The following is a 50276-nucleotide window of genomic DNA, read 5'->3' on the forward strand; positions in this document are numbered from 1 at the left end:
TCGATGACCCCATGTTTTCTGGCAGCATCCTACTACAACATGACTTGTGTGTACTTAGTAGCCTTGGCAAGGAGAGGAACCGGAAGGGGAGGAACCGGAGTTTAGATAAACCTCTCCTTGCGAAGGAGAGGTGCCGCAGGCGGTGAGGTTGGCCTAACTGTGCAACTGCCCCGATCGCCGCCGGAGAAGGTGGCAAGGCCGCGATCGCCCCACCTCTGAGCGCTCAGAACCCAAGTGTCTCATGGGAAGATACGGATGCAGATTCATCCTGACCACCGAGAAACCGGGGTTCTTGCCAAGCGTATGTGTCGTCTTTTGGGCTATGTGGGGCCAGCGATCGCCCTCGACTCGCTCTTACTTCAGCCGCCCCACTCCCTCATGGTGCAGTCTTATGCGCCGAAAGAATTAGAAGTGGCCTTGTTGAATGCCGACGGCTTTGGCTTGGGGTGGTATGACGCGGCCCAAGTTCGGGAACCGTTTACCTATCGCAACGTGCTGCCGATGTGGAACGACCCCAATGTCGAGCCGTTGTGTCGCTACATCACGACAGGTTGCGCGCTCGCCTACGTGCGCAGTGCCACCCCCGGTCAGGGAGTGGATATCAGCAACTGCCAGCCGTTTCAGTCCGGCAATTTGCTGTTTACCCACAATGGCTACATCAAGAATTTTCGGGAAACGCTGTATCGACCCATGCGGCAATTGATGAGCGATCGCGTTTACGCCGCGATTCAGGGCAACACCGACTCAGAGCATATTTGGGGGCTGGTACTCACGGCGCTGTCAGCCCCCTCCCCGCCGTCCCTCGTTTCGGCTTTAGGGATTGCCCTGGGTCAGCTGTTAGCGCTCGCCCAAAAATATGACACCCCCGTTGCCGCCAATGTGTTGATCAGCGATGGGCAAACCCTGATCGGTTCACGGGTGGCGTCCCATGGGCGCGCCCCTTCTTTATACTGGCTGAGTAACAATTTGCAACTTCCTAACGCTGTCACGGTGGCCTCAGAGCCATTGTTTGCAGCCCCTTGGGAACGCTTAAAAGAGCATTCGTTGTTTACTTTCAACGCCAATCGTGATCTCCAGTACCACCCCATTAGCGGCATCTAATGTGTCGCGCACCGAGCAACGCCAACAACTGCGGGCCGACCTGCGGGCCTGCCGTGAAAGTACGTTGCGGTTGGCGCAAGATTTGACCGCCCGAGAATGGCGACGGCAAGCGCATTCTGACTTTAGTCCCATCGGCTGGCACTTTGGTCACATCGCCTTTACCGAGTCGCTGTGGCTGCTGGAACGGTTGCAGCGATCGCCCTGTCCCTATCCGCAATATCAAAAATTGTTTGCCGCTGACGGGTTGCCCAAGGCCGAGCGGGAAAATCTGCCCGATTTGCCGACCATTCTGGCCTACATGGCCGACATTCGCGATCGCACCTTGACCTTTTTAGATCGGGTGCCCTTGGGGCATCAACTGCGGCTCTGGCGCTGGCTCTTGCAGCACGAAAGCCAACATGCCGAAACCGCCACCTATCTGTTAACCCTACATCGCTGGCCGCACACCCAGGCGCAGGTGCCCGCCGAGGTGTTTCCGTCAGCGCCCCTGCCGGTTTGGGAAGAGGCCTCGACCGACAGCATGGTGTTTGTGCCCGGTGGCGAATTGACCATGGGGAACGACACCGTGGAGTCGCTGGATAATGAGCGATCGCCCCACGCCGTTGAGGTGGAGGATTTTTGGATTGATCGCACCCCCGTCACCGTCGAGGAGTACGCCAAATTTATCGCCGCTGGCGGCTATCACAACAGCCAATGGTGGCAGCCCGAAGGCTGGATCTGGCGGCATCGCTTTGAGATTACCCAGCCCCTCTATTGGCAAACTGCCCAGCCCCAAACGCCGGTCTGTGGGGTGAGCTGGTATGAGGCCGACGCTTACGCCTGTTTTGTGGGCAAGCGCCTCCCCACCGAAGCGCAATGGGAACGGGCGGCGCGCTGGCACCCAGGCCAGCAAAGGCAGCAGTCCTGGCCTTGGGGCGAGGAGACGTTGAGCGATCGCCACGGCAACTTTGGCGGGCGTCATGGCGGCGTGACGCCGGTCGGTCAGTTTGCGGCAGGGCGTAGCGCCATCGGCTGTGATGATCTGCTGGGCAACGTGTGGGAATGGACGAGCAGTTGGTTTGATGCCTATCCGGAGTTTGAAGCGTTTCCCTATCGGGAATATTCGCAGGCGTATTTTGACCGCGCCCATCGCGTTTTGCGCGGCGGCAGTTGGGCCACGCGCCCCTGGGTGCTGCGCTCCACCTTTCGCAATTGGTATCACCCCAACGTTCAGCAGGTCTTTGCCGGCTTTCGCTGCGCCGTAAATACCTAGTGCATTCGTATCCGGCAATGTCAGAATACGGTGGGGCATGCTTCGCCCCTGCTGAATTTTGAAACTTTATGCCAGTTCCCTTTCCTTCCCTCCATCCGACCCCCGCTCACACTGACGCCGATGCCGCCGCCTCTGCGGACTCAGTCATTCAGGGCGATCGCCTGACCCTCGAAAACCGGATGGACTCCGCTAATCATGCTGCCGCCGCCGCCGGTCAAGACGTGATTACGGGCCTCACCCAACCCCATAAGGCGTTACCGCCGAAGTATTTTTACGATGCCCACGGGTCAGAACTCTTTGAGCAAATTACCGAACTGCCGGAATATTATCTAACTCGCACCGAGCGGCAAATTTTAGCCACCGATGCCGGAGCGATCGCTGATATCGTGGGGCCGTGCGACCTGATTGAACTGGGCAGCGGCAGCGCCAGCAAAACCCGGTTGCTGTTCAACGCTTATCAGCAGCGGGGCTTGCCGTTGCGGTACGTGCCGGTGGATGTCAGCGGCACCATGCTCGAAACCAGCGCCCAGGCCCTGCTCACCGAGTACGACCAGCTCACGGTGCATGGCCTCGTCAGCACCTATGACCAAGCGCTGCAAAACCTGCCCCCAACGGACTATCCCCGGCGGCTCATCGCGTTCATTGGCAGCACCTTGGGCAATTTGGCTCCAGCGCCCGAGCAGCGCTTTTTTCAACAGGTCAGCCAAGCGCTAGCCAGCGGCGACTACTTCTTACTCGGGGTGGATTTGCACAAAGATACCGCCACCCTAGAGGCCGCCTACAACGACCAGCAGGGCATTAGTGCCGCGTTTAACCTGAATATGCTGAAACACCTTAACTGGCGGTTTGACGGCAACTTTGACCTCACCCAATTTCGCCATGTGGCGTTCTATAACGAGGGCGATCGCCAGGTCGAAATGTATATCGAAAGCCTGACGGCCCAAACCATCACCCTGCAAGCCCTGAACCTCACCGTCGAGTTTGCCCAGGGTGAGCGACTGTTTAGTGAGATTTCCCGTAAATTTGACACCGAAGTGCTGACGCAAGAGCTGTTGGCCTTTGACCTGGCCGTCCGCCATATTTTCACCGACGATCAGCGACAATTTGCCCTGCTGCTGTGTCAAAAACAGTCGTCAGATGCGCCCTAAGCGCCAACCGGATGAAGTTGAAGCCGAGTGCCCGCTGGGACTCGATGGGGTATGAACAAGCAGAGCACTACGCCATTACTGACGGCTTTGGCCTCAGCGGCGAGGCGAGAGCATGCCGCCTTTTATGCCCCTGGTCACAAGCGGGGGCAGGGCGCATCCTTGGCACTGCAAGACCTGGTGGGGTGGGGCCTGCAAGCTGACCTACCCGAACTGCCCGAACTGGATAATCTGTTTGCCCCCACCGGGCCGATCGCCGCAGCGCAAGCACTCGCCGCCCAGGCCTTCGGAGCCGACGCCACCCACTTTTTGGCTAACGGCTCAACTTGTGGCCTTCAGGCGGCGTTGCTAGCGGTTAGTGGTCCCGGTGATCAAGTCCTCATTCCCCGCAATGCTCACCAGTCGGTGTTTGCCGGGCTGGTCTTGGCGGGGGCGATGCCGCTCTATCTCGCCCCGTGGCATGACGATCTCTGGGACTTGGCCTTTGGCGTCACCGCCGCGCACATTGAGCACGCCCTCCAGACTTATCCCGCAATTCACACCGTGGTGGTGGTTTCACCCAGCTATCACGGGGTGTGTGCCGATCTCGCCGCGATCGCTCGCGGCGTCCACCAACACGGTGCCATCTTGATCGTGGACGAGGCCCACGGGGCTCATTTGGGCTGGCATCCTGACTTGCCCCAGGGCGCGATCGCGGCGGGAGCCGACCTCGTTATCCAATCCACCCACAAGACCCTGGGCGCAATGACGCAAGCGGCCATGCTGCATGTGCAAGGATCGCGAGTGAACCGCGATCGCCTGCGCCAAGCCCTACAACTCACCCAGTCCACCAGTCCCAATTACCTGCTGTTGGCCTCGCTGGATGCCGCCCGTCAGCAACTCGCGACCGCTGGACCAGACCTGCTGGCGCAAACGCTGGCGATCGCCCAACAGGTTCGCTCAGATCTCCAGCACCTGAAGGATTTCACCGTCCTGTCCCCCGCGCATTTATCCTCTGCTCCGTCCCCCTTTCAGCTTGATCCCACCCGGCTGGTGGTCGATGTTGCCCGACTAGGCATCACCGGCTTCGCCGCCGATGAGTTTTTGCATGAGCAGCAGCACGTTACGGCTGAACTCCCGACCCTGAGACAGTTGGCGTTCATCCTCAGCTTGGGCAATCGGCCCCCGGATGGCGATCGCCTCGCCGCCGCTTTTGCCGCCCTGGTAGAACAAGCCGCAGCATGGCGATCAAGTCATGACTGCCCCCCTGGGGTCAGCGATTGCCGACCCGCGCCAGCCCCGCTTTCTCAGCCCCCACTGACGCCCCGTGAAGCCTTTTTTGCCACCGCGATCGCCGTCCCTATACAGCAAGCCGTCGGGCAGGTCGCCGCCGATGCCCTCTGTCCCTATCCCCCCGGTATTCCCCTGGTGCTGGCGGGAGAGCGGATTACCGCCGCCGCGATCGCGGCCCTCCAGCAAATTCATCAGGCGGGCGGGGTGATCACCGGCAACCCAGACCAAACTTGGCAGACCGTGCGAGTCATCCAATCCGCGTCATGAAACCCTCATGCCTTAAAAATACCAAAAGCCCTGTGCTAAAAGGGTTTCACCTTTCAAGTTTGAACTTCGCCCGTTAAATTTTGCTATGTCAAACACAATCCCCTCTAACGCTGGGGCTTCCGCCCACGACGAGAGCCCCGACTGAGGTGTCCGCTGGTCCATGGGGTCAAAAATCATGAGCGCCTTCATAAAGAAGTGTAAACATTTCAGCCCTGAAATGCCGCAAAAATCTCTCAAAGCCGTTACACAGACTACGAATTCCTTTCCTGAGAAGACTGAACTCTGTACACTATCAATGTTGAGCAGTCATCCATCCCAGTTTTTATAAACACTATGTCTGTAGTAAGCCAAGTCATTTTGAACGCCGATGATGAGCTGCGCTATCCCACCGTTGGCGAGCTCAAAAACATTGAAACTTACCTCTCGACGGGTGAGCGTCGCATGCAAATCGCTCAGACGCTGTCTGAGAACGAAAAAAAGATTGTGGATAAGGCCAGCAAAGAACTGTGGGTTCTTCGCCCCGACTACATCGCCCCCGGTGGTAACGCCTTTGGCCAAAAGCAGCGAGCTCTTTGTTTGCGCGATTATGGTTGGTACTTGCGCTTGATTACTTACGGCATCATCGCGGGCGACAAAGACCCCATCGAGCGGATTGGTTTAGTCGGTGTACGAGAAATGTACAACGCGCTGGATGTGCCCGTTCCCGGCATGGCTGACGCCATTCGCTGTCTCAAAGACGCCTCTCTCGGCCTGTTGTCGGCAGAGGAAGCCAGCGAAGCTGAGCCTTATTTTGACTACATCATTCAAGCCATGTCATAGGGGTAACTACCCGCCCTATTTGTGAATGGCAATTTTGACGCATACCACTGGCAACACCTGGCCCGACTAGCGGGTGGAGCCAGTGGTTTTTATTCGGCAAGGCCACCGCTTAATGGGCACACCCATCATACCGAGCATCGCTGCGGGCTGACATCCGCTCAGGATGGCACCCTATTCACCGACCCATCCCTCCACCGCCTGATGATTGGACAACGCCACAGTAGTGTCAGCAGGTCAGCTCCAGTCATATTCCAGGGTCGCATCCCCTAGCATTGCTTTCATGGTCGAGCGAATAGTCTGGAGCTCTTCGGGCGTCACCTGATGATCAGCGTGAATGAGGGCTCGAATGGCTTGGGTTTCGGTCTCAGAAACTTTGCCATCAGCTAGGGCCGACTCTACCAAATGCCGCAGCTTTTCGAGGTGGGCCTGCTCCTCGGCGGATAGTTCATGTTGACCAGAGCGTTCAATTTCCATGATGTGATTCTCCTGCGTGGGGATTGTGCTGGGGCTGCAACGCTTCACCCATGGGTGCCGTCACGATAGCGCTGGCTGACGATGCAACTCTTTGAGGGTGACGACATCCGCCGTTCTAATGGTTTAGGTCGGGTCGCAGCGAATTTCCAACAAAAAGCCATCTGGATCATAAAAGTAAATGCCCCGTCCCGTTGGGCGACTCACCGGCCCATGGTCAATCTGCACGTTGCTGACTTTCAGCGCCGCCACCGCTGAGTCAAACTGCTCGGGAGCGATGTCAAACGCCAGGTGATTGGCGCGGGTAAATTGCTGGGTGGGGTCAGGATGCGGCGGCGCTAAGTCCGGTTCCCCAAACAAATCAAGAATGGTGCCATCGGGGGTGCGAAAGTTGGCTACTTTGCCCTCAGCCACTAAATCCTTCAGCGTTTCGGGCACCTCTGCCCCCTGCAATTCATGCAGCCCCAACACTTGCCCGTAAAACTGTCGCGATGCCGCCATATCCTGCACATTTAGCGCATAGTGGTGAACCCGGCGCAATGCGCCAGTGGGAATCGCGGGGGGAGAGGCGATCGCAGAATCAGTCATCAATTCAGACAGAACGCAATTGCTAGTACCCTATCGCATCTTGCCAAGAAAACAGTGTGCCCCCTCTCGTCCTTGGCTAGCAATTGCGATCGCGTCTTGTTGGCTATTAGTTCTAGTAATGCAAGGGCATTAGGGCCTTGAGGCAGCAGTTCCCCCAAGGCTTCACGCGAGCTGGTGACTTGAATGTCGAGTTTACATTTGTCAACAAAAAAAGCGACAACCTTGAGGGAAATCATAAGGGATCAGGCTGTTTGAAATAGGCATGATTTTATAGGGGCAATGGCACTGGGTTGAGATTCATACCCTTCAATCAGTGCTATCGGTGTCTTGCACTGGTTGTCAGCTCTCGCCCCCTAACCAAGGACAAGGAACATGACTTGTCGGCAAAGTTAGCGAATGGCGAGAGGCTAGTCAGCAGAACTGATGCAGGCACCTTGGCTCACTCACCCAAAGGACACCCTTATGAGCACTCTCAAAGTCGGCATTAACGGTTTTGGCCGCATTGGCCGTTTGGTTTTTCGGGCAGCGATCAAAAACCCCAATATTGAGTTCGTCGGCATCAATGACTTAGTGCCCCCCGAAAATCTGGCGTATCTGCTCAAGTACGACTCGACCCACGGCCGCTATAACGGCACGGTGGAAGCCAAAGAAGGCGGCATAGAAGTCGATGGTAAGTTTATTCCCACCATGTCGGTGCGGAATCCGGCGGAGCTGCCCTGGGGCGAACTGGGGGCGGATTATGTGGTGGAGTCCACGGGTCTGTTCACGCAGTATGACGGCGCGAAGCTGCATCTGGAAGCGGGCGCGAAGCGGGTAATTCTCTCGGCTCCCACTAAAGATCCTGACTTGATTCCCACCTTGTTGGTCGGCGTTAACCACGACACCTTTAATCCCGAGAAAGATTTGATTGTGTCGAATGCGAGCTGCACCACCAACTGCCTGGCCCCGATCGCGAAAGTGATTAACGATAACTTTGGTCTAGCCGAAGGCTTGATGACTACCGTTCACGCTTCGACCGCCACCCAGCCCACTGTGGATGGGCCTAGCAAGAAAGATATGCGCGGTGGTCGCGGTGCGGGCCAAAACATCATTCCCGCTTCGACTGGCGCGGCTAAAGCGGTAGCGTTAGTGCTGCCAGAGCTCAAGGGGAAACTCACAGGGATGGCGTTGCGGGTGCCGACCCCCGATGTCTCTGTGGTGGATTTGACCTTTAAGACTACCCAAACTACTAGCTATAAGGCCATTTGCGCGGCGATGAAGGCGGCTGCCGATGGGCCGATGAAAGGCATTTTGGGATACACCGAAGAACCGGTGGTGTCTTCGGATTTCACCACTGATCCTCATTCGAGCATCTTTGATGCCGGGGCTGGCATGGAGCTGAACGATCAGTTTTTCAAGGTGGTCTCTTGGTATGACAACGAGTGGGGCTACTCCTGCCGCGTGCTCGATCTGATGATGCATATGGCTCAGCAAGATGGCATCCTCAGCGGCATTCAAATCCCTGTGATGGCATAAGCGATCGCCCTTAACTGTTCCAGTCTCGGTGTCGAACCATCGATATCCAGTCCACTCCGCTTACACCGTTTCAGTCGTTAATAGGGCTGAAACGGTGTTTGTGTGAAACCGATCGCCCAACTAGTAAATCTGTCATCGATTTGGCGATGGGGCTACTCTGAGGCTAAGCAGGCAATCAGCGTGCCGAGCAGACCGAACATCACGAAGAAGAACAATAACATCCCCATATTTTCGGGAAACTCGGCATTGCGGCTATTTTGTAAACTGTCGAGCGGGACGTATGCCAGTTCCGTCGATGCCTGTTGAGTCGTCATGCGCCTTCATATTCTGGGTATGCAGCTTGTCTCATCCTAGCAAGCAGCCCAGATCAGCCGGATTGATGGCCATTCCAGGTAAGGCAGCGATCGCTGCGACTAAAACTATGGAGTGCCCGGGAATGCGATCGCATTCCCGGGCACTGAGTTTAGGACTGAGCTATTGAGAGCGTGGTGTTAAACGCTCAGACCCGTTGGGCAAGCAACTCCGGTGCCACCCATGCCACAGTACCCGCCGGGATTCTTCGCCAGGTATTGCTGGTGATAATCTTCTGCGTAGTAGAACTCAGGCGCGGCCAAGATTTCGGTCGTAATTTTGTCGTAGCCTTCTTGCTTCAGGCGCTGCTGGTAGGCATCACGAGACGCCTCAGCCAATTTGCTCTGCTCATCGGAATAGGTGTAAATCCCCGAGCGATATTGGGTGCCAGTATCATTGCCCTGACGCATCCCCTGGGTGGGATTGTGATTTTCCCAAAAGATTTTGAGAATGCCCTCATAGCTGATGACGCTGGGATCGTATACCACCAGCACCACTTCGTTATGCCCCGTTCTGCCAGAGCACACTTCGCGATAAGTCGGGTTCGGGGTATGGCCTGCCGCATAACCCACAGCAGTGGTGTATACGCCATCAGTTTCCCAAAACTTGCGTTCAGCGCCCCAAAAGCAGCCCATGCCAAACACAGCAGTTTCCATGCCAGCAGGGAAGGGGGGCTTCAGAGGATTGCCGTTGACATAGTGCTGGTCGGGCACCGGCATCGATTCGCTGCGACCCGGCAGCGCTTCATCAGGGCTAGGAAGTTCAAGCTTTTTGCCAAAGCCAAATAACACCATAAGTTTGTCTCAAAGATTCATGTAAGCGTTCTGTTTCACTATAAAACACGCTTTTTGTCGCCACCCGCAGAAATGGCTGAGAAACCGGGGGGAAAACCGTAAAGTGACTGGGCTGTTAGTACAACCCAGCCACAACAGTCGAGCCCTTTAGGGTTTAATCCCTGTCACGAGGAACGGGCTCTTCTCTTAGCCCACGGTTTCTTTTAGCGGGGCTGGGGTCGGCATCGTCGCTTGCTGGTGCTGGACGATCGCTAACCCTTTTTCTAGGGCTTGCAGGCGATCGCTTAACCAGTGGTCATCCGGCACGAGCGACCCAATGCCCAACTTTTCGAGTCGTCCTTGCACTTTACCCGTAGCGCCAACGATCATCACCTCACGGTGATCTTCCACCGCTTCTTTCACCGCATTTTCCAAAGCCAGGGAAGAGGTAACCCCCAATACGGGCACTTCACTCAAATCAAGGATCAGCACATCATAGGTGCCACTGGCATCGTGCTCTCGCGAAATAGCCTTGGCGACGCCAAAAATCATCGGTCCACTCAAGTGAAAGAGCAAGATGCGGCCATTGGCCTGATCGAGGATGGCCTTTTCCTCAGAAGAAAGGACAATTTGATCATCGGCATCCGTGATGGTTTTCACCGACTCGGTCTGCAACTCTTCGAGGCGGGCAATGGTGAGAATATTGGCAATAAATACACCCACGGCCACGGCGACCATCAGGTCCACAAACACCGTCAACACGACGACACTGTAGACAATGCCAGCGGCCTTCCAAGAGATTTTGTGGACGCGCTTAAGGAAGCCCCAATCGATAATGTCGATGCCGACCTTGAGGACGATGCCCGCGAGGACGGCGAGGGGAATGCCTGAGGTCAGCGGCGCGGCCCACAGCACCACTACTAATAAAATCAAGGCGCGGCTGATGCCGGAGAGCGCGGTGCGACCTCCCGCTTGAATGTTCACCACGGTAGCGGTGGTTGCCCCGGAACCGGCGATGCCGCCGCACAGTCCGGTCACAATATTGGCGATGCCCTGACCAATCAACTCCTTGTTGGACTTGTGCTCATGGCGGGTCAGGCTGTCAGACACCAGGCACGTCAGCAGACAGTCGATGGAACCGACCATGCCCAACACCATCGCGTTGACAAACATCAAGCGCAAATTGCCAGGGGTAAAGGTCGGGAACTGGAAATTGGGCAAACCGGGGGTGATTTCGCCAATCGTGGAGATGGTGCGAATATCAATATTGCGCAAGAAGAGTAAAGAAACGACGGTGCCAATCACGAGCGCGACTAGCTGAGGCGGCACATATTTTTTTAGCGTATTGGGATAGAGGAATAAAATCGCCAGGGTCAAAACGCCGAGCCCCGTTTCCCAAGGACTGAGGTTCGCAATCAGGGTGGGAAAATTGGTGATGACGCCCCACACGCCGCCGGTCGGCGTCTCTTGCCCGAGGAATGGCGCGATCTGCATAAAAATCAGAATCACCCCAATGCCCGTCATGAAGCCGGAGATGACGTTGTAGGGCAGCATCGTGATATAACGCCCTAGCTTCAGCAGGCCAAAGGCGATTTGGAATAGGCCCGCTAGCATCACTACGGTAAATGCCATGGCCAACCCATTTTCTGGATCGCTGGCAGTGGTGGCAGCAATGACGGCGGTGACAATCACCGTCATTGGGCCAGTGGGCTCGGAGATGAGACTCGGGGTGCCCCCAAAGAGGGCGGCAAAAAAGCCCACGAGAATCGCGCCCCAGAGGCCAGCGGCGGCTCCTGCCCCTGACGCGATCCCAAAGGCCAGGGCCATGGGCAAGGCGACGACCGCAGCAGTCAGTCCGCCGAGAATATCGCCCCGCAGGTTGCGGAAATTTATGCGGTTAGTAATAGCCATGTTTTCATCATCAGTAGTCATAACCATAGTGAGCAAATGTGCGGGAGCGATCGTCCCCATTAGCGAAATAGCAATATTGGCACCGGGCTACTCTGCAACAATTGCAGCGTGGTACTCCCGATAATCAGGCGACGAATGCGGCTATGACCGTAGGCCCCCATCAGCAACAAATGCATGTGGTGAGCTTCGATATAGTGCGCGATCGCGACTTCTGGCACCCCTGGAATGAGGTGACAAATCGGTTGCCATCCCGCCGCTTGCGCTTGCCGGTCGGCCTCCAGTAAGTGGGCCTGGGCTGTCTCATCATCCTCCTTTTTGCCAACGGTTACAATGTGTAGCTCCAATCCTTTAAACGCTGGCGAGGCCAAGAGAAAGGTCAGCATATTGTGCGCGCTGGGACTGCCGTCATAGGCCAGCAGCAGACGCTGAATCGGTTGATAATCCCGCGTCGTAATTAAACAGGGTTTGTGACTCGCGCGGACAATCCGCTCCACCTTAGTCCCCAGATGACCCTGGGCAAACTCAGCCGCTTCGCCCCGCTTGCCGAGCATGATTAAGTCAGCCTCGGCTTCAAAGTCGTGCAAAATATCGACCAAATAACCCGTCTCGTGGATGAGCTGGAGTTGTGTCACCCCGATCGCTTGCAGCTGCTGTTCCGCATCTTGCAAGATGAGCTGCGCTTTTTGGTGGTTGAGCTTGGCTCGCTCATGTTCGAGCTCGACCAACTGATGCAGCAGTTCGCGCGAGGCTCCCAGCCCGATCGCGCCACTGTAATTGCCTGTGGAAGCCACCTTTTGACTCCGAATGTCAGACACATACAACACATTCACTTGGGCTTGGAGTCGCGGGACGAGCCAGCCAGCATATTGATAGGCGCTTTGGGCAAAGACCGATCCATCCGTACATAGCAAGATTTGTTTCATCGACTCTAGCTCTAGTGGTTCGCAGAATTCTGCTGGGCCTGGGGATCGTTGTGAGTCGCCAAGCGATTGAGCAGGGACTGACTCGCTTCGTTCACGCCCAAAAGTTCGACATCGGCCCCGTGGCGGCGAAACTTGAGCACCACCCGATCAATCGCATTCACCGCCGACTGATCCCATAGATGGGCATGGCTGAAATCGACGATCACCCGCGCCAAATCCTCCTCAAAGTCGAACGCATTGAGAAAGTCTTCAACCGAGACAAAAAAGAGTTGTCCCCCAACTTTATACGTGCGTTCATCTCCATCGTGGCTCAACACCGAATCGACAAAGACCACTTGGGCAATTTTATTGGAAAAGAACACCGTACTTAAGGCAATGCCGATGATTACCCCGATCGCCAGATTGTGGGTGTAGACCGTGATCAATACCGTGGTCACCATCACCGCCGTTTCGCTCTTGGGAACGCGGCGAATATTTTTGATCGACGCCCAGTTAAACGTCCCAATCGACACCATAATCATTACTGCCACCAGCGCCGCCATGGGAATCTGACTCACCCAGCGCCCCAGCACCAGAATAAAAAACAGCAGCAGCACCCCAGCGGAGAACGTCGAAAGGCGTTTACGGCCACCCGACTGAATATTGATCACCGACTGACCAATCATGGCGCATCCGGCCATGCCGCCAAAGCAACCCGTAATCATGTTGGCGATGCCTTGACCCTTGGCTTCCCGGTTTTTATCGCTGGGGGTGTCCGTCAGTTCGTCCACCAGCGAGGCCGTCAGCAGCGACTCCAGCAGGCCGACGATCGCCAGCGTGGCCGCCACCGGCAGAATAATTTGCAGCGTTTCGAAGGTCAGAGGTACCTGCGGCAGCATGAAGATCGGCGGGGTGGTTGGCAACTCGCCCATATCTCCCACGGTCGGCACATCCAGATTCAGCGTCATGGCGGCAGCCGTGAGTACCACGATCGCCACCAGCGGCGAAGGCACCAACTGCGTCACGCGCGGCAGCAAATAAATGATCGCCAGCCCGATCGCCACCATGACATACACCAGCCAAGACCCTCCCTGCAGCTGGGGCAACTGCGCCTGAAAGATCAGAATCGCCAGGGCATTTACAAACCCCACCATCACCGCTCGCGGCACAAACTTCATGTGCTTGCCCAGCTTCAGCACGCCAAAGATGATCTGCAAAATGCCGGTAAGAATGGTGGCGGCGAAGAGGTACTGCACCCCATGGTCTTTGACCAAATACACCATCAGCAGCGCCGTCGCCCCAGTCGCCGCTGAGATCAGACCGGGTCGCCCACCAAAAATGGCGGTCACCACCGCAATGATGAATGAGGCATAGAGCCCCACCTTGGGATCGACTCCGGCAATGATAGAAAAGGCGATCGCTTCGGGAATCAAGGCCAACGCCACCACGGTTCCGGCCAACAAGTCGCGCGGCACGTTGGAAAACCAATCGCGTCGCAGTTGGGTGGCATTGAACCAGGTGCTCGTGGTCACAGACCTCTCCTTAGCAAAATTATCCAACGTCAGGTTAGCGGCGATCGCGCCCGACATCCAGCGGGCGATCGCGACGACGACGGACTCAACGTGACCGATGGCCACCCGTCTCTGATCAGACTCAGGCCATCACAACGCCATCAAGATTGAGCGCATGATATCAAAACGATTGAGTCAGACCACGGTAACACCACGATACCGGACACCTGGGGCATTGCCTCAACTCGCCAGCGATATTGGACGGGGCGGGGCGGGCTGAGGGCGGGCGATCGCGGGGATGATATCGCCGTACACCGCCTCCGGTACTAGCGTGATCACAAGCCCTGACTCCGGCATCGCGATCGCCAACATCTAGTCAAGTCCGGAGCTGCAAGCGGCATCGCGACAAATTTCAACCTCAACCCCGCTAGTGATCGCCATGCGCCACAAAAGCGACCCATCATCCCCCAATTCCCAACCGGGTGACTAGCCATAAAACTGCCAATACCCCTGAACATAAAGCGTATTGACTAAGAGCAGTAGGCCCCGTCCCCAGCGCGATCGCCCAATGCAAAGGCTCATTCACGTCTGACCAGTTACCAAAGCCTTTCGCAGTCATACTGAGCAAAAGCCGGATCTTTGGATACCAGCGTTGCAGCCTCAACCCGACCCTGAGCAATGAGTAGTCGATCAAACGGGTCTTTGTGATGCCAGGGCAACTGCTCTAGCTCAATAATGTGAGCCAGGGTAATGGGAAGAATCACCACACCGTTCTGGGTTTCCTGTCGTTGAACAACATTCAGCAAAGGTTCTTGCAACTCCAGCTTGCCCAAATGCGATTTGATCTGAATTTCCCAAATGCTCACCAGGCTGAGCAAGACCTCATTGTTGGAGTCCTTCAATGCATCCAACGTACCCGCAGGAATTTGACTCGATTGACTGTCCCACCAGATAAACGTGTGGGTATCCATCAAAAGCTTCATCCTTCACCGAGCCAAAAGCTATCAGGCAACGGCTCATCAAAATCGTCAGCAACGCAGAATGCCCCTGGATGCAGATCTGGTTGGCGCTGTTGTGATAATTGACTGTCATGCTGAGTCGGCATTTTAGTTTCAGCCCACTGCAACAAACGAGTGGCTAGATGAAGCTGCTCTTGCCAACTCAATCGTTGAGCTTCTTGTATGAGTTCTTGTAAGGTCATCAAGGCTCCCTCAACCGATCATTTCTAGGGTAGCTGAGCCGGAGAGAATATCGATGCTCGTTAAGACATCCAGGGTGAAGATTCCTTCAGTGCCACTCGCGATCGCCATACATCCGGCGACCCATCAGCCCCCCACTCCCCCCGGGACGACTAGCCATAAAACTGCCAATACCCACCGACATAGACCGTGTTGACCAGGAGTAGCAGGCTCCGCCCCCAGCGCGATCGCACCCGCCGCCACAACACGACACTCGCCACCAGCACCAGGGCGAGTTCAGCGAGCGCCCCATAATTACCATGATGGTCAGCGTCCCAATACGACACCGGGCTGATGAAGCGGTAATCACTCAACGGCCAAAAATGCTGGTGGGCGTCCTCATGGTGCAGAGGCAAATCTTCTAAATGGTGCAACAAGGCACTGGCTGACAAGGCCACCCCGCCCGGCGATTTGGCCCAGAGAAACCAGCCGATGCCCACCAGGGCCAGGGGAATGGAGTTGCCGATCGCAAAAATACCCTGCCAAACGGGGGTGTAATACGCCTCGTTCCAAATCACCTGTTCTGGCAGGCCCATGACTTTGGCCCAGCCGTAAAAGACAAAGATGGCGGCATCGGGCAACCAACTGCCAACAATAATCGGCCAGGTGCAGCCCTTGAGCTGACCCCGGTCTAAAATCGCTAAATTGAGAATACTGTGACTGGGAGTATTCATCTCGGTTTTGCCATGGCGCGACCCTCTCGACCGGTTTATTTAGATTGCCATGCCACGACGCCCGTCGATCCGCTAGTGATGGCGGCGATGCTGCCGTTTTTTACCGAGCATTTTGGTAATCCGGCCAGCGTCGGCCACCTTTACGGTTGGGAAGCCGAGGCCGCTGTGCAGCGATCGCGCGAAATCATCGCCGCTGGCCTGAACGCGACCCCCACCGAAATTGTCTTCACCAGCGGTGCCACGGAGGCCAATAACCTAGCTATTAAAGGCGTTGCCGAAGCGTATTTCAGCCAAGGTCGGCACATTGTCACCGTGGCGACGGAGCATAGCGCTGTGCTGGATCCCTGTCGCTACTTAGAGGGCTTGGGCTTTGAGGTCACCTATCTGCCCGTCGGGCCGGATGGACTCATTGATGTGGCAGAACTGGCGCGATCGCTGCGGGATGACACGATCCTCGTTTCCGTCATGGCGGCGAATAATGAAATCGGCGTGTTGCAGCCTTTGGCTGAGATTGGGCAATGCTGTCACGACCGGGGCGTCCTGTTCCATACGGACGCGGCCCAAGCGATCGGCAAAATTGACCTGGATGTGCAAGCCCAGCACATCGATTTGCTTTCCTGCACCGCCCACAAAGTCTACGGCCCCAAAGGCATTGGGGCGCTGTATGTGCGTCAGCGCCAGCCCCGCGTCAACCTGGCGGCGCAACTGCACGGGGGCGGTCACGAACGGGGACGGCGATCGGGCACGCTCTACACTCCACAAATTGTCGGTTTGGGCAAAGCCCTGGAGTTAGCGTGGGCCAACCAAGCGAGCGAGCAAGCCCGGTTAGGGGCCATGCGCGATCGCCTCTGGCAGGCCCTGCAAGCTTTACCAGGGGTGCAGCTAAACGGTCACCCTACCCAGCGCCTCGCCCACAATCTCAACATCAGCGTCGCCGGGGTGGATGGCCAAGCCCTGCTCTTGGGGCTGAAAAATGTCGTCGCCCTTTCCTCCGGGGCCGCTTGCAGTTCTACCAGCACCGCGCCTTCTCACGTGCTCAAAGCGATCGGTCACACCGATGCCCTCGCCTATGCCTCCCTCCGGTTTGGCCTCGGTCGCTTCAATACCCCAGCCGAAATCGACCAGGTGGCCCAAGCTTGCTGCGACACGATTACCGCCCTGCGTTCCCGAAGCAGCATTCAGCCAGCCGTAAAATAGCGACGACCGATCGCCTTGACTGATTAAGCCGCTGTCTCATCAGTCTGGCGATCTCATTCCTGGCGACGAATAGTGATGCTTTCATCTTGAGAAATCACCTAAGCTATTCTTCGAGGTGCCCACTGGCAAAGCTTGGTTTCGCCCAGCATTTGCCAGCGGCAACACTCCAAACATCGCCTCTTTCCGTGATTTCATGACCCTAAAAGACCAACTCATTCAAGAAATTGAGGGCGTCGCCGACCCCGTGCTGGGCCAAGTGCTCGATTTTTTACAGTTTCTGAAAACGAAGCAGGGCAGCACTTCCAGCCATCCAGAGGCAGGCCCCTCAGAGGTCGCGACGAAGACAGCGACCACACCTGACACCGGGGCAGCAGACTCCTTGCCTGCCATCCATGCGATTTACACCGATGGGGCTTGCTCTGGCAATCCTGGGCCGGGGGGCTGGGGCACGGTACTGTATTTCACGGACGGCTCCGTCCATGAGTTGGGAGGGCGCGCCACCCAAACGACCAACAACCGGATGGAAATGCAGGCGGCGATCGCGGGGCTGCAAGCCCTCATCGCCATGGGGCAAACCACCCCAGTGGAACTATTCACCGACAGTGAGTACGTCAAAAAAGGCATCACTCAGTGGATTAGTGGTTGGAAACGGCGGGATTGGCAAACCTCCGCCAAAAAACCCGTTCTCAACAAAGACTTGTGGCAAGAATTAGACGCCGTCAATCAGGCGGCCAAGCAACAAACGGGAGCCCCCATCCAGTGGACATATGTACGCGGTCATACCGGAAATGTCGGGAATGAGCGGTGTGATGAAATTGCCCGGGCTTTTTCTCAAAACCAAACCATGGCGCTACAGCGACATCCCAAAGCAGCGGATTTAGCCATTTGATCTCCTCTCCGTGAATAATAGATATTTGTCTTTTGTTAAGCAATAAATGATTGATGCAATTAAGCGGGCCTTTTTCAGCAAAAGGCATAAAATAGAGGCGAGTTTTCTAAAGGAACATAATGGCTGATTCAGGGGTTAACGACGCCATCGAAACCACCGAGAATTTACCCCGTGAGGCGCGAGTTACACAGCTACGCAACATGATCGATACGCTGCATATTGCTGATGCGATCGCGAAAGAAGGTTACTTGATCACCAGCTCTGAGTTGGCCGACCTGATGGATGTGAACGCCAGCGCCGTTACCAGCCGGGGTGAATATTGGGCTTGGCGTAACTGGTCAGTGTCGCGGGTGCGCCGCGAAGGCAACCAAATTCTCTGGCAGCTAGAGCGGTTAGACTAAACGTTCACAATACCTGCCCCACCAGCGCCCTGCAGCTGTCGTTGAAATGGGCGATCGCCCACAGCGTCTACTTGTTGGGGCGAGTTCGATACACCTGAAACGCGATTAGCCCCACTAGGCCCAAAAAGAAAATGGCGGCGGACATGTCGGCTGGGCTACCCGGCAGCGGCAAATATAAAATAACCGTATTGTGGAAAATCATAGGGAGTGCTGGCAATTGTTTGGGCTGACCACCTGACCGTAACAAACTGTTCCGCTCAATTCACTCGCACCGCTCACTTTGCCACGGCAAATCAGCGCACTACTTTTGTTCAGATATCTCCCCTGTCGGCTTCAGCGTAAACCCATGCCCTCTCAATCACCATCAGACTCAGAATTAGAGGCGGATCAGGCCATTGAGCGAGAAATTCGGCAGGGGCGGAAATATTCCCTGGCGGATGCGATCAGTCAAGAAGGGGGCGACTTTCTCAAGGGCGAATCCCCCATTCCCAAGCTGGTGCAGGTAAAAAGCGCGATTAAACATTTCATTAACCTGCATTTGTCCGATGCGGCGGGGGCCTTGCAAGCCACCCTGTTAACGGCGGTGCAATCGGACGATGTCATTTGTAGCCGCCATTTTGCCACCCCGCTCCAGGCTTTGGCAGAGATGTTGCAGCCCCTACTCGCCCACGACGTCCAGCTCCGGGAATTTGTCCGGCAAGTCGATATGCGCTGGGGGCAGATGTACGATGAACGGCCCCATTTTGAGCGGCCCGGTCACCCGCCCCATCCCGATGATGAATACACCATTGAGTCCGTGCGATCGCAGCTTCAAGCCCTGATGACTGCCGTGCAACAGCATTCCTCGTAAGTCTCATCCTATGTCTGAGCCGTCTGCCCACCGTCCAGATATTGCCTACATTCCCACGCCTACCGATGCCGTGGACGCCATGTTGGAATTGGCCCAAGTCAGCGCTCAAGATGTGCTCTATGACTTAGGGTGTGGGGATGGTCGGCTACTCATTCGGGCGGCTACTCGCTGGGGTACGCGCGGCGTTGGCATCGACATTGACCCCACCTGCATTCAGCAAACCCGCCGAAATGCCCAAGTGGCCGGAGTGGCTCACCTGATCTCCCTGCAACAAGGCAATTTGTATGACAGTGATGTCGCCGCTGCGACGGTGGTGGCGTTATATTTGCTGCCGCACCTCAATGCCCGCCTCTGCCCGCGCCTGGTGCAACAGTTGCGTCCCGGTGCCCGCATCGTGTCGCATCAGTTCGACATGGGCGACTGGGAACCGGATGAAATCTTGCTCCTCCCCACGTCCGAAGAGGAGTCCGTGATCTATTTATGGAAAATTCGCTAGAACTTACCAGCTTCCTCGCTATCAGCTGGCGCGAGTCGCAGATAGCTCTCTGCTCCCCACGCTGTAGCACCAGAGGCTTCAGCCTCCGACTTATCGACACCTGACGGTGACTGCCATCAGTGCGATCGAGCCATCGCAGACAGGGAAACAGTTCATTTGAACTGACTTATGCTAACCTGAGGCGGATCGTCACTCGCTATTTGCTGCAACAAGCCGTTGCAGGTTTATGACGCCCGCTGCTATCGCGACTGTTGCAACAAGCTGTTGCAGGTTTGTGACGCCTACCTGATGTGACTGTTGCAACAAGCTGTTGCACGATTTAGCCCCACTGCTATGGCTGCTCTACTGCCTTCGCAAAGCCCGGAATACGAAGCCCTGATTACGCACCTCAAAGACCGGATTCGGCAGGCGCGGGTGCAATCGGCTTTGGCCGTAAACCGTGAATTGGTGGTGCTCTATTGGCACATTGGCCGCGAAATTTTGCAGCGCCAGGTCGAGCAAGGCTGGGGCAGTAAGGTGATCGATCGCATCGCCCAGGATCTGCGCCAGACGTTTCCAGAAATGAAAGGATTTTCGCCACGCAACCTGCACTACATGCGGGCCTTTGCCGAAACCTATACCGACGAATCAATTCTGCAACAGGTCGTTGCAAATTTGCCGTGGGGCCACAATGTGCGGCTCATGGAGGCTGTGAAAGACCCCGAAGCGCGGCTGTGGTATGCGAAACAGGCGATCGACCACGGCTGGAGCCGCAATATCTTGATGACGCAAATTGACCAGCAGCTCTATGGTCAACAGAAAAGCAGTGCTATCACTAATTTTGAGCGCACCCTGCCGGATGTGCAGTCTGACCTGGCCAGAGAGTTGGTCAAAAATTCCTATACCTTTGATTTTCTCGCGATCGCCACCGATGCCCAAGAGCGCGATGTGCAAAAGGCGCTGGTTGATCACATTCGCGATTTTTTGCTGGAATTAGGCGTGGGCTTTGCTTTTGTCGGCAGTCAATATTATCTGCAAGTCGGGGGCGAAGACTTTTATATTGACCTGCTGTTTTACCATCTCAAACTGCGCTGCTTTGTGGTGATTGATTTGAAGATGGGCGATTTTCAGCCTGAATTTTCCGGCAAGATGAACTTCTATGTTTCCGCAGTAGACGATTTACTCCGTCATGGGGACGATCGCCCCACTATTGGCATGATTTTGTGTCGGTCTAAAAATAAGGCGATCGCTGAATATGCCCTCCGCGATTTGCAGAAACCCATCGGCATTTCTACCCATCGCACCGCCAAAGAACTGCCCGACCCCCTGAAGCCAGAACTGCCCTCAGTTGCACAACTCGAGCAAGAACTCAACAATGTCGATGTACTCACTGACCCGGCTCACCATCGTAATCATGTGTAATTGCCCAGTTCCTTTTGCTGAGTCCGGCTCTACCATTTCAGCTCATGTAAAACGGATGCAAATTGATCCTTGAAACGGTCCTCTCATGAAATCTATTCACTCCCGATGCGGGTTAACTTTTGACTGATTTGGGCATATACAAAGAAGCATCAGTTGCATTTTGATCGACAGGAAAGTGCGCGCTAAGTAGCTGGGCCTACTTAAACGTGGAATCAGTCGAACCAGTCGCTGATTTCGACTCCGCTCAATCAGCGAGGTTTCCTCCCTGGCAGACAATTGAGGGTTGAGCGGAGTCGAAACCCGTCTACGAAATAATTGTGCCTGCCCACTTATTCCGATGCGGGCCAACTGGCCTCAATTTCTGCTAATACGGTGGCCGCCTCCGCGCCCCCCACATAATCCACCATGCCCGTCCAAAACGTCCCTGTGCCCACGGCTCCCGGCATCAGGTCAGAGCCATCAAAGCGAATCACTGCAGCTTCTTTGAGCACCGCAGCTTGGTTACGGATCAGCACATCGGGGTACGCCTCCAGACCCACCTCCGTATGGGGCGAAATGTAGCCCTCATTAGCCCAGCGAGTGTGAGCTTCGACCGAGGCCAGATGCTTCATCAGGGCGGTCGCGGCGGGGGAATCGTTGAACTGGGCGTACACAATGCCGCCCACTAACACGGGCGGTGGCTCCCCGGACATCCCCGGCAGCGCAAACACGTCTACAGTTTCTTCGGGGATCAAGCCGCTGGGCAAAAAGTCGTTGATAAAGCTAGCCTGACGATGCAAATAGCAGCCAGGCGGCTCGCTAAATAACGGCGCGGGTGCATCGCCAAAGGGAATGCTGATCGCCCCGGTAGGGCCACCGCGCACCTGCGCCTCGTCGCGCACAATCTCCCCAAAAGTCTCCAGCGCCGCTTCTACTGCCGGATCGTTAAACGGAATCTCATGATTGACCCAATCGTCATATACTGCGGGGCCGGCCTGCCGCAGGAGGATTTCTTCGCCCCAGTCAGTCCCCACCCAGCCCGTGGCCGCCCCACTTTCCATCCCGAGGCACCAGGGCGTGTTGCCATCGGCAATCATCTGCTCACTCAGCGTAGTCAACTCATCCCAACTGGTCGGCAGGCGATAACCAGCGGCAGCAAAGGCTTGGGGATTGTACCAGACCAGACTTTTGACATCGGCCCGCATCCAGACGCCGTAAACTTCACCATCGACGCTGGCGAGGTCGAGCCAATCAGCTCCGTAGGCCGAGGCTAAAGTAGCCCGGTCTTGGGGGATCAAATCCCCTCGCTGAGCAAATTCCAACATCAAACCCGGTTGGGGAAACAGCGCAATATCAGGGGTATCGCCGGCATCGACGCGGATTGCAATCAGGGTGGTGAAGGCGTCGGTGCCTTCGTAGATGACTTCGATGCCGGTAGCTTCGGTAAAGGGGGCGATCGCGGCCATCAATTTGTCTTCGCCATTGCCAGTCAGCGTTCCGAGAATGGTGACGGTTTCTCCCGCCCCGCGATCGCCCTCACCGGTTCCCTCCGATGGGTCAGAGTTACAGCTGACAAGCCCGCCACAGACCCCCAGCACCGCTAGGCAGCGAATTGTTCGCGCCCGCCACCCCGCCACTGATAACGCCACCCGCTTCTCCCCACCTTTGCTCACAATTAGACGACCTCGTTGACCCCACCGAAGATGAGGCGGGGTCAGCCGTTAGGTCAACTTCAGCACGGCCATAAACGCATCCTGGGGCACATCAACGGTACCGATCGCCTTCAGCCGCTTTTTACCCTTAGCCTGTTTTTGCAACAGCTTTTTCTTCCGGGAGATATCGCCGCCATAGCATTTCGACAGCACATCTTTCCGCAGGGCCGGAATGCTTTCGCTGGCGACAACGCGGCTACCAATTGACGCCTGTAGGGGAATTTTGAACTGATGGCGCGGGATCAGCTCTTTGAGCTTTTCTACCAATGCCTTGCCGACGTAATAGGCTTTATCGCGATGGACAATATTAGCGAGGGGATCAGCGGGTTCACCATTGATCAGAATGTCGAGCCGCACTAAATGGTTCACCCGATAGTCAATCAGGTGATATTCCATACTGGCGTAGCCCTTCGAGCGTGACTTGAGCTGGTCAAAAAAGTCGGTCACCACTTCTGCCAGGGGCAACTCATACACCAGTGCCGTCCGCGATTGCGCGAGATACTTCATATCTTTGAATTCGCCGCGTCGACTTTGGCAGAGCTCCATCAGCGGCCCGACGTATTCTTCGGGGGTCAACATCTCGACCCGCACGTAAGGCTCCGCAATGGACTCGCGCTCTTGGGGTGAGGGCAGCGTACTCGGGTTATCAATTTCCACGACAGAGCCGTCTAGCATCGTCACTTGATACACCACCGAGGGGGCCGTGGTGATGAGGTCGAGGTCATATTCTCGCTCCAGGCGCTCTTGCACAATTTCCATGTGCAGCAGGCCCAGGAACCCACAGCGAAAGCCAAACCCCATGGCGCTGGAAGTTTCCGGTTCATATTGCAGCGCGGCGTCGTTTAACCGCAGCTTTTCGAGGGCGTCGCGCAAATCTTCATACTGATCCGCATCGGTGGGAAACAAGCCACAAAACACCATGGGTTTGGCTTCCACATAGCCCGGCAGCGCTTTCTCAGCGGGCTGCTTCAGCAGGGTCATGGTGTCACCGACCCGCGCATCTTCCACCGCTTTAATCGCGGCAGAAAAGTAGCCTACTTCCCCAGCGTGCAGGGCATCTACGGGCACCTGCACGGGGGACAGCACGCCTAGTTCATCCACTTCGTATTCTTTCTTAGACGCCATGAGTCGCACAACGTCCCCTTTTTGCAGAGTGCCATCCATCACTCGGAAGTAAACGATTACCCCCCGATAGGAGTCGTAGTAGCTATCAAAAATCAGCGCTCGCAACGGCTCGTCTACCGTATCGGCTGGCAGCGGCACCTTTCGCACGATCGCTTCTAAAATCTCATCGATCCCGATCCCCGCCTTCGCCGACGCGAGAATCGCCTCGCTACAGTCCAGGCCAATCACGTCTTCGATTTCCTGCTTAACGCGATCGGGCTCAGCTCCCGGCAGATCGATTTTATTAAGGACGGGAATGATTTCTAAATCGTGCTCTAGCGCCAAATACACATTTGCCAGGGTTTGCGCCTCGACCCCTTGAGAGGCATCCACCACCAACAGCGCGCCTTCGCAGGCCGCGAGCGATCGCGATACTTCATAGGAAAAATCCACGTGTCCCGGCGTGTCGATCAGGTTCAGCACATAGGTTTCACCATCTTTGGCGGTGTAGTTCATCCGCGCCGCTTGCAGCTTGATGGTGATGCCCCGCTCTCGTTCCAGATCCATCGTGTCGAGAAACTGCTCTTTCATATCGCGATCGCTCACTGCACCCGTTTTGTGCAACAGGCGATCGGCCAAGGTCGATTTGCCGTGATCGATATGCGCAATGATGCAAAAGTTCCGAATCCGCGAGACAGGTGCGTCAGTCATACAAGGATGGCGTCCTCAAAGAAAGCAAATAGTCTGTTACCTAAGTTTAATCGGATTTACGAGTAGACGGAATTCTCTGTGGAAATTCACGATTCTGCCCAAGGGGACATACCGATCTGTCGCCGGACTTTGCGCCTCTGGTAAGGTTTTGCTGCTTTTTTCGGGGATCTTACAGGCCCGTGTCACAATTTTCACAGTCGTTGACTGTCAGTCAGATGGCACGCTCGGGCATGCTGATACCGGAGTGAGCGGCAGCCAATCGCTCGTGGTAGCAGCTATAACAAAATGGAGTTGGCGAGTGGCTGAAATATCTTCGCGATTGGACTCGCCTAGCAGGGTGCTTCGCCCGATTGTTGGCCGGTCGTTGCAGCTCATTGGCGGAGCTCAAGCACTGAGTTCCAACCTGGAGGGCAGTGTGCAGCCAGCCACCTGACACTGCCGACGCTACTCGCTTCTTGCCGTTCTGCCCCTTTCTTCAACTGCTATGCAGATTCCGTCCTCTCACACCTTGTCTCAAGCTGATGCGCAGACCGCAGCGGTGACTCTTCCGGCAGGCACATACCTCTTGCCAGAGACGTTACCACCGCTGCTCTTTGTCGTGGATGCGTCGGGTCACTTGCAAAGCTTGGAGTGGTCGGTGGCGGAAGAGTTTGGCGTGCAACCCACGAGCTGGGTGGGGCGATCGCTGGAACAATTGCTCAGCAACTTTACCGCCCTCAACATTGATTTTCAGGCTGACCCGCCAGTGACCACCGCCGATCCCTGGCAGATGCAGTTTCCCAGCGGCCAACTGACCGGCATAGTGCAGCTATGTCCCCTATCGGTGGACTCGGGACGGAGTTGGATGGGCGCGTTTAAGGTGATTGATTGGAGCCCCACGGTCGGGATCGCCCAAGCCCCCTATCAGATGGCTGAGCGGCAGCTGACTCGGCTCACCTGGTCAATTCGTCGGACACTAGATTTAGAAACCATTTGGCAACAGACGGTGGAAGAGTTGGCCGCGATCTTGGCCGTGGAATGGGGGATCTTCTGCGCTTACGAGGCCCCGCACCAACCGCTGCCCGTGATGGCGAGGGTGCAAACCGACGCCCCCCCGTGTCCGGTAGCCCAGGCTCTGAGCTTTCATGACTATCCCAGTTTGGCCGCTGTCCTGCGCAGTCCGCAGCCGCTGATCTTGACGGCGATTGACCAGGCGGTGGAAACTCCCGCGATCGCTGACGGCAGTTATCTCGTCGCCACCACACGACACCTGGGGGAAATCAATGGCCTGATCATTCTCAAGGCGCCTGATGCGACGGGCTGGCAAGGGCTAGATTTGTCGCTGTTGCAGGCCGTAATGGAACAGGTCGGCACCGCGATCGCCCACGCCCATTTATTTCGGGACGCCCAAGGCCTAGCCGACGAACTGCAAGCCGCTAACCAACGACTGCGCCAAAAGCATCACGAGCTCGAAGAAGCCCGGCATCTGGCCGAAGAAGCCTCCCGGTTAAAAAGTGAGTTTTTGGCCAATACCTCCCACGAGCTGCGCACACCGCTGAATGGCATGATCGGCTTCCTCCGCCTCATTTTGGATGGCATGGCTGATGATCCCGAAGAGCAAGACGAGTTTTTGCAAGAGGCCCATAAATCCGCCATTCACCTACTGAACTTGATTAATGACGTGCTCGATATCGCCAAAATCGAGGCGGGCAAGATGCAGATTGATATGTCACAGGTGAAATTGAGTGAGCTGTTTGCTAATGTCGAAAACTTCACCCGCCCCCAAGCCGAGCGCAAGGGATTGCAATTTGAAATCAAGCAACCCCACACTCATGATGAAATCATCATCAACGGCAACTATCAGCGACTGCTGCAAGTCATGCTGAACCTGATCGGCAATGCCATTAAGTTCACCCACGAAGGCGGTATCACCATCACCGCAGAGCTGAAGTCCAAAAAAGTGCAGTTCAAAGACCAAGAATGGCCCGGCCTTGTCAAGGTCAGCGTGGCCGATAGCGGCATTGGCGTCTCGCTGGAAAAACAAGACCGCCTCTTTCAAACCTTTAGTCAGGTCGATGGCGAGCGCACCCGACAATATGGCGGCACTGGTCTAGGACTCGCCATTTCTCAACGATTGATCGAGGCCATGGGCGGCGTGGTGCAATTTATCAGCATGGGCGAAGGCCTCGGTTCCACCGTGACCTTTACGACGTTGCTGTATCAGGAGCCGGTGCTGATTGAATAAAGTCAGGGCGGGCCGCATAGTTAGTTGACAGAATCTCCGCTACGGCTTCCCACTCAGCACCTTGAATCCGTTCCGTTAACTGTTGCAAGGCGTCTTGATAAGCTTGCAGCGATCGCAGCACTTCCTCACGGTTATAGCGAGCCATCATCAGCCCCAACTCTGGATGGCCCCCGCCCACTCGACTCGTATCGCGAAAGCCAGAGCTAGCAAACTGTTGGGCTAACTGACGAACGGCATCGTCCGGTTCGCTCAGGCAAGCTTGAATCAGGCTGCTGCTCACCATCACGGGCAAATGCGAAATCCACGCGACGGCTCGATCATGTACCGCTGGTGAGCAGCTGAAAACCTGCGCCTGCAAACTTTCTGCTAGCTCCGTCAACAGCGCTACCGCTGGGGGAGGGGTTTGCTCCGTGGGCGTAATCACATAGGCCCGCTGGGCAAATAGGCCCGTTTCAGCCACGGCAATGCCCACTTCCGATTTGCCGGCCATGGGGTGACCACCGACAAAATTAGGCCAGTGAGCACTCAGCGTATCAACGATCGCTCCCTTCACCGAGCCCACATCCGTCAACACCGTTGTGGGTGAGAGATGGGGAATCAGCTCTAGCGCGATCGCCTCGATCAAATGAATCGGTGTACAGAGAAAGACAATGTCTGTCGCCTTCAGGGTTTGGAGTTCGGTGGAAGCATGATCGACGGCACCGCCCGCGATCGCCGCTTCACAAGTCGTAGTGCGCCGGGTGACCCCCCACACCTCATGCCCTCTTTGACGAAAGTCCAGCCCTAACGACCCCCCAATCAACCCCAAACCCACAATGCCAATTTTCATCGCCCCTCTTCGCCCTCGTCCTGACAAAGTGCCCCTGCTAAAACACCCTATCGTAAGCCTGCCCCTAGTTTTCGCAACCGGCCTTGACCGACCAGCGCCCCCCCGCCAGGGGGTAATCTGAGCGTCGCGATCGCCAACCCCAAACTTTCAACTCAGCGATCACAGCTGCGTCCTTTGGTAGGAAGGTGCAGACGCCAGCGTGAGTCAAGTTCATCGGCGACTTTGCCAGGTCTTGGTAAGGATCCGTAAGTTTGCGGGCAACCTGGAAGTATCACCGGGATCATCCGGATCGATTTCCCAACCTCCATCACGACGCTTGGTTTGCGACCGGCAGCGGCGATCGTCCCTAACTGACCGTCGTATACGCCCTCCAGTCGTTTGCCTGAGTCGATAGCATTCCATCCTCTGCTACCTGTCCCATGAAGCCTTTACCCGCGCCCGATACTGCCGCCATCTTGTTGGACAAATACGCTCAGGGAGAGCGTGACTTCTCACACGCCAAGCTCAATGAATGCGTCTTGTCTGGCACCCGCTTACCCAACATCATTCTGCGAGCAGCCGACCTGAATGTCGCCAATCTCAGCAATGCCAATCTGAGCCAAAGCGATTTGCAAGCCGCTGTCCTCAATGTCAGTCGTCTGAGCGGTACCAATCTGAGCCAGGCCAATCTACAAGCGGCTCAAATGAATGTGGCGAACTTGATTCAAGCGATCTTAGTGGGCGCTAACTTGACCGGGGCATCGTTGATTCGCGCTGAACTATTGCGGGCCGATTTGAGCAATGCCAACCTCACTCAGGCCAACTTGCAAGAAGCCGATTTGCGCGAAGTGCGCCTGCGCTGGAGCAACCTGACTCGGGCCAACTTGAGTCGCAGCAACTTACGGAAAAGTAGCTTGATCGGCGCTAATCTGAGCCATATCCAAGCCCACTCCATCAATTTAGAAGGGGCCGATTTGAACAATGCCATCATGATTGGCATGGAATGTCGGCATGGTAATCTCCGCACTGCTAATCTGAGTGGAGCCAATTTGCGGGGGGCTAATTTGCGGTGGGCCAACCTCACCGGGGCTAACCTCAAAGAAGCTGATCTGACCGATGCCAAGCTCAGCGGAGCCGATTTGACCGGAGCCCAATTAGAAGGGGCCATTCTCGAAAATACGATTTTGGTGCATGCTGACCTGAGCCGGGCCAATCTGCGCCATGCCCGCTGTGTCGGGGCCGACCTGTCTGGAGCCACGATTACCGGCATTCAAATGCAAGGGGCGATCGTCTACGACATCCAAACCGCCGAGGTCGTTTGTGATTGGATCGATCTCAGCCCCTATGGTGACCAATCTCAGCGCCGTCACTTTAACACCGCGCAAGACGTTCATACCTTTCTCAATCAGCGTCCCGCCCAAGTCATGGTGACTATCGACGGGGTAATGACGCTCGCCGCCCACGCCGCGCTAGCGACCGCCTTCACGCAGTTGGCAGAGGTCAGTCCCGTCTTATCGCGCCCTCCCAATATCGAGTTGACCCACCGCCACACCCAACTCGCTTGCATTACCGATGATGAAATCGGGTTATCCGCGATCGCTTACTTGGTAACCCTCCCTTTTCTCGATGGGCTAGCTATCCAAAAAATTCTCAACACCCTGCATCAAGAGGGCGTGTCACAACCCCTGCGCAGCTTCGCCCTGGACGAAGCCGATCGCGAATTACATCGCGTCAAATCGATGCTGCAACAGCAAGATTTATCGTCCCTCCAAGCATTAGTGGCTGATCACGACTTTTTTACCCAGCCCCTGCAAATCAAACTCGTCAATGCCCGGGGCAGTTCCCTAGAGCTATACGCCAATCCTCAGTTTGGTGTCCGTCAAACCTCGGGCACTGATGGGATTACGCCCACCGATATCGGCAAGCTCTATCAGCCCAGTCTCGAAAATTACCTGGCCTTTTTCCGGTCTAGTTAATAATTTTTCCTTTGTAACCCGACTGGTCCCAGACCTTACCAGGGGGCTCACCCTCATGGTGCCCGTAGTCAGCGATCGCGTAGGCCTCACGGCAAAATACATCTAGGCATCTCTACTACTATAGCCTGTCTACCACCTATCCCCCCTAGATCCGCCCCAGCTAAATCATCAAAAATTGAGTCAGCGGAAGCTGGCGAGGGCAGGTGTTAACAGTCAGCTGATCGGCGCTGATGACTACTTACTCTTCATGTACAACCGTGTGGCTGGCGATATCAAAGTCATCAAATTAGGCATCGCCGCTATTCATGAAGATAGCTTTACAAAGAAGTCGAAATCATGTCGAATAAATCCTGAGAAGGATGCTTTGTCCTTTGACGAGATTGAATTTCCCAAAAAACACCGAGTCTTTTGTTCGGCCTAGGGAGTAATCTCCTCGGGCTATAAACAGTTAAGCGTAATAATTGTCAGTCTAAGTGTTCAAAAAACGCATCTGGCTCGTGTTAACACGGAGCCTATGTTTTTAAAAAGTCTGTATTGCAGGTGTAAAAACTGACGTCTCGCTTACGTAAGTCGGCTACATTAGTAGTTAAGCATCTTACTATCTATCAACAGGGGATCGATCTGACGATCTTTCGCCTGGCTTTCAGGGGCATCCATCTGTCATGAATATCACCATTAATGCCTCTATGAGAGGTACATGTCACCGTGAACCAAAGGGTAGCCTATCCAAGTCGTTCCATCAGCCCTCAAGAGCAAACGCTCTATGGTCACCTATTGGCGTGCGCTGATTTTGCCCCACCCGAGCAAGTGCTCAGTCGGTTTCAGTCACTGTTCATTGACGGTGTCGGTTATCCAGAGCCAGGGATTGTTGCCGCTCTCGATCAGATTCTGTCAGATCGAGGCATTGAGGAGTACTTTCACTTCATCCTGAATCGCTGCTGCCATATCTTAATTAACCGTTGGCAAAGCAACTCGCAATTTCAATACGCGGTTCCCTTACTCCTTGATTTGTTCGAACTAACGCCCTGCGATAATGTGCGGGAATACTCCCGTAGCCGTCACGTGCGGCATCTGCGGCAAGTTGTCAAAAAGTTTACTGAGACTGAGCAATATTTAACGCTCAAGCGCTTGGCGTTACTGATTGATAGCGATCCTAGCCAAAACAATGATGCCGATCGTCCGCTCGGTAATCTAATCCAGCGATACCCTTACCTTTACGAATATTGCTTGGTCAGTGAAGATAGCCCGGAGGCACATTATAAAAATGTTCGTCGCATGCAAGCGCAGGCACAACAAAAGTTTGAGGTCAACCTTTCACACTACGTGACTTATCGGGTGCGCCAAGCGCGGATGAAAAAGCTACATCCTGGTTCAGACACGATCGCGCGATTAAAGCCAGTGAGTAACCCGACCTTGTTGAGCGATCGCGAACTCGTCACGTCCCTAAACCAGTTTTCTGGCAAGGTTGAACATGGCCGCAGTTATCGAGATACTGCGTATAATTTTCTCGAACGAAACCAAAACATCACATTCCGTGACTTTAAGCGCGAACTGTATGACTATCTTTGCGCTGCCGTAGAGCCTGGCTATGGTCAACGCAAATTTAATCGCTTGTTGGCTGAGCAGCTAGAGCGTACAATGCCGCAAAATGACGAGCAACCGACCAATGATTTTTTGCTGATTCGCACCTCTAGCCAATTGTTAAACTTTTTGGTTTTAGAATCATCAGCTAAGCCTCAACATTTTGTCTTCATTGATCTTATTAATAACCTTGGCCCCATTTTGACGACTGGCCTACTGATCAAAGTGATTTTGCTTTGTCGAAACGTCAGACCTTATTTGGAAAAGCGCTTTTCAACATTGTTCAACCATTACGAAACCAGCACCCAGAACAACGTGAAATGGCTAGTGCAAATGTTTGAGAATCTCAATGTAGCCATGAGTGTTAACTTTGGCTCTACAGACATTTCACACTTGTTGATGCCCTAAGCTGGGTGAGTGCCATTGAGTTCAAAAGGCTAGAAGCGATCGCTTAAAGTTCGCGCGGAGAGTGACCTAGGCTGGCACATTCGTCAATACTTAGAGTGAGCCCATATTCCGCCTTTGAACTGTCACATAGAGCATTTCGATCCAGCGGCTGAAATATTCATTTGGTTGATTGATCTTCCAAGTCGTCACATTGATTTTTGCAGTTAAGAAAAGCGATACGGCTAAACCTTTAGCGAGAGCCGATATTATCGTCAATACGCCAATTCCATCCGGTTTCCGAAGATTCCTCTTGTTTTGACATTAACCTTCTAAATCGTATTGTTTATATTTAGAGCGGAGCGATCGCCCATGCAATGGTTCTTAAACACAGTCAATGTCGGGTACCGTCACAGCGTAGTCGGCTTGACTGCGCTGCTCTTTGGCATGGGCGGTGGCACAGTGCAAGCTCAAACTCCCGACCTGATTGAAAACAACCTCTTGGCCGAATTGATTCAAGTAGATTTGTATCTGGGTCGCCAGATATCTGACGGCGATATCGTCTCTGATGCAGACTTTGAAACATTCATTGATACCGAAGTGACGCCGCGCTTTCCTAACGGCCTGACCGTCTGGAAAGCCAACGGTCGCTATCAAGACGCGAGTGGCACTGTAATTGCCGAACCGTCGAACGTGGTGCGATTAATCTTTCTGGATACGCAAGCTAACGAAACGGCGTTGATGGAAGTGATTCAGGCTTACATCGCTCAATTTGAACAAGAAACAGTGATGGTCTTGGTCGATGAAGATGTCACCGTCGAGTTTGTGCCCGCGCTTGACCCGCCCCCCGTCCCCGCGATCTTTTCTGAATGAGACGCCGGGCTGAGTCGTGGGAGAGCAACGGAGTAGTATGACCGAGATCGCCCTTCCACCAATCTCTCTTCATTACAATCTGTGCGTAGAAACGCCGTCGCCGTATTAGCCTATAGTTTGGCCTGTTATCCGTTGCGCGTTATGACCTCATTGCTCTCTGCCCCCGATTGGAACCAGCTGGCTGATCAAGCCCTCGCCGGGGAAATCATCGGCCGGGATGCGGCGCATCAGGTGCTGGCGGCTCCTGATACGGAACTGCTGGCCCAACTCCATGCGGCCTATCGCGTGCGCCACCACTACTGGCAAAACCGAGTGCGCTTGCACTTTTTGCTGAATGCTCAAAGTGGCCTTTGCCCCGAAGATTGCCACTACTGCTCGCAATCCAAAATTTCTACTGCCGAAATCGATAAGTATCCGCTGATGGCCAAAGACCGGGTACTAGCCGCCGCCGAACGGGCACATACCCTCAAAGCCGGGACATTTTGCATGGTGATTTCAGGGCGATCGCCCGCCGAACCCACCTTCAATCGCGTACTGGAGCTGGTGCGGGAAGTGAAAGCTCAATATCCGATGAAAATTTGCGCTTGCCTGGGCCTGCTAGATGAAGAGCAAGCCCAACGTCTCGCCGCTGCTGGGGTCGATCGCGTCAACCACAACCTCAACACCGCTGAGGCCAACCACGACAACATTTGCACCACCCACACCTTTCAAGATCGTTTGGGCACCGTCGAAGCGGTCAAAGCAGCGGGACTGACCACCTGCTCCGGCGGCATTCTGGGCCTGGGCGAATCCGCCGATGACGTGATTGATCTGGCCCTGTCGCTGCGGGCACTTGACGTGACGAGCGTCCCCATCAACTTCCTGATCCCGATTCCCGGCACCCCCTTTGCCGATCGCGGCCAGCTGACTCCCCGCCAGTGTTTGCGGATGCTGTGCCTCTTCCGCTTCCTCTTGCCCAGCCAAGAAATTCGTATCGCCGGGGGGCGCGAGGTGCAGCTGCGATCGCTCCAACCATTCGGCCTCTACGCCGCCAACTCCATCTTCATCGGCGACTACCTCACCACCCCCGGCCAAGCCGCCACCGCCGATTTCGAAATGATCCGCGATGCCGGTTTCGTGCTCGAAGCCCCCGACGGCTCCATCCTCCAAGGCGACCCCATCGCCGAACTGCAAGCCCTCGCGATCGCCTAATCCCCCCCACTCCACTTTCCTCACCCACTCCACTTTTCCTCCCATCCCCACTCCCCACCCCTCCCCATGACCCAATGGCAACAAGGCACCACCCTCGAACTGGACATTACTGACCTCAGCAGCGATGGCGATGGCGTTGGCCGCTGGGACAATCGCGTCATCTTTGTGCCCGACACCGTACCCGGCGATCGCATTCAGGCGCGGCTCACCTTTGTAAAACCCAAATTTGGCCGGGGACAATTATTGCAAGTGCTTGAAGCGTCGAGCGATCGCGTTCGTCCCGCCTGCATCGTGGCCGACAAATGTGGCGGCTGTCAGTGGCAGACCGTCGCCTATTCGGCACAGCTCGCGGCCAAGCAACAACAGGTGGTCGATGCTCTGGAACGCATCGGTCACTTTGCCAACGTGCCCATCAGCCCAATCATGGCCGCCGATCATCCCCTGAGCTACCGCAACAAGGCCACCTATCCTCTCAGTGTCTCTGCTGAGGGCAAGGTCAAGGCGGGCTACTTTCGCAAGGGCTCGCACCAAATCGTCAACCTCAACCAGTGTCCCGTACAGGACGATCGCCTCGATCCGCTCCTGGCCGAGGTCAAGCAAGATATTCAAGCCCAGGGCTGGTCAATCTATGACGAGGAAACGCAAACGGGCGATTTACGGCATTTGGCACTGCGGGTCGGTCGGCGCACTGGGCAGATTCTCCTCACGCTGATCAGCACTACGTGGGACTTACCCGGCATTGAAGAACAATGTGCCGAATGGAAAACCCGCTTTCCCGACCTGGCGGGGGTCTGCGTCAACCTCAATAAGAAACCGGGCAACGCCATTTGGGGAGCAGAAACCCGGTTTGTGGTGGGGGAGCCTTATTTAGAAGAACGCTTTGCCAACCTGACCTTGCACATCTATCCCAATGCCTTTTTCCAAGTGCATACCGAGCAGGCGGAACGGTTGCTGCGGGTGATTTTGGACGAGTTGCAACTGCAAGGCACGGAAACGGTGGTGGATGCCTACTGCGGCATTGGCACCTTGACGCTGCCGATCGCTCAACGGGCGCAATATTGCTTGGGGTTGGAGGTGCAGGCCGAAGCGGTGGAAATTGCGATCGAAAACGCGAAGCTGAACGGCATTGACAATGCCCATTTCGAAGCGGGTACCGTGGACAAACTGTTGCCCGATGCGCCCCGATTTTTGCAAGACCAATCGCCCGATATTGTGGTGCTCGATCCGCCGCGCAAAGGCTGTAGCGATCGCGTACTTGGTGGACTGCTAACGTTGCGACCTCAGCGCATCGTTTATATGAGCTGCAATCCCGCCACGCTGGCCCGCGATCTCAAGCGGCTCCGCGACGAAGGGGGCTATCGGCTCCAGCGGGTGCAAGCGGCCGACTTTTTTCCGCAAACGGCCCATGTAGAGTGTGTCGCGTTTCTGGTAGCGTAAGAAGGCTTATCCTCCCCACACCGTTATGAAGTTCAGCGACATCGTCCAGCGGCTTGGCTTAACTGCGGAAAATTCTAGCCTCAAAACCTTTCCAGAATGTGATCCAGAGATTACTGCGGTGACGCCCGTACAAACGGGAACAGTCGGAACGATTGGCTACATCGAGGGTCAAAAGTTTCAAGCCTATGTGGCAACGACCCAGGTGAGTGCGCTGATTTTGCCCGAGGATCAGGATTTGCAGACCCGGGCCAGCGATCGCGGGTTGGCTTGGGTGAGCATGGCCGAACCGCGTTGGGGCTTTGCCCAAGCGCTGGCGTTGTTTTATCAGCCCTATCGACCGCGTCCTGGCATCCATCCCACGGCAGTCATTGATCAGTCGGGACAACTGGGCAAGGACGTGACCATTGACGCCAATGTGGTCATACATCCCGGTGTGGTCATTGGTGATGGCGTCTGTATCCACGCCAATGTGGTGATTTATCCCGAAACGGTGATTGGTGATCGCACTGTGCTGTACGCCAACTGTGTGATTCATGAACACACCCACATTGGGGCCGACTGCGTGGTGCACAGCGGTGCCGTGATTGGCTCAGAAGGCTTTGGTTTCATTTTGCAAGAAGGGCGGTGGATCAAGATTCCCCAGTCCGGGCGCACCATTTTGGAAGCCGAAGTCGAAGTGGGCTGCAACACCACCATTGATCGGCCCTCTGTCGGTGAAACCCGCATTCAGGCCAACACCAAGCTCGATAACCTCGTACATATCGCCCACAACTGCCAGATTGGGCCGAGCTGTGTCATGGCCGCCCAAGTCGGCCTGGCGGGGCAGGTGGAAACCCAAGACCATGTGATTTTGGGGGGGCAGGTCGGGGCCGCCAACCAAACCCACATTGGGGCCAACGTGCAAGCGGGGGCCAAGGCTGGACTCCACGGTCACATCGCCCCAGGCAGCATCGTCATGGGCAATCCGGCGAGTCCGTACCGCACCTTTTTAAAGTCGTCAGCCATTTACAATCGCCTGCCGCAGATGCAGCGCACCCTCAAGGAGCTCCAACAGCAGGTGGCCACCCTACAGCAGCAGATTGAAGCACTTAATTCTTAAGTTTCGGGAGGATTCGATTGTTCGCGCATCGCCAAGGACCTTGTCATGAAGTTCAGTGAATTCGTTCAGCATTTAACCGCCACTTTGCCGCAGTCTCAAGTGCATTTGGCCGACGATCCTGAGCTCACGGGCCTGTCGGCGATTGAAGAGGCGGCGGCCCAGACCCTGAGCTACATCGAGGGAGAAAAATACGCTCACCATGTGCTCACGACCCCGGCCTGTGCGTTGATTTTGCCCCGACATGAAGGGTTGCAAGCCCAGGCTTGCGATCGCAACTTAGCCTGGATTGCGGTCGAAGCCCCCCGGGTGGCCCTGGCCCTCGCGATCAGCTGCTTTTACCAGCCCGTCCGCCCCCCAGTGGGGATTCATCCCACGGCTCAGATTCACCCCACAGCGCAAGTCGGTCAGGATGTCGCCATTGCGGCCAACGTCGTTATTGGTGCCCAGACCACCCTTGGCGAGGGGGTCGCTATTCACCCCAATGTGGTGGTGTATGCCGGTGCCCAGGTGGGCGATCGCACTGTACTCCACGCCAACTGCGTGATTCATGAGCGTTCGGAAATTGGCCCCGACTGCGTGATCCATGCCGGTGCGGTGATCGGCTCCGAGGGGTTCGGCTTTGTCCCGGTATCGGAAGGCTGGGTCAAAATGCCCCAAGCGGGCTATGTGGTACTGGCTTCAGGGGTCGAGGTGGGCTGCAACGCCACCATCGATCGCCCCGCCCTCGGCACGACTCAGGTGGGCCGCAACACCAAAATTGACAACTTGGTGCAAGTAGCTCACGGCAGCAAAATTGGCGAAAATTGCGCGATCGCCGCCCAGACGGGGATGGCGGGGGGCGTCAAAATTGGCAATCGGGTGATTCTGGCGGGGCAGGTCGGCATTGTGGATCACGTGACCATCGGTGATGGGGCGATCGGGGCGGCCAAGGCGGGCATCCACCATCATGTGCAGCCAGGCGAAATTGTTTCCGGCAGCCCAGCGCTTCCTCATAAAGTGTTTCTCAAAGCCTCAGCGGTCTTTCGCCGTTTGCCCGAAATGCACCGCACCCTCAAGCAACTCAGTCGCGATGCGGGATTTAAGGAATAAGTCACACCAAATCTGGACTCGATCGAGTGATGGTGTTTTGCCATAAATTTAGAGGAAGTCAGCCGAGCGATAGCAGGTTAATCACGCTTTTGCCCTCCGAGCGTCAGCCAATTTTTGTGGAACATTCACAATTAAAGAAGGGGCAAGTTAACTTCCTCTTTCAGGCATTTTGCTACTGAGGGAAAGCTAACGATAGAGATTCTGTTTTTTTGTCATATGGGAATAACTATAAAGAGAAGATTAACTCATGCGTTCAAGACCTGCGTGATGCAATGGAAGTGATTTATCCGAATGGCTTCCTTTTACTGTCATAAAAGGGTGCTAATGGTGACTGAGATTTGTTTGTAAAAGAGCCAGAAGAAAACACAAGATCATCACTACCCGTTAGTGCGGTGAAAACATAATATTCAAATGCAGCGGACGCTTGAGAGCTATTGGAAAGGTTGTCGAAGTTATATACCTCGACTTTTTATGCCGTACCTACTTACCTCGGTCAAATTCCTCCGTCAATGGAGACCGTACCTCAGTAATGAGTTTTGGGTAGCGCTTCACGTAGCGGTCTTCTCTATCGCCCGGATTCCAGGTAACAAAGGCATCAGGATAGTAGAAAAAGTCATCGGCATAATTGACCTTGACATTCCCCGAAAAAACTGGCGGTCGCTATTTCGTAAATGCAGATTGGTTTCCGTCAGCAAATTAATATTGCGGCGGCTGTGGTTGTCACAGCCCCCTGCCATTGCATAAACTAGGCCCTGCCGGTACTCGTGGCGAATGGCATTCTCCTGCTCCATCGCCAGATATTCTTGGGAGCTGAACTCGGCTGGAATTGCAACCATCGGTGCGATCGCCCCAGCGAGACATGACTGACTGTTCTTAATTTAGCGAACGCTGCGCGATCGCATCCCTCCTCAATAGAACCCGATCGCGCCTTCAGTGCCACCTTGCGCCGAACTATGGTTTGTAAATCACCGTTGATGGCGGTGCGCCATTGTGAGCAATCTCGGCTTCCAGAGCGGCCCGTTTCAGTTTCGGCATGAACCAGCGACCAAACCGGGCATAGAGCGCCGGAATCACCAGCAAAGTCAGAGCGGTAGAGGTGAACAAACCGCCCAGCACCACGATCGCCAGCGGTTGCAGGATTTCGTTACCCGCCCCACTGGCGATCGCCAGTGGCAACATCCCGAGCGCTGAAGTCAGCGCCGTCATCAGAATGGCATTCACCCGCTCCAGAGAACCGTGGAACACCGCCTTCTTCAGGGGCAAGCCCTCAGCAAACTTGCGGTTGTAGTTGTCCACCAGCAGCAAGCCGTTGCGGACAGCGACCCCAAACAGGGTGATGAAGCCGATCAGAGAAGCCACTGACATCACCCCGCCTGTCAGCAAGATGGAGATAATGCCCCCCACCAGCGCTAGAGGAAGGTTAATCATAATTGCCACGGTCGCAGGCAGCGACTTAACGGAGAAAAACATCAGCACCGTAATGGCGATCGCCGCCAGGATGCTATACATCAGCAGGTTGTTCGTCGCGTTTTGCTCTGATTCAAACTGGCCGCCGTACTGAATGAAGTAGCCATTGGGCAGTTGCACATTTTCCCGAATCTGGGCCTGAATGTCGCCCACGACGCTGCCTAAATCGCGATCGGCGACGTTCGCCGACACCACAATCAGGCGCGACACATCTTCTCGGTTGACCACGTTGGCTCCCATGCCGTAGCCGATATTCGCCACAGTTCCGAGTGCGACCAGATCACCCGTCGGGGTGGAAATGGGAATGGCGCTGATGGCATCCAGGCTGTTGCGGGCGGATTCCGGCAACGCCACGGTAACGTCAATCAACTGCTGATCTTCGGGCACCTGGGAGACGACGCGCCCGTTTAAGGCCGTTTCCACCACGTCGGAGATCTGGACCATCGTCAAGCCGTAGCCTGCCGCCGCTTCCCGGTCGTACTGGATTTGCACCTGCCGAATGGGTAATTGCGGCTCCAGTTGCAAATCCACTACTCCGGCGATCGGTTCGATGGTGTCGCGTACCTGCTCACCAATGCTCCGCAGTTCCGCCAGGTCGGGACCGAAGATTTTGATCGCGATCGCACTCCGCACCCCGGACAGCACTTCATCCATGCGGTGGGAGATGAACCCGCCGATATTGGGCGCAACCCCCGGCAGTTCTAGAAACGCCGCCCGCAGTTGCTGGACGCTGGCCTCTCGGTCTTTCAGGGCGGCGTCACTGAGTTCGATATCGACGTGGGCCATGTTCACCCCCGCCCCATCGGCATCACCAGGGGCGCGACCCGCCCGTACCTGTACCCACTCATAGAGGGGATTGTCTTTGAGGGAGTTCGCCAGAGCCTTGCCTGCGCCCAGGGTGATGTCCAGAGAAATGCCGGGGAACAGCACCATTGAGTTCACCAGGGATTTCTCCTGAAACTCCGGCAGGAAGACGCGACCGAGGGCGGGTACCACGGCAGCCGAAGCGACCAGCGCCGCTAACGAGATCGCCAGGATGAGCTGCGGTGCCCGCATGGAAAATCCCAGCAGTGGACGGTAAATCCGTTCTGCCAGCCGTGATACAAAGGTGCCTTCCTGGGGCAAATTCTGATTCGTTAGCAGGATGGCACAGAGGGCAGGCGATAGCGTCATTGCCACTAGGGTCGAGGCCAAGATCGAGAACAGATAGGCCAACCCCATCGGCGCGAAGATGCGGCCCTCCACTCCAGTCAGGCTGAAGATGGGGGCAAACACCACGACGATAATCACCGTGGAGAAAATTACCGCCAGCCGTACCTGCACCGATGTGTCATACACCACCTGAAAGGGGTGTTTAGGATGGCCCTGAGCCTGATTCGTGCGCAGACCGCGATAGCAATTTTCCATATCGACGATCGCGTCATCCACCACCGACCCGATCGCCACCACCAGTCCCCCCAAGGTCATGGTGTTGATGCCCAGGCCAAAGGCATTCATGAACAGCAAGCCGATCAGCAGAGACAGAGGAATGGCGCTGAGGGTGATGATGGCGGTGCGCCAGTTCATCAAAAACAGCAGCAAAATCACCGACACAATCACCACCCCCTGAAGCAGGGAGCCACTGACGTTGCGAATGGCGGCGTCAATAAAGTTGGCCTGCCGAAAGGTGCGGGTCACCTGCACATCAGGGGGAAAGGTGGATTGGAGGTCGGCAATGACAGCCTCTACCGCATTCGTCACCGTGGGCGTGTCCACTTCCGGCTGTTTATTGATCATCAACACCACCGCTGGCTGACCGTTCAGGCTAGCATCGCCCCGCTTTAAGGCGGCCCCAGTCTGCACCATCGCCACGTCCCGCAGTAGAACTGGCTGACCGTCCTGCACCTTCACGACGGACTGCTGCAAGTCTTCGATGGACTGCATCTGACCCAGGCCGCGCACCAGCAATTCTTGCCCACCGCCAATCAGGAAACCGCCGGGAGCACTGGCGTTGGCTCCGGTCGCCGCCGCCGTCACTTCATTAATTGAGACATTAAAATCCCGCAGCTTGGCCGGATCGATCAGCACCTGCTCCTGCCGCTCGTCGCCCCCATAAACCGTCACCTGGGACACCCCTGGCACCGAGAGAATCTGGTTCTTCAGGGTGACATCCACCAGGCGGCGCAACGCCATCAGATCGGTCTGTCCCTGCCCATCGACGGTGAAGGCGTATTGCAAGACGGTGCCCAACGGCGACACCAGGGGCGAAATTTCGGGCGGGTGGGCATTTTCGGGCAGTTGATTGGTGACCTGTTGCAATCGCTCCGTCACCGCCTGCCGCGCCTGGTAAATATCGGCGTTTTGGTCGAACACCACGCTGACCATCGACAGCCCGACTTTGGAAGACGATCGCACTGTGGTCACCCCCGGCAGGCCATTCACTGCACTTTCGATCGGCACAGTGATTTGGGTTTCCACTTCTTCCGGGGCTAACCCGACCGCTTCCACCTGCACATCCACTTGGGGCGGGGCGAAGGGCGGAAACACATCCAGCGGCATTTGAGTGACGCTAAAGACGCCCCAAATGGTGACAGCGATCGCCCCTGCCACGATGAACCACCGCTGAGCAATGGAATTTTTGAGAATTTGATTGAGAACTGCGTTCAGCATCTATCGGGAAGTCCTAACTGCTGGCTGAATTTCACGCATCCAGGTGTAAACGTAGAGTTGTGACATGTGGGTAACCTCACCGCCTGCGGCACCTCTACTTGGCAAGGAGAGGTTTATACACACTCCGGTCTCCGGTTCTTCTCCTTGCCTTTGGCGAAGCCTGCCCAGAGTGCTTAGGAGAGGTTTATACACACTCCGGTCACCTAGCCTCTCCTTAGTAAGGAGAGGCTAGGTGAGGTTTTTCCGCTCATGCCAAACTCTAGTTTTTAACCTAGACGGGGCTTAGAGGTCTTGAGAGCAGAGGCTCTACTTTTTGCGCGTCAAAACGACTGCCCCAACGGCCAAGCCAACGCCGCCGCCAATCACCGCCAATAGCAACCTTGGAAAGCCACCAGAGGCTTCAGTCGTTTCAGCGGTGGCCTCAGCCACCTCGCTCGATTCCGTCTCAGTCTCCGCTGCCACAGACGCTTCAGCGGGAACTTCACTCGTCGTCGTTGCAACCGCTGCCGGTTCAGCTTCAGCCGTTTGCGTCTTGCGGGACTCGGCATAAAGCGACAGACTACCCTGAGTCACGAGTTGCTCACCCACCGACAGCCCTTCGAGAATTTCGACCATTTCGCCAACCATAGCCCCAGCGGTGACGGGCACAGGCTCATAGAAGTTTTCATACAGCACAAAGACCAGTTGGCGATCGCCATCCTCCACCAACGCCGACACGGGAATCATCACAGCCCCGCTACCGTCGACTTCGATGGGGCTGACTTGAATACCCAGTAGGGGGTCGGTTTCGGCATTGACCTCAACGCGATCCACACCGCCTTCGGCCTGAAACTCATCGCCATGACCGACGTGGGCCAGGGCAGCGGGCGTACTTAGGGCAAGGCTCAACGCCAGAACGGAAGTCAATAGCGGTAAGTGCTTCATGGGATCCTCCTCACAGGTGCAACAGCGCGCCGCAAAATCCCCAACAGGGTGCCATAAAACCGATGAAATCCAGGTGAAATTTACGGAACCCTTCTCACGGCTAGAGCGACTGAGGGTGTGCCAAAATATGGGGGACTTTTCGGAGTATGTTTGACCACTGGGCTAGCCGCAGAGGAGGCGTTTATACAACCGAGGTTGAGGGCAGATGTCATTCAAGATGAAATGCGGCAAGTGCGAATTTGAGAACAACGATAATGATCGAAGGATTTGAGTTGACGGAACATGCTCGCTATCAGATTCAAGATCGGGCTATTCAACTTGCCTGGATAGAAATAACCCTCTCCAATCCTCAAAGAATACTCCTGCTAGCGGATGTTCATGGCAACACCCACTATCTCAAGCAAATTCCTGATTTTGGGAATCGATGGCTTCGGGCCATCGTCAACCCAAACGTTACCCCGAAACGAGTCATCACAGTCTTTTTTGATCGGAGAGTGAAATGAAACTAGTTGTCCACAAGGAAGACGATGCGTTATATCTCCGTTTGGACGAAACACCAATTGTTGAATCGGAAGAAGTCAGCGATGGCATCATTCTGGACTATAACGCTGAAGGCAAGGTGGTCGGCATTGAAGTGCTTTATGTCAGTCAGCGCAGTCCCAATTCCTGGCAGCAAATTTTGCTGCAAACGACGCCTGGATAGGTACAACAGGGCATTATCCCACCTCTCGTTAGCAGGCATTGACCGACTCTAGATGAAAACCAGATGAAACGGCAGCGACTCCGGTAGAATCGGCTTCGTGGTGGATAGCTACGGTGCCATGCGCGTTCTATTAGTGGAAGACGAAGAAGATTTGGGACAGGCGATCAAGCAAGTACTGATCGGTGAAAAGTACGTGGTGGATTGGGTCACCGATGGGGCACAAGCCTGGTACTGCCTAGAAAATCAGTGGGCCGACTACACCGTGGCAATTTTTGACTGGTTGCTGCCGGAAATGTCCGGTCTGGAGCTATGCCAGCGGCTGCGATCGCGCCAAAACCCCCTCCCCGTCCTCATGCTCACCGCGTTGGGACAACCGGAAAACCGTATTGCTGGACTGGATGCCGGGGCTGACGACTATCTGGTGAAACCCTTCATCATGGAGGAACTGCTGGCCCGATTGCGCGCCTTGCAGCGGCGATCGCCCCAACTCAAACCCCAGCGGTTGACCATAGGAGCCTTTACCCTGGACGATGCCAATACTCGGCTTAAGGTTACGCTACCGGACCAACCTGTCCAAGAGATTCCCCTTACTCTCAAGGAGTTTCAGGTGTTGGCTTACCTGATGGAGAATTGCGATCGCATCATTCCCGGTAGCAAACTGCGTTCCCAACTGTGGGACATCGACGACGAACCCGTCAGCAACGTGGTCGCTGCCCAGATGCGCCTACTGCGCCGCAAGTTTGCCCGCTACGACTGTGACTGCCCTATTGAAACTGTACCGGGACAAGGGTATCGCTTTCGGGTAACGCGATGAACAGCCAGCAGCTCTTTCGCCGCAGTCGCCTGCAATTAGCCACCTGGTATGCCCTCGTCATGGGGGGCATTTTGAGCCTGTCGGGGTTCGGTATGGCGCGGGCGCTGGTGCAGTCTAACTGGGTGGCCCTGGAACGCGAAATTGAATCCACCGCAGGCACCCTCCACGACAGTCTGGAGCCGATCTTGCCCCCCTCCAAAGATCCGACCACTGTGTTACAGCAAATCTTTCCCGACCTCTGCATTGCCGAGCAGCCCTGTGAGCCAAGTTCCACCCTGATTCAGCGTCACACGTTGGGGATTAGCGATCGCACCACCTACTATATTCGGGTGTTTGACGATCAAGGCAACCTGCTGGCCTATTCGCCCAATCAGCCACAGCCGCTGCCTACTACCCTCAATCCCGCCCCCTGGCAAACCCTGCAAACTGAAGACGGTAGCCGCTATCAGCAGTTCACTACCATTCTGCACAGCGCGGCCCACACCCACGCTCCCAGTGATGTTCCCCATGAGCATCCTGCCTGGGGCTATCTTCAAGTCGGCCGCACCCTGGCCCCCTTTGATGCCGAACTCCAGCGGTTGCGGTGGATTCTCTTCGGTAGCTTGCCCCTGGCATTAGGATTGATTGCGATCGCGAGTTGGGGACTATCGGGTCTGGCTATGCAGCCGATCTATCAGTCCTACCAGCGCCAGCAGCAATTTACCGCTGATGTGGCCCATGAATTGCGATCTCCCCTCGCTAGCTTACTCGCCACAGTGGAAGCGATTCTCCGCCTGCCCCCAGAACAAACGGCACAAGTACCCGTGTTGCTGAATACCGTGGAACGTCAGGGGCGTCGCCTCAGCCAACTGGTGGCCGACCTGCTACTGCTCACCAGCCTGGAACAAAACACCACCGTCAAACCGACTCACCCCTGTTGCTTAAACGATATTGTGGCCGACTTAACCGAGGAATTGGCGGAGCTAGCTGCTGCAACGGATATCCATCTCAGCCACCACATTCCCGATGCTGAAATCTCTGTGATGGGGAACGAATCTCAGCTTTATCGTCTGGTGTTAAACCTGATCGCCAATGCGATTCAATACACGCCTTCGGGCGGTGCAGTCGTCGTGAGTCTGGCAGCCCACGATCGCATCGCCACCATGACTGTGAAAGATACCGGGATCGGCATTCCGATCGAGGAGCAAAGTCGCATTTTTGAGCGCTTCTATCGGGTCAACAGCGATCGCTCCCGCAAGACGGGGGGAACGGGCTTAGGGCTCGCCATTGCTCAAGCGATCACCCAGCGGCATCACGGGCAACTTGCTCTTGCAAGTGAAATTGGGCGCGGCAGTGTATTCACGCTTTCGTTGCCCTATATGCCACTTCAAAACCTCAATGCGGTAGCTTGACGCGTCATCTTTCAGTCCTCCAAAGATTGTTGGCTGGTAACGCAGAAGCCCAGAAAGGAATCAGGCAATTCGTTGGCCCTGGCTGAAGACAGCGGTAAGGCGGGGGGTGACGCCATCGTGGTGAACGGTGATAAAGTCCGCTCGTTTGCCGATTTCCAGACTGCCGCGATCGCCCGCTAAACCAATGACCTCGGCGGGATTCAGGGTGAACAACCGCGCCACTTTGGACAAGGGCTGATGCTGCTGTGCCGCTACCAAAAACATGGCCTGCACCAAGCTTTGGGGGACGTAGTCCGAGGAAATGACATCCACCAGACCCTGATCGATCAACTCCATTGCCGACACGTTGCCAGAATGGGACCCCTCCAAAATCAAGTTCGGGGCTCCCATTAACACTCGCAAACCATGGGCCTGAGCCGCCTGAGCCGCATCTAGCGTGGTAGGAAATTCAGCCATGCGGGCTCCTGCTGCTGCTGCCATTTGCACATGCTCCACAGTAGTGTCGTCGTGGCTAGCGAGACAAACCTGGTGCGATCGCGCTAGCTCTACCAATTTTTGGTGGTTATCGACGGCGTAGCGCTGTTGGTCGTCGCAGCGATCGCGAATGAACTGCTCCATTTCCACATCGGTGACGCCGTGCTTGCCCTGGTAATACTCTTTGTATTTGTGGAGTTGGGCGAACTGCCGCTGTCCGGGCGTGTGATCCATGAGGGAAATCAGTCGCAACCGGGGATGGGTGACATAGTTAGCCATTACCTCATGCACTTGCTCGTAGCCCAACTCGCAACGCAGGTGCAGATAGTGATCCACCATCAGTCTGCCCGCTGTGCGCCCCTGATCGATGGCCTGAATCATCGGGTCGAACTGGGTCATGCGCAGCGATGCGGGGTTGAAGTCCCCCACCGCGATCGCATCGCAAACCGTGGTGATACCCGCCGCCGCAAGGTCGCGATCGTGATGTACCACGGCCATCTCAATCGGCCACTGCACTTGGGGACGCGGCGACAGCCGTTGCTCAAAATTATCCGTGTGCAACTCCACCAACCCTGGCAGCAGATATTGCCCTGCACCATCCTGTCCCTGGGCAACCACCCCCGGTTGAATGTCGGCAATCCGACCATTACTCACGGTCAAGGTGCCCAGCAATTCGCGATCGCGCAGCTGCAACCAATAATTGGTGTATACCTGCTCTGCCATCTCAAGCGTATTCCCCGTAGCTGTTCCCATTCTCCAAGCTTCGACGGCAGTCCTGCCCCTTAGCCCCCTTGCTCCCATCACCTTCCAAACCGACCCTATTGTGGAGTCACCATCTTGAGGCCCAGCAAAATCATGGCGACGCCAAATACCTGTCGCAATAATTGCTCTGGCAAATCAACAGCAAATTTTGCCCCAATTAATCCGCCAAACACAAACCCGAGACAAATCAGGCTGGCGGCTCGCACATCCACATAGCCTTGTTGAAAGTAAGTCCACGCCCCGAGTAAGCCAATGGGGGGCACTAACAGAGCCAGTGTCGTGCCTTGGGCATAATGTTGCGAAAACCCAAATAAATAAACCAACGCGGGCGTGATCAAGACGCCCCCGCCGATGCCGATGAGACCGCTAAGCGTGCCGGCGCCCAGGCCCAACAGCAGAAACAGCAACAACTCTAGACCCATGGCTGGAGTCCTCCGGATGAGGTTTATATGAGGGAATTGCGAATGCGAGCGGAAATCAGATCAATGATGCTGACCGTCACGACCAGGATAATAAGAATGGCACACACCTCTGGATAATTAAAGGCGCGGAAGTTTTGGTAAAGGGCAATACCGATGCCCCCAGCCCCCACAATGCCGAGCACGGAGGCCGATCGCACATTGGCCTCAAAGCGATACAGCGTGAACGAAGTCCACAGGGGCAGCACCTGGGGCAGCACCCCAAAAATCACCTCTTGCAGTTTACTGGCTCCCGTGGCCCGAATCCCTTCCACCGGGCCGAGGTCGATCGCCTCGACCGCTTCGGAAAAGAGCTTGCCAAGGGTGCCCGCCGTGTGGACAAATAGCGCCAGCACCCCCGCAAACGGCCCCAAGCCCACCGCCACAATAAATACCAGCGCAAAGACCAGCTCGTTGATGGCGCGCATAGCGTCTAGCAGTCGTCGCACCGGGAACACCACCCACAGCGGGCAAATATTATGCGACGCCAAGATGGATAAGGGAATAGCCACAATCACCGCCAGCAGTGTGCCCCACAGGCCCATGGCAATCGTTTCCAACGTGGCCTGCAAGTAGTGCCACCCGTGGGTAAAGTCGGGCGGAAAAAACTTGCCGACGAGCGCCGCCATCGCCCCTAGACCGTTGCACAACTCGATGAAACTCAAGTCGCTGAGCCGACCGGTATAAATGAGAATGGCGATCGCCCCAACGATCGCCCCAATTCGCCCCACCGTCCAACGAGATCGGGCTTGGGCGAGAGCCGCGTGAACGGCGGCAGAATGTGAGGTAGTAGGAACAATGCGGGGGACTGGCATAACGATTTCACAAGAGACAACAACAACCAGCAAAGTGCCACCCGAGACTGAGCAATGGCGGCTCAGGGAGTGAGAGCAATTCAATTAGTTGCTGACTTCAGGGCTTCAAGTTGTTGATCCAACGCTTCCAGTTTGGCAGTTTTCGCCGCAGTGCTCAGCGCCGTCGCGTGCTTGATTGCAGCTTTTTGCTGCGCAATATCGAGGACGCGAATGGGGTGCCAGTCAGCGTCATCAGCCGGGTCAAACCTCGCCCAGCCCAGGGCGGCCAGAGTCGCCTCATCCTCGTAGTTATAAAAGAAGGCGCGCAACTGTGCTTTTAAGCAGTCGGGTAGCGCCGCCTGGTAAGCGATCGGGTCACGGGGAATCAGGGGGGAAGTCCAGATAATCTGGATCTGCTCAAAGGCTTCGGGGTCAGAGGCTTGCAGCCGAGCCAGGGCTTCACTGTTGTTCGTTGCCACATCAACTTGGTCGTGCGCCACGGCCTGGGCCGTCGCTTCGTGGCTACCGGCAAAAATCACTTCCCGAAAAGCCATCTCCGGAATGACACCCTGTTGAGCAAACACATAATAGTTGGGCACGAGGAAGCCCGAGGTGGAGTTGGGATCATTAAACGCCAAGGTCAAATCGGCGGCATGTTGGATGACATATGCGTCACCGTTGCCAGCTTCAATATCGATCGCCGCCAGGATCGGGTTCGCTTTATGGGTAATCAGATAGGCGTGGTACCCTCGGCTGCCGTCACGGGCCACCGTCTGGACAAAGGCTTCCGCGTCAGCCCGTTTAGCGGCTTCGATATAGGCTTTGCCGCCATACCAGGCAAGTTGAATTTTGCCCGCTCCCATCGCCTCGATCACGCCCGCATAGTCAATGGCATAAAACCCGTTGACCGGACGCCCGAGCGCGACTGATAAGTCGGCCAAAAAGGGCTCCCACAGGGTTTGCAAGTTGCTCTGAGACTCCGTCGAAATGATCCCAAAATCAATTTCTGCGAGTTCGGGCGCACAGCTCGCTGCTGCCGCCGTTTCACCATCAGCGGCTGGGTTGGTCAGGGGCGGGGGCACACAACTGGTCAGCAACGCCATGCTGACTGCGGCCAACCCCAGTCGCGCCGTGCCGTTCGCCAATCCTGAAGTGTTCATGGCCCCCTCTCAGCTGCAATGGCAACGTTGTCTAGACTGCGCTCCTGAGAATCCGGGCCGCCTGGGTAGCTTAGCCAACTTGGGGCGACCCCTGAGTCCCTATCAAGTCCTCGGCATGTCCCGCAGCACCAACTCTGGGGCCGCAGCGCCATAAATTTCCCCTAACATTGGGAGATCAAGGGCAGCGGTCGGGCCGTCAAATTGCACCATTCCGGCGCTCAAAGCGATCGCGCGATCGCAGTAACGACGCACCACCTGTACCTGGTGCAAAGACATCATCAGGGTAATCCCTTCGTCTTGATTCAGGCCCATGAGTAATTCCATGACTTGGCAGGCCGAGGCCGGATCGAGGGAAGCAATGGGCTCATCTGCCAGAATAATTTGCGCGCCTTGCATCAGGCAACGGGCGATCGCAACTCGCTGTTGCTGTCCCCCTGACAGCACCCCTGCCCGTTTATGCGCCTGCTCTAAAATACCGACTCGCTCTAACGCCGCGAGGGCTTGCAACTTCTCTGCCTGGGAAAAGGATTGGACGAGCGATCGCCCCCATGACACCTGAGCGAGATTGCCCACCAACACATTTTCCAGCACCGTCAGCCGATTCACCAGATTGAACTGCTGAAAAATGAACCCAATGCGTCCCCGCCGCCGTCGTGCTTGGGCCTGCAACTTGCCGTCAATCTGTAGAGGACACCCCAAAATTTCGACCACCCCCTGATCCGCCACTTGCAACCCGTTGAGATTACGCAACAGCGTTGATTTACCGGCACCAGAAGCCCCGACCAAAGCCACCCGCTCGCCATCCTGCACTTGCAAGCTGACCTCCTGAAGGGCTGGCTGCCCCTGAAAAGATTGAGACAGTCGGCTGACATTGATGATGGGGGGCGCGGCATTCATTCTCTAGTAATTCGAGTTAAGCGTGAGACGTGATTGATAGGTCTCTCGCTGTCACCGACGCTTGATCAAGGCGGCGATGGCAAGACTGGACAGGGAGAACATAGTTGGGAGCGAGGACTCGGGACTCAAATATAGTTGAGTGCATTATATCGAGAGCGGGCTTGACCAACTTCGTACAGTCAGTCAGCGCCAGCTTTTCAGGTGACGGCTATGGCCATGCGTCATCCCATAGCGCATGGCTGGGCTTCGGAATCGCTAGAGTTACCAGCTTTCCTGGCACCTTACTGCCTGGCGCAAGGTCCACTCAGGTTAAACCGCAATCGCTTGATCAGGCCAGAAAGTGGCGATCGCTGACCATCAGTATGGGCCATGAGCGCTAAGTCGCTGGGCCTAATTAAACGGTAACCTGCTGGCTGATTTCGACTCCGCTCCATCAGCGATATGGTTTGGTAGGTCAGTAGTTGAGGGTTGAGCGGAGTCGAAACCCGTCTGTGAAATAATTGTGCCTACCTACTTAGGGATCTGCAACTAAATAAAGTACCCGTTCAATCCGGTTTCGACTTCGCTCAACCTACCAGTATCGAAAGTTGA

General features: G+C 55.7%; 45 protein-coding genes and 1 pseudogene. 24 read left to right on the forward strand and 22 right to left on the reverse strand.

Annotation, left to right across the window (positions count from 1 at the left end; translation table 11 throughout):
- Positions 1-255 precede the first annotated feature (255 nt).
- From egtC to JUK32_RS05225, 5 genes are all read left to right on the forward strand, one after another.
- Positions 256-1101, forward strand: a complete 846-nt coding sequence (egtC, locus tag JUK32_RS05205; RefSeq protein ID WP_239112349.1) for an ergothioneine biosynthesis protein EgtC — start codon at positions 256-258, stop codon at positions 1099-1101.
- Entirely contained in the window at positions 1067-2353 is a 1287-nt protein-coding gene (locus JUK32_RS05210) for an SUMF1/EgtB/PvdO family nonheme iron enzyme (RefSeq protein WP_309224493.1), read from the forward strand. Before egtC ends, JUK32_RS05210 begins: the two co-directional genes overlap by 35 nt.
- A 68-nt stretch (positions 2354-2421) precedes the next feature.
- Positions 2422-3501 carry an L-histidine N(alpha)-methyltransferase gene (egtD, locus tag JUK32_RS05215; RefSeq protein WP_204137791.1) on the forward strand — a complete coding sequence of 360 codons (1080 nt, stop codon included), beginning with the start codon at positions 2422-2424 and terminating at the stop codon, positions 3499-3501.
- Positions 3502-3552: 51 nt separating this feature from the next.
- Positions 3553-5037 carry an aminotransferase class I/II-fold pyridoxal phosphate-dependent enzyme gene (locus tag JUK32_RS05220; protein WP_204137792.1) on the forward strand — a complete coding sequence of 495 codons (1485 nt, stop codon included), beginning with the start codon at positions 3553-3555 and terminating at the stop codon, positions 5035-5037.
- A gap of 333 nt (positions 5038-5370) precedes the next feature.
- Complete coding sequence (locus tag JUK32_RS05225; RefSeq protein ID WP_204137793.1) at positions 5371-5856, forward strand: allophycocyanin subunit alpha-B; 486 nt, start codon at positions 5371-5373, stop codon at positions 5854-5856.
- A gap of 234 nt (positions 5857-6090) precedes the next feature.
- Here JUK32_RS05225 and JUK32_RS05230 read toward each other — a convergent pair whose 3' ends face one another.
- Both JUK32_RS05230 and JUK32_RS05235 read right to left on the reverse strand, forming a co-directional pair.
- The gene (locus JUK32_RS05230; protein WP_204137794.1) at positions 6091-6330 is read right to left on the reverse strand and encodes a TerB family tellurite resistance protein; all 240 of its coding nucleotides are present in this window, start codon (positions 6328-6330) and stop codon (positions 6091-6093) included.
- Positions 6331-6453: 123 nt separating this feature from the next.
- On the reverse strand, positions 6454-6915 hold the full coding sequence (locus JUK32_RS05235) for a VOC family protein (RefSeq protein WP_204137795.1): 462 nt from the start codon (positions 6913-6915) through the stop codon (positions 6454-6456).
- 462 nt (positions 6916-7377) lie between these two features.
- Here JUK32_RS05235 and gap point away from each other — a divergent pair, with 462 nt between their 5' ends.
- Complete coding sequence (gene gap / locus JUK32_RS05240) at positions 7378-8430, forward strand: type I glyceraldehyde-3-phosphate dehydrogenase (protein WP_204137796.1); 1053 nt, start codon at positions 7378-7380, stop codon at positions 8428-8430.
- Between the two features lie 152 nt (positions 8431-8582).
- Here the strand turns inward: gap and JUK32_RS05245 are convergent, their stop codons facing one another.
- From JUK32_RS05245 to JUK32_RS05280, 9 genes are all read right to left on the reverse strand, one after another.
- The gene (locus JUK32_RS05245; RefSeq protein ID WP_204137797.1) at positions 8583-8744 is read right to left on the reverse strand and encodes a hypothetical protein; all 162 of its coding nucleotides are present in this window, start codon (positions 8742-8744) and stop codon (positions 8583-8585) included.
- Between the two features lie 177 nt (positions 8745-8921).
- Positions 8922-9575, reverse strand: coding sequence for a peptide-methionine (S)-S-oxide reductase MsrA (msrA, locus tag JUK32_RS05250; protein ID WP_204137798.1), 654 nt, complete (start codon positions 9573-9575; stop codon positions 8922-8924).
- Positions 9576-9761: 186 nt separating this feature from the next.
- Positions 9762-11465 (reverse strand): SulP family inorganic anion transporter, encoded by a 1704-nt coding sequence (locus tag JUK32_RS05255; RefSeq protein WP_204137831.1) that lies wholly within the window; start codon positions 11463-11465, stop codon positions 9762-9764.
- A gap of 59 nt (positions 11466-11524) precedes the next feature.
- A complete protein-coding gene (locus tag JUK32_RS05260) occupies positions 11525-12388 on the reverse strand; it encodes a universal stress protein (protein WP_204137799.1) in 864 nt (287 codons plus the stop codon).
- An 11-nt stretch (positions 12389-12399) separates the two neighbouring features.
- On the reverse strand, positions 12400-14004 hold the full coding sequence (locus JUK32_RS05265) for a SulP family inorganic anion transporter (protein ID WP_309224494.1): 1605 nt from the start codon (positions 14002-14004) through the stop codon (positions 12400-12402).
- Between the two features lie 114 nt (positions 14005-14118).
- Positions 14119-14250, reverse strand: coding sequence for a hypothetical protein (locus JUK32_RS27930; protein WP_255538095.1), 132 nt, complete (start codon positions 14248-14250; stop codon positions 14119-14121).
- 224 nt (positions 14251-14474) lie between these two features.
- On the reverse strand, positions 14475-14849 hold the full coding sequence (locus tag JUK32_RS05270) for a type II toxin-antitoxin system VapC family toxin (RefSeq protein ID WP_239112350.1): 375 nt from the start codon (positions 14847-14849) through the stop codon (positions 14475-14477).
- Positions 14850-14857: 8 nt separating this feature from the next.
- Positions 14858-15079 carry a hypothetical protein gene (locus JUK32_RS05275; protein ID WP_204137801.1) on the reverse strand — a complete coding sequence of 74 codons (222 nt, stop codon included), beginning with the start codon at positions 15077-15079 and terminating at the stop codon, positions 14858-14860.
- Between the two features lie 150 nt (positions 15080-15229).
- The gene (locus tag JUK32_RS05280) at positions 15230-15790 is read right to left on the reverse strand and encodes a hypothetical protein (RefSeq protein ID WP_204137802.1); all 561 of its coding nucleotides are present in this window, start codon (positions 15788-15790) and stop codon (positions 15230-15232) included.
- Between the two features lie 12 nt (positions 15791-15802).
- Between JUK32_RS05280 and JUK32_RS05285 the strand changes: the two genes are divergently transcribed.
- From JUK32_RS05285 to JUK32_RS05310, 6 genes are all read left to right on the forward strand, one after another.
- A complete protein-coding gene (locus tag JUK32_RS05285) occupies positions 15803-16987 on the forward strand; it encodes a cysteine desulfurase family protein (RefSeq protein ID WP_204137803.1) in 1185 nt (394 codons plus the stop codon).
- Between the two features lie 193 nt (positions 16988-17180).
- A complete protein-coding gene (gene rnhA, locus JUK32_RS05290; RefSeq protein WP_204137804.1) occupies positions 17181-17876 on the forward strand; it encodes a ribonuclease HI in 696 nt (231 codons plus the stop codon).
- Between the two features lie 119 nt (positions 17877-17995).
- The gene (locus tag JUK32_RS05295) at positions 17996-18277 is read left to right on the forward strand and encodes a hypothetical protein (RefSeq protein ID WP_039726439.1); all 282 of its coding nucleotides are present in this window, start codon (positions 17996-17998) and stop codon (positions 18275-18277) included.
- Positions 18278-18623: 346 nt separating this feature from the next.
- Entirely contained in the window at positions 18624-19127 is a 504-nt protein-coding gene (locus JUK32_RS05300; RefSeq protein ID WP_204137805.1) for a hypothetical protein, read from the forward strand.
- A 10-nt stretch (positions 19128-19137) separates the two neighbouring features.
- On the forward strand, positions 19138-19623 hold the full coding sequence (locus JUK32_RS05305) for a cyclopropane-fatty-acyl-phospholipid synthase family protein (RefSeq protein ID WP_204137806.1): 486 nt from the start codon (positions 19138-19140) through the stop codon (positions 19621-19623).
- A 333-nt stretch (positions 19624-19956) separates the two neighbouring features.
- Positions 19957-21024, forward strand: a complete 1068-nt coding sequence (locus tag JUK32_RS05310) for a YhcG family protein (protein ID WP_204137807.1) — start codon at positions 19957-19959, stop codon at positions 21022-21024.
- 329 nt (positions 21025-21353) lie between these two features.
- Here JUK32_RS05310 and JUK32_RS05315 read toward each other — a convergent pair whose 3' ends face one another.
- Both JUK32_RS05315 and lepA read right to left on the reverse strand, forming a co-directional pair.
- Positions 21354-22676 (reverse strand): ABC transporter substrate-binding protein, encoded by a 1323-nt coding sequence (locus JUK32_RS05315; protein ID WP_309224495.1) that lies wholly within the window; start codon positions 22674-22676, stop codon positions 21354-21356.
- Positions 22677-22724: 48 nt separating this feature from the next.
- Positions 22725-24530, reverse strand: coding sequence for a translation elongation factor 4 (gene lepA, locus JUK32_RS05320; protein ID WP_204137808.1), 1806 nt, complete (start codon positions 24528-24530; stop codon positions 22725-22727).
- 484 nt (positions 24531-25014) lie between these two features.
- On the opposite strand from lepA, the gene JUK32_RS05325 reads away from it, so the two are divergent.
- The gene (locus JUK32_RS05325; protein WP_204137809.1) at positions 25015-26754 is read left to right on the forward strand and encodes a cell wall metabolism sensor histidine kinase WalK; all 1740 of its coding nucleotides are present in this window, start codon (positions 25015-25017) and stop codon (positions 26752-26754) included.
- On the opposite strand, the gene JUK32_RS05330 is transcribed toward JUK32_RS05325, so the two are convergent.
- Positions 26714-27583, reverse strand: coding sequence for a prephenate/arogenate dehydrogenase (locus JUK32_RS05330; RefSeq protein WP_204137810.1), 870 nt, complete (start codon positions 27581-27583; stop codon positions 26714-26716). The two genes, JUK32_RS05325 and JUK32_RS05330, sit on opposite strands and share 41 nt — an antisense overlap.
- 419 nt (positions 27584-28002) lie before the next feature.
- On the opposite strand from JUK32_RS05330, the gene JUK32_RS05335 reads away from it, so the two are divergent.
- From JUK32_RS05335 to lpxD (JUK32_RS05365), 7 genes are all read left to right on the forward strand, one after another.
- Positions 28003-29538, forward strand: coding sequence for a pentapeptide repeat-containing protein (locus tag JUK32_RS05335; RefSeq protein WP_204137811.1), 1536 nt, complete (start codon positions 28003-28005; stop codon positions 29536-29538).
- Between the two features lie 705 nt (positions 29539-30243).
- Positions 30244-31527 carry a hypothetical protein gene (locus JUK32_RS05340; protein WP_204137812.1) on the forward strand — a complete coding sequence of 428 codons (1284 nt, stop codon included), beginning with the start codon at positions 30244-30246 and terminating at the stop codon, positions 31525-31527.
- A gap of 348 nt (positions 31528-31875) precedes the next feature.
- Positions 31876-32376 carry a DUF3574 domain-containing protein gene (locus tag JUK32_RS05345; RefSeq protein WP_204137813.1) on the forward strand — a complete coding sequence of 167 codons (501 nt, stop codon included), beginning with the start codon at positions 31876-31878 and terminating at the stop codon, positions 32374-32376.
- 141 nt (positions 32377-32517) lie between these two features.
- Positions 32518-33567, forward strand: coding sequence for a biotin synthase BioB (gene bioB, locus JUK32_RS05350; protein ID WP_204137814.1), 1050 nt, complete (start codon positions 32518-32520; stop codon positions 33565-33567).
- 66 nt (positions 33568-33633) lie between these two features.
- Positions 33634-35004, forward strand: a complete 1371-nt coding sequence (gene rlmD / locus JUK32_RS05355; protein ID WP_204137815.1) for a 23S rRNA (uracil(1939)-C(5))-methyltransferase RlmD — start codon at positions 33634-33636, stop codon at positions 35002-35004.
- A gap of 25 nt (positions 35005-35029) precedes the next feature.
- The gene (gene lpxD / locus JUK32_RS05360; RefSeq protein WP_204137816.1) at positions 35030-36103 is read left to right on the forward strand and encodes a UDP-3-O-(3-hydroxymyristoyl)glucosamine N-acyltransferase; all 1074 of its coding nucleotides are present in this window, start codon (positions 35030-35032) and stop codon (positions 36101-36103) included.
- A gap of 45 nt (positions 36104-36148) precedes the next feature.
- Positions 36149-37192: a UDP-3-O-(3-hydroxymyristoyl)glucosamine N-acyltransferase gene (lpxD, locus tag JUK32_RS05365; RefSeq protein ID WP_204137817.1), complete on the forward strand. Its 1044-nt coding sequence runs from the start codon at positions 36149-36151 to the stop codon at positions 37190-37192.
- 483 nt (positions 37193-37675) lie between these two features.
- Here the strand turns inward: lpxD (JUK32_RS05365) and JUK32_RS05370 are convergent.
- The 3 genes and pseudogenes from JUK32_RS05370 to JUK32_RS05380 all read right to left on the reverse strand — a co-directional run.
- Positions 37676-38028: pseudogene (locus tag JUK32_RS05370) on the reverse strand (Uma2 family endonuclease); the annotation flags it as partial.
- A 115-nt stretch (positions 38029-38143) separates the two neighbouring features.
- Positions 38144-41308 carry an efflux RND transporter permease subunit gene (locus tag JUK32_RS05375; protein ID WP_204137818.1) on the reverse strand — a complete coding sequence of 1055 codons (3165 nt, stop codon included), beginning with the start codon at positions 41306-41308 and terminating at the stop codon, positions 38144-38146.
- Positions 41309-41614: 306 nt separating this feature from the next.
- Complete coding sequence (locus tag JUK32_RS05380; protein ID WP_204137819.1) at positions 41615-42232, reverse strand: cobalt transporter; 618 nt, start codon at positions 42230-42232, stop codon at positions 41615-41617.
- Positions 42233-42486: 254 nt separating this feature from the next.
- Between JUK32_RS05380 and JUK32_RS05385 the strand changes: the two genes are divergently transcribed.
- From JUK32_RS05385 to rppB, 4 genes are all read left to right on the forward strand, one after another.
- Entirely contained in the window at positions 42487-42735 is a 249-nt protein-coding gene (locus JUK32_RS05385; protein WP_204137820.1) for a DUF4258 domain-containing protein, read from the forward strand.
- A complete protein-coding gene (locus JUK32_RS05390) occupies positions 42732-42935 on the forward strand; it encodes a DUF2283 domain-containing protein (protein ID WP_204137821.1) in 204 nt (67 codons plus the stop codon). The genes JUK32_RS05385 and JUK32_RS05390 overlap by 4 nt, the downstream gene beginning before the upstream one ends.
- Before the next feature lie 118 nt (positions 42936-43053).
- A complete protein-coding gene (gene rppA, locus JUK32_RS05395) occupies positions 43054-43749 on the forward strand; it encodes a two-component system response regulator RppA (protein WP_204137822.1) in 696 nt (231 codons plus the stop codon).
- The gene (gene rppB, locus JUK32_RS05400) at positions 43746-45140 is read left to right on the forward strand and encodes a two-component system sensor histidine kinase RppB (protein WP_204137823.1); all 1395 of its coding nucleotides are present in this window, start codon (positions 43746-43748) and stop codon (positions 45138-45140) included. The genes rppA and rppB overlap by 4 nt, the downstream gene beginning before the upstream one ends.
- Before the next feature lie 60 nt (positions 45141-45200).
- Here rppB and JUK32_RS05405 read toward each other — a convergent pair whose 3' ends face one another.
- The 5 genes from JUK32_RS05405 to phnC form a co-directional block, all read right to left on the reverse strand.
- Positions 45201-46337 (reverse strand): alpha-D-ribose 1-methylphosphonate 5-triphosphate diphosphatase, encoded by a 1137-nt coding sequence (locus tag JUK32_RS05405; protein ID WP_204137824.1) that lies wholly within the window; start codon positions 46335-46337, stop codon positions 45201-45203.
- A 95-nt stretch (positions 46338-46432) separates the two neighbouring features.
- Positions 46433-46798, reverse strand: a complete 366-nt coding sequence (locus JUK32_RS05410) for a sulfite exporter TauE/SafE family protein (protein ID WP_204137825.1) — start codon at positions 46796-46798, stop codon at positions 46433-46435.
- 23 nt (positions 46799-46821) lie between these two features.
- Complete coding sequence (gene phnE, locus JUK32_RS05415; protein WP_204137826.1) at positions 46822-47649, reverse strand: phosphonate ABC transporter, permease protein PhnE; 828 nt, start codon at positions 47647-47649, stop codon at positions 46822-46824.
- Positions 47650-47729: 80 nt separating this feature from the next.
- Positions 47730-48788: a phosphonate ABC transporter substrate-binding protein gene (phnD, locus tag JUK32_RS05420; RefSeq protein ID WP_204137827.1), complete on the reverse strand. Its 1059-nt coding sequence runs from the start codon at positions 48786-48788 to the stop codon at positions 47730-47732.
- Positions 48789-48890: 102 nt separating this feature from the next.
- The gene (gene phnC / locus JUK32_RS05425; RefSeq protein WP_204137828.1) at positions 48891-49685 is read right to left on the reverse strand and encodes a phosphonate ABC transporter ATP-binding protein; all 795 of its coding nucleotides are present in this window, start codon (positions 49683-49685) and stop codon (positions 48891-48893) included.
- Positions 49686-50276: the final 591 nt, after the last annotated feature.

This window comes from Halomicronema sp. CCY15110 (assembly GCF_016888165.1).
Classification (GTDB): Bacteria; Cyanobacteriota; Cyanobacteriia; order Phormidesmidales; family Phormidesmidaceae; genus Halomicronema.

What these genes read in the sequence shown, in the direction of transcription:
- egtC (WP_239112349.1), top strand. Translation starts at nt 256, where the DNA reads ATGCAGATTCATCCTGACCACCGAGAAACCGGGGTTCTTGCCAAGCGT.
- JUK32_RS05405 (WP_204137824.1), bottom strand. Translation starts at nt 46,337, where the DNA reads ATGGCAGAGCAGGTATACACCAATTATTGGTTGCAGCTGCGCGATCGC.
- phnD (WP_204137827.1), bottom strand. Translation starts at nt 48,788, where the DNA reads ATGAACACTTCAGGATTGGCGAACGGCACGGCGCGACTGGGGTTGGCC.
- JUK32_RS05235 (WP_204137795.1), bottom strand. Translation starts at nt 6,915, where the DNA reads ATGACTGATTCTGCGATCGCCTCTCCCCCCGCGATTCCCACTGGCGCA.
- JUK32_RS05305 (WP_204137806.1), top strand. Translation starts at nt 19,138, where the DNA reads ATGTCTGAGCCGTCTGCCCACCGTCCAGATATTGCCTACATTCCCACG.
- JUK32_RS05220 (WP_204137792.1), top strand. Translation starts at nt 3,553, where the DNA reads ATGAACAAGCAGAGCACTACGCCATTACTGACGGCTTTGGCCTCAGCG.
- msrA (WP_204137798.1), bottom strand. Translation starts at nt 9,575, where the DNA reads ATGGTGTTATTTGGCTTTGGCAAAAAGCTTGAACTTCCTAGCCCTGAT.
- JUK32_RS05325 (WP_204137809.1), top strand. Translation starts at nt 25,015, where the DNA reads ATGCAGATTCCGTCCTCTCACACCTTGTCTCAAGCTGATGCGCAGACC.
- JUK32_RS05270 (WP_239112350.1), bottom strand. Translation starts at nt 14,849, where the DNA reads ATGGATACCCACACGTTTATCTGGTGGGACAGTCAATCGAGTCAAATT.
- rppB (WP_204137823.1), top strand. Translation starts at nt 43,746, where the DNA reads ATGAACAGCCAGCAGCTCTTTCGCCGCAGTCGCCTGCAATTAGCCACC.
- JUK32_RS05380 (WP_204137819.1), bottom strand. Translation starts at nt 42,232, where the DNA reads ATGAAGCACTTACCGCTATTGACTTCCGTTCTGGCGTTGAGCCTTGCC.
- gap (WP_204137796.1), top strand. Translation starts at nt 7,378, where the DNA reads ATGAGCACTCTCAAAGTCGGCATTAACGGTTTTGGCCGCATTGGCCGT.
- JUK32_RS05230 (WP_204137794.1), bottom strand. Translation starts at nt 6,330, where the DNA reads ATGGAAATTGAACGCTCTGGTCAACATGAACTATCCGCCGAGGAGCAG.
- JUK32_RS05310 (WP_204137807.1), top strand. Translation starts at nt 19,957, where the DNA reads ATGGCTGCTCTACTGCCTTCGCAAAGCCCGGAATACGAAGCCCTGATT.
- rlmD (WP_204137815.1), top strand. Translation starts at nt 33,634, where the DNA reads ATGACCCAATGGCAACAAGGCACCACCCTCGAACTGGACATTACTGAC.
- JUK32_RS05245 (WP_204137797.1), bottom strand. Translation starts at nt 8,744, where the DNA reads ATGACGACTCAACAGGCATCGACGGAACTGGCATACGTCCCGCTCGAC.
- lpxD (WP_204137817.1), top strand. Translation starts at nt 36,149, where the DNA reads ATGAAGTTCAGTGAATTCGTTCAGCATTTAACCGCCACTTTGCCGCAG.
- JUK32_RS05275 (WP_204137801.1), bottom strand. Translation starts at nt 15,079, where the DNA reads ATGACCTTACAAGAACTCATACAAGAAGCTCAACGATTGAGTTGGCAA.
- JUK32_RS05330 (WP_204137810.1), bottom strand. Translation starts at nt 27,583, where the DNA reads ATGAAAATTGGCATTGTGGGTTTGGGGTTGATTGGGGGGTCGTTAGGG.
- JUK32_RS27930 (WP_255538095.1), bottom strand. Translation starts at nt 14,250, where the DNA reads ATGTTGGCGATCGCGATGCCGGAGTCAGGGCTTGTGATCACGCTAGTA.
- phnC (WP_204137828.1), bottom strand. Translation starts at nt 49,685, where the DNA reads ATGAATGCCGCGCCCCCCATCATCAATGTCAGCCGACTGTCTCAATCT.
- JUK32_RS05225 (WP_204137793.1), top strand. Translation starts at nt 5,371, where the DNA reads ATGTCTGTAGTAAGCCAAGTCATTTTGAACGCCGATGATGAGCTGCGC.
- egtD (WP_204137791.1), top strand. Translation starts at nt 2,422, where the DNA reads ATGCCAGTTCCCTTTCCTTCCCTCCATCCGACCCCCGCTCACACTGAC.
- JUK32_RS05255 (WP_204137831.1), bottom strand. Translation starts at nt 11,465, where the DNA reads ATGGCTATTACTAACCGCATAAATTTCCGCAACCTGCGGGGCGATATT.
- phnE (WP_204137826.1), bottom strand. Translation starts at nt 47,649, where the DNA reads ATGCCAGTCCCCCGCATTGTTCCTACTACCTCACATTCTGCCGCCGTT.
- JUK32_RS05410 (WP_204137825.1), bottom strand. Translation starts at nt 46,798, where the DNA reads ATGGGTCTAGAGTTGTTGCTGTTTCTGCTGTTGGGCCTGGGCGCCGGC.
- JUK32_RS05375 (WP_204137818.1), bottom strand. Translation starts at nt 41,308, where the DNA reads ATGCTGAACGCAGTTCTCAATCAAATTCTCAAAAATTCCATTGCTCAG.
- lpxD (WP_204137816.1), top strand. Translation starts at nt 35,030, where the DNA reads ATGAAGTTCAGCGACATCGTCCAGCGGCTTGGCTTAACTGCGGAAAAT.
- JUK32_RS05390 (WP_204137821.1), top strand. Translation starts at nt 42,732, where the DNA reads ATGAAACTAGTTGTCCACAAGGAAGACGATGCGTTATATCTCCGTTTG.
- JUK32_RS05345 (WP_204137813.1), top strand. Translation starts at nt 31,876, where the DNA reads ATGCAATGGTTCTTAAACACAGTCAATGTCGGGTACCGTCACAGCGTA.
- JUK32_RS05335 (WP_204137811.1), top strand. Translation starts at nt 28,003, where the DNA reads ATGAAGCCTTTACCCGCGCCCGATACTGCCGCCATCTTGTTGGACAAA.
- JUK32_RS05300 (WP_204137805.1), top strand. Translation starts at nt 18,624, where the DNA reads ATGCCCTCTCAATCACCATCAGACTCAGAATTAGAGGCGGATCAGGCC.
- JUK32_RS05295 (WP_039726439.1), top strand. Translation starts at nt 17,996, where the DNA reads ATGGCTGATTCAGGGGTTAACGACGCCATCGAAACCACCGAGAATTTA.
- JUK32_RS05285 (WP_204137803.1), top strand. Translation starts at nt 15,803, where the DNA reads ATGGCGCGACCCTCTCGACCGGTTTATTTAGATTGCCATGCCACGACG.
- JUK32_RS05385 (WP_204137820.1), top strand. Translation starts at nt 42,487, where the DNA reads ATGATCGAAGGATTTGAGTTGACGGAACATGCTCGCTATCAGATTCAA.
- JUK32_RS05260 (WP_204137799.1), bottom strand. Translation starts at nt 12,388, where the DNA reads ATGAAACAAATCTTGCTATGTACGGATGGATCGGTCTTTGCCCAAAGC.
- lepA (WP_204137808.1), bottom strand. Translation starts at nt 24,530, where the DNA reads ATGACTGACGCACCTGTCTCGCGGATTCGGAACTTTTGCATCATTGCG.
- JUK32_RS05280 (WP_204137802.1), bottom strand. Translation starts at nt 15,790, where the DNA reads ATGAATACTCCCAGTCACAGTATTCTCAATTTAGCGATTTTAGACCGG.
- bioB (WP_204137814.1), top strand. Translation starts at nt 32,518, where the DNA reads ATGACCTCATTGCTCTCTGCCCCCGATTGGAACCAGCTGGCTGATCAA.
- rnhA (WP_204137804.1), top strand. Translation starts at nt 17,181, where the DNA reads ATGACCCTAAAAGACCAACTCATTCAAGAAATTGAGGGCGTCGCCGAC.
- rppA (WP_204137822.1), top strand. Translation starts at nt 43,054, where the DNA reads ATGCGCGTTCTATTAGTGGAAGACGAAGAAGATTTGGGACAGGCGATC.